At 37.8% G+C, this 57,671-nt stretch carries 60 protein-coding genes and 1 tRNA gene; 58 read left to right on the forward strand and 3 right to left on the reverse strand.

The genetic code is table 11. The annotated features are described in order from the left end of the window. The 43 genes from NC818_02110 to gdhA form a co-directional block, all read left to right on the forward strand. On the forward strand, positions 1-1,295 hold a 1,295-nt coding region (locus tag NC818_02110; protein MCM8783559.1), incomplete at its 5' end, for an ATP-grasp domain-containing protein. Positions 1,296-1,328: 33 nt separating this feature from the next. Next, complete coding sequence (locus NC818_02115) at positions 1,329-1,733, forward strand: secondary thiamine-phosphate synthase enzyme YjbQ (protein MCM8783560.1); 405 nt, start codon at positions 1,329-1,331, stop codon at positions 1,731-1,733. 143 nt (positions 1,734-1,876) lie between these two features. Then, positions 1,877-2,677: a DNA-formamidopyrimidine glycosylase gene (mutM, locus tag NC818_02120; protein MCM8783561.1), complete on the forward strand. Its 801-nt coding sequence runs from the start codon at positions 1,877-1,879 to the stop codon at positions 2,675-2,677. 33 nt (positions 2,678-2,710) lie between these two features. Next, on the forward strand, positions 2,711-3,535 hold the full coding sequence (locus NC818_02125) for a dihydroorotate dehydrogenase electron transfer subunit (protein MCM8783562.1): 825 nt from the start codon (positions 2,711-2,713) through the stop codon (positions 3,533-3,535). Beyond that, positions 3,526-4,443 carry a dihydroorotate dehydrogenase gene (locus NC818_02130; protein MCM8783563.1) on the forward strand — a complete coding sequence of 306 codons (918 nt, stop codon included), beginning with the start codon at positions 3,526-3,528 and terminating at the stop codon, positions 4,441-4,443. Before NC818_02125 ends, NC818_02130 begins: the two co-directional genes overlap by 10 nt. A gap of 36 nt (positions 4,444-4,479) precedes the next feature. Next, a complete protein-coding gene (gene pyrF / locus NC818_02135) occupies positions 4,480-5,235 on the forward strand; it encodes an orotidine-5'-phosphate decarboxylase (GenBank protein MCM8783564.1) in 756 nt (251 codons plus the stop codon). Continuing rightward, entirely contained in the window at positions 5,228-5,803 is a 576-nt protein-coding gene (gene pyrE, locus NC818_02140) for an orotate phosphoribosyltransferase (protein ID MCM8783565.1), read from the forward strand. The genes pyrF and pyrE overlap by 8 nt, the downstream gene beginning before the upstream one ends. A gap of 29 nt (positions 5,804-5,832) precedes the next feature. Continuing rightward, positions 5,833-6,708: an ATP phosphoribosyltransferase gene (gene hisG, locus NC818_02145; GenBank protein MCM8783566.1), complete on the forward strand. Its 876-nt coding sequence runs from the start codon at positions 5,833-5,835 to the stop codon at positions 6,706-6,708. A 278-nt stretch (positions 6,709-6,986) separates the two neighbouring features. Then, positions 6,987-8,753, forward strand: coding sequence for a hypothetical protein (locus NC818_02150; GenBank protein MCM8783567.1), 1,767 nt, complete (start codon positions 6,987-6,989; stop codon positions 8,751-8,753). A gap of 403 nt (positions 8,754-9,156) precedes the next feature. Beyond that, positions 9,157-10,674 carry a tetratricopeptide repeat protein gene (locus NC818_02155; GenBank protein ID MCM8783568.1) on the forward strand — a complete coding sequence of 506 codons (1,518 nt, stop codon included), beginning with the start codon at positions 9,157-9,159 and terminating at the stop codon, positions 10,672-10,674. Positions 10,675-10,760: 86 nt separating this feature from the next. Next, positions 10,761-11,588, forward strand: a complete 828-nt coding sequence (locus NC818_02160; GenBank protein ID MCM8783569.1) for a transketolase — start codon at positions 10,761-10,763, stop codon at positions 11,586-11,588. Between the two features lie 95 nt (positions 11,589-11,683). Further along, positions 11,684-12,616 (forward strand): transketolase family protein, encoded by a 933-nt coding sequence (locus NC818_02165; protein ID MCM8783570.1) that lies wholly within the window; start codon positions 11,684-11,686, stop codon positions 12,614-12,616. A 9-nt stretch (positions 12,617-12,625) separates the two neighbouring features. Further along, complete coding sequence (gene ispE, locus NC818_02170) at positions 12,626-13,522, forward strand: 4-(cytidine 5'-diphospho)-2-C-methyl-D-erythritol kinase (protein ID MCM8783571.1); 897 nt, start codon at positions 12,626-12,628, stop codon at positions 13,520-13,522. Then, positions 13,488-13,940 (forward strand): septation protein SpoVG family protein, encoded by a 453-nt coding sequence (locus tag NC818_02175; GenBank protein ID MCM8783572.1) that lies wholly within the window; start codon positions 13,488-13,490, stop codon positions 13,938-13,940. Before ispE ends, NC818_02175 begins: the two co-directional genes overlap by 35 nt. An 82-nt stretch (positions 13,941-14,022) precedes the next feature. After that, positions 14,023-14,093, forward strand: a tRNA-Gln gene (locus NC818_02180). Positions 14,094-14,136: 43 nt separating this feature from the next. Next, positions 14,137-15,387 (forward strand): sugar phosphate nucleotidyltransferase, encoded by a 1,251-nt coding sequence (locus NC818_02185; protein MCM8783573.1) that lies wholly within the window; start codon positions 14,137-14,139, stop codon positions 15,385-15,387. Positions 15,388-15,389: 2 nt separating this feature from the next. After that, a complete protein-coding gene (locus NC818_02190) occupies positions 15,390-16,328 on the forward strand; it encodes a ribose-phosphate pyrophosphokinase (GenBank protein MCM8783574.1) in 939 nt (312 codons plus the stop codon). A 9-nt stretch (positions 16,329-16,337) separates the two neighbouring features. After that, entirely contained in the window at positions 16,338-17,045 is a 708-nt protein-coding gene (locus tag NC818_02195; protein MCM8783575.1) for a 50S ribosomal protein L25, read from the forward strand. A 57-nt stretch (positions 17,046-17,102) separates the two neighbouring features. Then, positions 17,103-17,654 carry an aminoacyl-tRNA hydrolase gene (pth, locus tag NC818_02200; protein MCM8783576.1) on the forward strand — a complete coding sequence of 184 codons (552 nt, stop codon included), beginning with the start codon at positions 17,103-17,105 and terminating at the stop codon, positions 17,652-17,654. Between the two features lie 33 nt (positions 17,655-17,687). Further along, positions 17,688-17,978, forward strand: a complete 291-nt coding sequence (gene rpsF, locus NC818_02205; protein ID MCM8783577.1) for a 30S ribosomal protein S6 — start codon at positions 17,688-17,690, stop codon at positions 17,976-17,978. Between the two features lie 19 nt (positions 17,979-17,997). Further along, entirely contained in the window at positions 17,998-18,432 is a 435-nt protein-coding gene (ssb, locus tag NC818_02210) for a single-stranded DNA-binding protein (GenBank protein MCM8783578.1), read from the forward strand. A 12-nt stretch (positions 18,433-18,444) separates the two neighbouring features. After that, positions 18,445-18,690: a 30S ribosomal protein S18 gene (gene rpsR, locus NC818_02215; GenBank protein MCM8783579.1), complete on the forward strand. Its 246-nt coding sequence runs from the start codon at positions 18,445-18,447 to the stop codon at positions 18,688-18,690. A gap of 1 nt (position 18,691) precedes the next feature. Continuing rightward, positions 18,692-19,135, forward strand: a complete 444-nt coding sequence (gene rplI, locus NC818_02220; GenBank protein MCM8783580.1) for a 50S ribosomal protein L9 — start codon at positions 18,692-18,694, stop codon at positions 19,133-19,135. A gap of 33 nt (positions 19,136-19,168) precedes the next feature. After that, positions 19,169-20,515, forward strand: coding sequence for a replicative DNA helicase (gene dnaB, locus NC818_02225; protein ID MCM8783581.1), 1,347 nt, complete (start codon positions 19,169-19,171; stop codon positions 20,513-20,515). 54 nt (positions 20,516-20,569) lie between these two features. Beyond that, positions 20,570-22,855, forward strand: a complete 2,286-nt coding sequence (bamA, locus tag NC818_02230) for an outer membrane protein assembly factor BamA (GenBank protein ID MCM8783582.1) — start codon at positions 20,570-20,572, stop codon at positions 22,853-22,855. A 16-nt stretch (positions 22,856-22,871) separates the two neighbouring features. After that, the gene (locus NC818_02235; protein ID MCM8783583.1) at positions 22,872-23,399 is read left to right on the forward strand and encodes an OmpH family outer membrane protein; all 528 of its coding nucleotides are present in this window, start codon (positions 22,872-22,874) and stop codon (positions 23,397-23,399) included. Next, positions 23,396-24,478, forward strand: a complete 1,083-nt coding sequence (lpxD, locus tag NC818_02240) for a UDP-3-O-(3-hydroxymyristoyl)glucosamine N-acyltransferase (GenBank protein ID MCM8783584.1) — start codon at positions 23,396-23,398, stop codon at positions 24,476-24,478. Before NC818_02235 ends, lpxD begins: the two co-directional genes overlap by 4 nt. Next, positions 24,453-25,778, forward strand: coding sequence for a bifunctional UDP-3-O-[3-hydroxymyristoyl] N-acetylglucosamine deacetylase/3-hydroxyacyl-ACP dehydratase (locus NC818_02245; GenBank protein MCM8783585.1), 1,326 nt, complete (start codon positions 24,453-24,455; stop codon positions 25,776-25,778). The genes lpxD and NC818_02245 overlap by 26 nt, the downstream gene beginning before the upstream one ends. Before the next feature lie 67 nt (positions 25,779-25,845). Then, positions 25,846-26,619, forward strand: a complete 774-nt coding sequence (lpxA, locus tag NC818_02250) for an acyl-ACP--UDP-N-acetylglucosamine O-acyltransferase (protein ID MCM8783586.1) — start codon at positions 25,846-25,848, stop codon at positions 26,617-26,619. A 47-nt stretch (positions 26,620-26,666) separates the two neighbouring features. Continuing rightward, positions 26,667-27,470 (forward strand): UDP-2,3-diacylglucosamine diphosphatase LpxI, encoded by an 804-nt coding sequence (gene lpxI / locus NC818_02255; GenBank protein MCM8783587.1) that lies wholly within the window; start codon positions 26,667-26,669, stop codon positions 27,468-27,470. After that, entirely contained in the window at positions 27,467-28,174 is a 708-nt protein-coding gene (locus NC818_02260) for a GAF and ANTAR domain-containing protein (protein ID MCM8783588.1), read from the forward strand. Before lpxI ends, NC818_02260 begins: the two co-directional genes overlap by 4 nt. A 63-nt stretch (positions 28,175-28,237) precedes the next feature. Then, entirely contained in the window at positions 28,238-30,103 is a 1,866-nt protein-coding gene (gene mnmG, locus NC818_02265; GenBank protein MCM8783589.1) for a tRNA uridine-5-carboxymethylaminomethyl(34) synthesis enzyme MnmG, read from the forward strand. A 10-nt stretch (positions 30,104-30,113) separates the two neighbouring features. Further along, positions 30,114-31,079: a biotin--[acetyl-CoA-carboxylase] ligase gene (locus NC818_02270; GenBank protein MCM8783590.1), complete on the forward strand. Its 966-nt coding sequence runs from the start codon at positions 30,114-30,116 to the stop codon at positions 31,077-31,079. A gap of 236 nt (positions 31,080-31,315) precedes the next feature. Then, the gene (locus tag NC818_02275) at positions 31,316-32,305 is read left to right on the forward strand and encodes an ATP-grasp domain-containing protein (GenBank protein ID MCM8783591.1); all 990 of its coding nucleotides are present in this window, start codon (positions 31,316-31,318) and stop codon (positions 32,303-32,305) included. Then, entirely contained in the window at positions 32,302-33,333 is a 1,032-nt protein-coding gene (locus NC818_02280; protein ID MCM8783592.1) for an ATP-grasp domain-containing protein, read from the forward strand. The genes NC818_02275 and NC818_02280 overlap by 4 nt, the downstream gene beginning before the upstream one ends. Positions 33,334-33,349: 16 nt before the next feature. Then, complete coding sequence (gene ablA / locus NC818_02285) at positions 33,350-34,621, forward strand: lysine 2,3-aminomutase (protein ID MCM8783593.1); 1,272 nt, start codon at positions 33,350-33,352, stop codon at positions 34,619-34,621. Between the two features lie 58 nt (positions 34,622-34,679). Continuing rightward, positions 34,680-35,360, forward strand: a complete 681-nt coding sequence (locus NC818_02290; protein MCM8783594.1) for a hypothetical protein — start codon at positions 34,680-34,682, stop codon at positions 35,358-35,360. A 133-nt stretch (positions 35,361-35,493) separates the two neighbouring features. Further along, positions 35,494-36,489 carry a DUF933 domain-containing protein gene (locus tag NC818_02295; protein ID MCM8783595.1) on the forward strand — a complete coding sequence of 332 codons (996 nt, stop codon included), beginning with the start codon at positions 35,494-35,496 and terminating at the stop codon, positions 36,487-36,489. Between the two features lie 13 nt (positions 36,490-36,502). Next, positions 36,503-37,087: a hypothetical protein gene (locus NC818_02300; protein MCM8783596.1), complete on the forward strand. Its 585-nt coding sequence runs from the start codon at positions 36,503-36,505 to the stop codon at positions 37,085-37,087. 59 nt (positions 37,088-37,146) lie between these two features. Next, positions 37,147-37,326, forward strand: a complete 180-nt coding sequence (rpsU, locus tag NC818_02305; GenBank protein MCM8783597.1) for a 30S ribosomal protein S21 — start codon at positions 37,147-37,149, stop codon at positions 37,324-37,326. 118 nt (positions 37,327-37,444) lie between these two features. Next, positions 37,445-38,287 (forward strand): sulfide/dihydroorotate dehydrogenase-like FAD/NAD-binding protein, encoded by an 843-nt coding sequence (locus tag NC818_02310; GenBank protein ID MCM8783598.1) that lies wholly within the window; start codon positions 37,445-37,447, stop codon positions 38,285-38,287. Beyond that, a complete protein-coding gene (gene gltA, locus NC818_02315; protein MCM8783599.1) occupies positions 38,284-39,732 on the forward strand; it encodes an NADPH-dependent glutamate synthase in 1,449 nt (482 codons plus the stop codon). The genes NC818_02310 and gltA overlap by 4 nt, the downstream gene beginning before the upstream one ends. A gap of 82 nt (positions 39,733-39,814) precedes the next feature. Further along, the gene (gdhA, locus tag NC818_02320) at positions 39,815-41,152 is read left to right on the forward strand and encodes an NADP-specific glutamate dehydrogenase (protein MCM8783600.1); all 1,338 of its coding nucleotides are present in this window, start codon (positions 39,815-39,817) and stop codon (positions 41,150-41,152) included. 1 nt (position 41,153) lies between these two features. Here the strand turns inward: gdhA and NC818_02325 are convergent, their stop codons facing one another. After that, a complete protein-coding gene (locus NC818_02325) occupies positions 41,154-41,627 on the reverse strand; it encodes a hypothetical protein (GenBank protein ID MCM8783601.1) in 474 nt (157 codons plus the stop codon). Between the two features lie 89 nt (positions 41,628-41,716). Between NC818_02325 and hisH the strand changes: the two genes are divergently transcribed. The 12 genes from hisH to phoU all read left to right on the forward strand — a co-directional run bounded on the left by hisH (position 41,717) and on the right by phoU (position 51,782). Further along, positions 41,717-42,334: an imidazole glycerol phosphate synthase subunit HisH gene (hisH, locus tag NC818_02330; protein ID MCM8783602.1), complete on the forward strand. Its 618-nt coding sequence runs from the start codon at positions 41,717-41,719 to the stop codon at positions 42,332-42,334. A gap of 103 nt (positions 42,335-42,437) precedes the next feature. Beyond that, on the forward strand, positions 42,438-43,262 hold the full coding sequence (gene hisF, locus NC818_02335) for an imidazole glycerol phosphate synthase subunit HisF (GenBank protein MCM8783603.1): 825 nt from the start codon (positions 42,438-42,440) through the stop codon (positions 43,260-43,262). A gap of 3 nt (positions 43,263-43,265) precedes the next feature. Next, positions 43,266-43,958 (forward strand): response regulator transcription factor, encoded by a 693-nt coding sequence (locus tag NC818_02340; GenBank protein ID MCM8783604.1) that lies wholly within the window; start codon positions 43,266-43,268, stop codon positions 43,956-43,958. After that, complete coding sequence (locus tag NC818_02345; protein ID MCM8783605.1) at positions 43,948-45,720, forward strand: cell wall metabolism sensor histidine kinase WalK; 1,773 nt, start codon at positions 43,948-43,950, stop codon at positions 45,718-45,720. Before NC818_02340 ends, NC818_02345 begins: the two co-directional genes overlap by 11 nt. 89 nt (positions 45,721-45,809) lie before the next feature. After that, the gene (locus tag NC818_02350) at positions 45,810-46,118 is read left to right on the forward strand and encodes a hypothetical protein (GenBank protein ID MCM8783606.1); all 309 of its coding nucleotides are present in this window, start codon (positions 45,810-45,812) and stop codon (positions 46,116-46,118) included. Beyond that, positions 46,115-47,377 (forward strand): putative porin, encoded by a 1,263-nt coding sequence (locus NC818_02355; protein MCM8783607.1) that lies wholly within the window; start codon positions 46,115-46,117, stop codon positions 47,375-47,377. Before NC818_02350 ends, NC818_02355 begins: the two co-directional genes overlap by 4 nt. 17 nt (positions 47,378-47,394) lie before the next feature. Continuing rightward, on the forward strand, positions 47,395-48,207 hold the full coding sequence (locus tag NC818_02360) for a phosphate ABC transporter substrate-binding protein (GenBank protein MCM8783608.1): 813 nt from the start codon (positions 47,395-47,397) through the stop codon (positions 48,205-48,207). A 6-nt stretch (positions 48,208-48,213) separates the two neighbouring features. Further along, the gene (gene pstC / locus NC818_02365; protein ID MCM8783609.1) at positions 48,214-49,104 is read left to right on the forward strand and encodes a phosphate ABC transporter permease subunit PstC; all 891 of its coding nucleotides are present in this window, start codon (positions 48,214-48,216) and stop codon (positions 49,102-49,104) included. After that, the gene (gene pstA, locus NC818_02370; GenBank protein MCM8783610.1) at positions 49,101-49,952 is read left to right on the forward strand and encodes a phosphate ABC transporter permease PstA; all 852 of its coding nucleotides are present in this window, start codon (positions 49,101-49,103) and stop codon (positions 49,950-49,952) included. Before pstC ends, pstA begins: the two co-directional genes overlap by 4 nt. Continuing rightward, positions 49,945-50,700 (forward strand): phosphate ABC transporter ATP-binding protein PstB, encoded by a 756-nt coding sequence (gene pstB, locus NC818_02375; protein ID MCM8783611.1) that lies wholly within the window; start codon positions 49,945-49,947, stop codon positions 50,698-50,700. The genes pstA and pstB overlap by 8 nt, the downstream gene beginning before the upstream one ends. Then, positions 50,700-51,095: an arsenate reductase ArsC gene (locus NC818_02380; GenBank protein MCM8783612.1), complete on the forward strand. Its 396-nt coding sequence runs from the start codon at positions 50,700-50,702 to the stop codon at positions 51,093-51,095. Before pstB ends, NC818_02380 begins: the two co-directional genes overlap by 1 nt. A gap of 21 nt (positions 51,096-51,116) precedes the next feature. Then, the gene (gene phoU / locus NC818_02385; GenBank protein ID MCM8783613.1) at positions 51,117-51,782 is read left to right on the forward strand and encodes a phosphate signaling complex protein PhoU; all 666 of its coding nucleotides are present in this window, start codon (positions 51,117-51,119) and stop codon (positions 51,780-51,782) included. Here the strand turns inward: phoU and lpxB are convergent. Both lpxB and NC818_02395 read right to left on the reverse strand, forming a co-directional pair. Next, the gene (lpxB, locus tag NC818_02390; protein ID MCM8783614.1) at positions 51,777-52,910 is read right to left on the reverse strand and encodes a lipid-A-disaccharide synthase; all 1,134 of its coding nucleotides are present in this window, start codon (positions 52,908-52,910) and stop codon (positions 51,777-51,779) included. The genes phoU and lpxB overlap by 6 nt on opposite strands. Further along, positions 52,876-53,823 carry a Gfo/Idh/MocA family oxidoreductase gene (locus NC818_02395; GenBank protein MCM8783615.1) on the reverse strand — a complete coding sequence of 316 codons (948 nt, stop codon included), beginning with the start codon at positions 53,821-53,823 and terminating at the stop codon, positions 52,876-52,878. Before NC818_02395 ends, lpxB begins: the two co-directional genes overlap by 35 nt. Positions 53,824-54,220: 397 nt before the next feature. Between NC818_02395 and NC818_02400 the strand changes: the two genes are divergently transcribed. The 3 genes from NC818_02400 (at position 54,221) to NC818_02410 (ending at position 57,650) form a co-directional block, all read left to right on the forward strand. Then, on the forward strand, positions 54,221-56,497 hold the full coding sequence (locus NC818_02400; protein ID MCM8783616.1) for a vitamin B12-dependent ribonucleotide reductase: 2,277 nt from the start codon (positions 54,221-54,223) through the stop codon (positions 56,495-56,497). Positions 56,498-56,760: 263 nt separating this feature from the next. Further along, on the forward strand, positions 56,761-56,961 hold the full coding sequence (locus NC818_02405; GenBank protein MCM8783617.1) for a hypothetical protein: 201 nt from the start codon (positions 56,761-56,763) through the stop codon (positions 56,959-56,961). 41 nt (positions 56,962-57,002) lie between these two features. After that, positions 57,003-57,650 (forward strand): hypothetical protein, encoded by a 648-nt coding sequence (locus tag NC818_02410; protein ID MCM8783618.1) that lies wholly within the window; start codon positions 57,003-57,005, stop codon positions 57,648-57,650. The last annotated feature ends 21 nt before the right edge of the window (positions 57,651-57,671 follow it).

Below are 57,671 nucleotides of genomic sequence, written 5' to 3' on the forward strand. Positions count from 1 at the left end.
CTTTGATGAAAAATAGAGTTAGAATATTAGGAACAAGTCCTGATTCTATTGATATAGCAGAAGACAGAAAAAGATTTGCTAAACTACTGGAAACTCTCAAACTTCATCAAGCACCAAATGGAACTGCTTTTTCTTTTGATGAAGCAAAAAAAATAGCAAAAAAAATAGGTTATCCAATTTTAGTAAGACCTTCTTATGTTTTAGGTGGTAGAGCAATGGAAATTGTTTATGATGAAGAAACCTTAGAGAAATTTATTAAAGAGGCTGCAGAAGTTTCCGGCGAGCATCCTGTTTTAATTGATAAATTTTTAGAAGATGCTATTGAAGTGGACGTAGATATGATTGGAGACGGAGAAACTTTTGTTGTCGGAGGCATTATGGAGCATATTGAATATGCAGGAATTCATTCTGGAGATTCTGCCATGGTGCTTCCTCCTTATAGTTTATCCAAAGATATTTTAGATAAAATAAGAACCGCTACCTATAAAATGGCAAAGGAGTTAAATATAAAAGGATTGATGAATGTGCAATATGCAGTTAAGGAGAATAAAGTATATGTTTTAGAAGTTAATCCCCGTGCCTCCCGGACAATTCCTTTCGTTTCTAAAGCAGTGGGAGTTCCTTTAGCAAAATTGGCAACAAAAGTTTTGTTGGGAAGAAAACTGAAAAATTTGGGATTTACAGAGGAGGTTATTCCCCCATATATAACTGTTAAAGAATCGGTTTTCCCCTTTAACCGTTTTCCAGGAGTGGATATTATTCTTGGTCCAGAGATGAAATCCACGGGAGAGGTAATGGGAATAGATAGTGATTTTGGGCGTGCTTATATAAAAAGCCAATTGGCCGCCGGACAAAATCTTCCCAGAAAAGGAACCGTTTTTATTTCTGTTTGCGACCGAGATAAAAGAGACATTGTTTTTATTGCTAAACAAATACAGGATTTAGGATTTAAAATCTATGCCACTTCAGGAACAGCCCAAGTGTTGGAAAAGAATGGAATTAAAGTACAAGTTTTGCCAAAGATTGCAGAAGGAAGACCAAATGTCTTAGATTTGATTAAAGATGGTAAAATTCAATTGGTAATTAATACTCCTTCAGGGAGAGTTCCTCGCAAGGATGAATTAAGAATTCGTTCCCAGGTAATTTTGCACAACATTCCTTATACTACTACTATTTCTGGAGCTCAGGCAACGGTAAATGGAATAGAGGCGATGCTTAAGAAAGAATTGGGAGTAAAATCATTGCAAGAATATCACCGGATAATAGATTCGAAATCCGCACCCTTTAGGGGCTAGGTTCGCCCAAAAAGTTGGGCGGTAAAACACGAAATGCGGAAGTTTGATATGGAGAAGATTATTATAAAGACGACAAAAAGGGTTGATTTGGTGGATATTACCGAAAAGATAGGAAGTTTGGTTAGAAAAAGCGGCATAAAAGAAGGAATTTGTTTTCTTTTTTGTCCTCATACTACTGCGGGGATTACCATTAATGAAAATGCTGATCCCTCGGTAAGGCATGATATAATAAATGTGTTGAATAAACTTATTCCCCAAGATGGTAATTATGCTCATGCTGAAGGTAATGCCGACAGTCATGCAAAGGCCACCCTTATAGGACCGTCTTTGTCAATTTTTATTGAAAATGGAGAACTCTGTTTAGGAAGCTGGCAAGGGGTATATTTTTGTGAAGGAGATGGGCCAAGACAGAGAGAAGTTTGGGTGAAGATAATTTAAAACTCGAATTCCTAAATCCAAAATCCCTGCCCGCGGGCAGGTGAGAAAAATTTAAATGTTTGTAAATTGCTGTTTGTGATGGGAAGTGAGCCGTGGTTTTGCAATTTTAATTCTTGACTCTGAGCGAGGAAGGGAGCAAGGGGATGCCTGAATTACCCGAAGTTGAGACTATAAAAAAAGAACTCGTAAGGATTATATTAGAGAAGCGGATTACAGAAGTGATTATTAATAACCCTAAAGTTATTAAAGAGCCAAAAAAAGAAGAATTTGTTAAAGAAGTAAAAGGAGCGGTTATTAAAAATGTTTTAAGAAAGGGAAAACTTCTTATCTTAGAATTATCTACCGGAAAATCTTTATGTATCCATTTGAAGTTGACTGGACAACTGATTTACCCTGGAGAACCAGATAAGGCAAGAATAAGTTTTAAACTTTCTGATGGAAAATTTTTAGACTATCGTGACCAGAGGATTTTGGGTGAACTGCGTTTGGTAGACAACTGGCGGAACTTAAAATTTGTTCAAGAATTAGGTCCTGAACCATTTGATTTAACTGTTGAAGAATTTAAGGGAATGCTTTCTAATAAGAAAAAAAATATTAAAGTGCTTTTAATGGACCAGACTTTTATTTCTGGTGTAGGGAATCTTTATGCAAATGAAGCACTTTTTAGAGCAAAGATTAATCCCCAAAGGCAGGCAAATTCTTTGTCCGAAAAAGAAAAAGAATTACTCTTTAAAGAGATAAAAGACACATTAAATGAGGCAATAAAGTATAAAGGTTCATCAGTAGACCAATATTTACAATTATCCGGTGAGCCCGGAGAATATGTAAAATACCACAAAGTCTATGACCGTGAGGATAAGCCTTGTTTTATCTGCCAAACTCCCATAACAAGAATTACTCTGGGAGGAAGAGGAACCTATTTTTGTCCAAGGTGCCAAAAATAGACCTGGGTAGAAAGTGGTTGGTTAAGGAGTTAGATGGTCAATATTAAAGCAAAAATTATCTCTAATACCCCAGTTGCTCGTGAGCATTCGAGGCTCGTTTTAGAAGTACCAGAGATGGTTAAAGAATCCCAGCCCGGACAATTTATGCACATCCGGGTGCACGAAGGTTTAAATCCTTTATTGAGAAGACCGTTTAGCATACACAGAATAGTGCATCCGAACACCAGAGCACCTGTATACCAGGTTGAGATTCTTTATAAGATAAGAGGAAGAGGAACAGAGCTTTTAGCAAAAAGAAAAAAGGGAGAGTTTCTAGATGTTATTGGCCCTTTAGGAAAGGGTTTTCCCCTTCCACTAGAGGCAGATACCAGTGTGCCAAGGACTTATTTGCTTGTAGCAGGAGGGATAGGAATAGCTCCACTACTTTTTCTTGCAGAAAAATTAGCGGAATTCAAAATTCAGAATTCAAAATTAAAAATTATTGCTTTTGTAGGATTAAAAACTAAAAATTATCTTCTTTGCGAAAAGGAACTTAGAAGTTTGTGCGATGAAGTAAAGATTTCCACCGAAGACGGCTCCTTGGGTTTTAAAGGTTTAGTTAGCGATTTATTAAAGGATTTTCTGTTAACCGTAGACTCTGAACCGTTCACCTTATACTCTGCTGGTCCAATTTTAATGTTGCAAGAAATTAAAAAAATTGCTAATATGTTTAAAATTTTGTGTTTTGGCTCTTTAGAAGAAAATATTGCCTGTGGTTTAGGAGGATGTTTTGGTTGTGTAGTAAAGACTACCGAGGGCTATAAAAGGGTTTGTAAAGAGGGGCCAGTTTTTAACTTAGAGGAGATTATTTGGGAGTAGAACTTGCTGTAGAGATTGGGAAATTAAAGCTGAAGAAGCCGGTTTTGGTTGCTTCGGGAACATTTGGGTTTGATGATGATTATGAGGAGTTGGTTAAGAGTAATTGTTTGGGTGCATTGGTAACAAAAACCCTTACTCTCAAACCCCGCCAAGGAAATCTTCCTCCGCGGATAGTAGAGACGCCATCTGGAGTACTTAATTCCATCGGTTTGCAGAATAAAGGTATAGATTTTTTTCTGGCAGAAGAAATACCCGCTCTTTCTAAATTTGAAATTCCGATTATTGTAAGTATTGCCGGAGAACGTATTGAGGATTATGGTTTATTGGCAAAAAGATTAGATAAAGAAAAGAAGATTTCTGCTTTAGAAATAAACATCTCCTGCCCTAATGTAGAGTCTGAAGAGGAATGTCTCTTTGCTCAGGATGCTTATCTTACCTACGGCGTAGTTAAAGCGGTGAGAGAGTCTACAGATAAGACAGTTATTGCTAAACTTTCCCCCAATGTTACAAACATCGTTCCCATTGCTCAGGCTGCCTTTGATGCCGGAGCAGATGCCTTGGCTTTAGTGAATACTTTTTTTGGCATGGACATCGATATCGAGACAAAAAAGTCAAAACTGGGGAGTTTTTATGGAGGATTAAGTGGGCCGGCAATTAAACCCCTCGCTTTATACATGGTTCATAAGGTGAAGAAGGCAGTTAATTTACCTCTTATTGGAATGGGCGGTATTGTTTCCTCATACGATGCTTTGCAGTTTTTTATATTAGGAGCAACTTGCGTGGCTATAGGAACAGGTAATTTTGTTAATCCTCAGATTGCCAAAGAGATCCTGGAAGGCATTGAGGCATATCTAGAAAAACATAAGTTGAGAAACATAAAGGAAATTATAGGGACAATAAAAATTTAAGTTAAATTTGATTAATTTATTCTAATAAGCAAGACAATGAAAAAACAGATTACTAACCGTCTTATTGTCGCTTTAGATATGGAAAAGATTGCCGCAGCCGAGAAGGCAGTAGAAATTCTTTATCCTGTAGTGAAAATTTTTAAAGTGGGAGCGCAGCTATTCACTGCCTGTGGACCCAAAGTTATAGAATGTATAAAAAAAAGAGGAGGAGAAGTTTTTTTAGATTTGAAATACCACGATATACCTCATACAGTAGCGAAGGCGGTAGAAATTGCTACCTTGCAAGGAGTGTTTATGCTTACGCTTCATATTCAAGGAGGTTTCTGGATGATGAAGCGTGCTTTAGATATGGCAAGAGCGGTTGCTAAGGAGGAGAAATTGAACCGCCCACTTCTTTTAGGAGTGACGGTGCTTACCAGCTTAGAACACGATGACCTTCTGCAACTGGGCATAGGAAGAGGTGTAGATATGCAAGTATTACACCTTACTCGTTTGGCACTTAAAGCTGGTTTGGATGGTATAGTTTCTTCTTCTGAAGAGGCAAGGATGATTCGACAAAACTTTGGAGAAAAGCCATTGATTATTACCCCAGGGATACGCTTGAAGAAAATGTCTTCTGATGACCAGAAACGGATATCTACTCCTGAAGAAGCGATCAGAGCAGGAGCAGATTATATTGTGGTAGGAAGGCCAATACTGAAAGCAAATAATCCTTTGAAAGAGGCAGAGAAGATAGAGGATTTATTGAGAGAAGAAGAGGAAATTCTCAAAGAAGGGGGTAAAAATGACTAAAGAAGAGGTTTTGGATATTTTAGGAAAGACAGGTGCAGTTCTAAACGGTCATTTTATTCTCTCCAGTGGTTTACATTCAGATAAATATATTCAGTGTGCTTTGACGCTTCAGTATCCGAAGTATGCAGCATGGCTGGCGCGAGCAATTGCTGATAAGTTTAGAACGGAGATGATTACCGTTGTACTTGCTCCGGCAGTAGGGGGAATTGTTTTGGGGCAGGAGGTAGCCAAAGCCACAGGTGCAAGAGCAATTTTTGCAGAAAGAGAAGAGGGGAAAATGACTTTAAGGAGAGGTTTTACCCTTACTAAGAACGACCGAGTACTAGTGATAGAGGATGTAATTACTACCGGTTCCACTGTAGAAGAGTTAATTGGTTTGATAAAAGAAAGTGAAGCAAGGCTAATTGGAGTTTCTTCAATCGTTGACCGTTCCAGTGAAAAATTAGTTTTTAAAGACCGTTTTGAATATTTGGTTAAAATTCCTATAAAGAATTATACTGAACAGAATTGTCCCCTTTGTAAAGAAAATATCCCCGCTGTTAAGTTGGGTAGCCGGGGATTAAAATAATTGCTAAAAAGAAAGGAAAGAGGATGGGTATGGTAAAAAAGCTAAAAATAGGTTTACCCAAAGGGAGTCTTCAGGAAGCAACCTTTTATCTTTTTAAAAAGGCAGGTTTTAAAATCGCTCTTTCGGAGCGTTCCTATTTCCCTTCCATTGACGATCCCGAGATTGAGCCTGTTCTTTTAAGAGCACAGGAGATAGCGCGTTATGTGGAGACTGACCTCGACTGCGGGATAACCGGCGGAGATTGGATACAAGAAAATGGTTCTCATGTTAAGGAAATTTGTGAATTAATCTATGCGAAACAGTCTTTAAAACCGGTACGCTGGGTGATTGCCGTTCCAGAAAATTCATCCATAAAGACCTTAAAAGACCTTAACGGCAAGCAGATAGCTACAGAGTTGGTCAAGGTAACTAAAAAATTTTTAGAAAAAAAAGGGGTAAAAGCACTGGTAGAATTTTCTTGGGGAGCAACAGAGGCAAAAGTTGCTCAAGGTTTAGTGGAGGCGGTAGTAGAACTTACCGAGACAGGAAAGAGTCTAAAAGCAAATAAGTTGAGAGAACTTACCACCATATGTGAATCAACCACTAAATTTATTGCCAATTATAAAAGCTGGCAGGATAAATGGAAAAGAAATAAGATGGAACAAATTGCCCTTCTTTTGCAAGGGGCAATTAATTCAGAAACCAAAGTAGGTTTAAAAATGAATGTCAAAGAAGAGAATCTAAAAAAGATTATTAAAATTCTTCCGGCAATGCGTAACCCCACAGTCTCTAAACTTACTCTCCCCGGCTGGGTAGCAATTGAAGTTATTGTTGATGAGGAGGTTGTACGCCATTTGATTCCTCAGCTAAAGCGCTTGGGCGCTGAAGGGATTATCGAATACCCTTTGAATAAAGTTATTTATTGAAAAAATATAAGAAATAAACCCAACTCCCAAAAATCCTTTGAGAATAAGGAAAATTTTATTTTTGTGTTATAAGAAAATGATTTTGTAATTACAAAAAAAGTTTATATGTGTCTTGGGCTTGGCAAGGTAGAAAAGATATGGTATATATTAATAAAAAAAGTTATTTGCGAAAAAGGCATGGGGGAAAAATGGTAAGCTCAGATAAAAACTTCTGGCTAATTACAATATTTTCGTTATTTTTTTCCGTGTTATTTTCTATATCATCGGTTGGGGCAGTAATGTTTCTAGAAGATGAGTATTCTGTGGCCACTTTAGAACCCAGCTCTATCCAGATTCCTCTTTCCGACGAAACCGCAGAAAAAATAATAATTGACGAACTTAATAAGTTATTTGGCGCAGAGGTTGTTTCTGAAGTTTTTCTTAGAGATCCTACGGAATTTTCTATTCTGATAGAGAGTATAAATTCCTTAGGCATAAATAAATTCCAAACGATAGCCAAAGATTTAGTTGATATTTTAGGCAGTGATAATGTTGTTTGGATATTTAGGGAGAGTCCTTACCTCTTTATACAATCGATAGATTCAATTGGCTTCCTTTCAACAGTTAATTTTAGAGAGTTCGTTAACTTCTTAGGCAGGGATAATATTATTAAGGCGTTTAGAGAAAGCCCTTATGATTTTTATTTGCTAATAGAGGCAATAGATGCCTTCGGTATAGAAAATTGCTTAGCAGTAATTGATGTTTTGGGGAAAGAAAATGTTGTTAAAGTAGCATTGTTTAACCTTTATGGTTTAGCCAGAGCTATAGAATTAATAGCGGATTTGGGCAGAGAAAATTTTGAAATTGTTGTTAATGTTATAGGAAAGGAAATAATTTCTCGTTTATTTACAGAATCCAATTGTGAGTTTTCCTTATTGATAGAAACAATAAATTCCTTGAGCGTAGAGAGATTCATTAGCCTCATCAGGTATCTAAGAGAGTATTTAGGCAATGATGTGTTTTCTGGTGTTTTTTTGAATTACCCTGCGGATGTTGTTTCCACAATAAAAAGTATTGATTCTCTAGGAAGAGACAATTTTCAGTATCTAATCGATTCTCTTGGGGAAGAAAACATTTTTCGTTTATTCTCAGAAAAACCGTATCTCTTAAACCAGATAATAGAAGCAATAAATGTGCTTAGCATTGATAAGTTAGAGGAGTTAATTAACCATTTAGGTAAAGAAAGTGTTTCTTGCCTATTTGAGAAAGCTCCTCTTATTTTTGTTCTACTTTTGGAGAAGGTTGTAAAGAATATAGCATCATTTTATGATATTATCGAAACAATAAAAGATTATTATTTTGGTAAAACAGGACGTTATTCAGCGCTTATTTGGCAAGAGTTTGGATTGATTGTTTGGGAGGAAGAAGATTTAGTAAGTTCCTTAGAACAATTAGAATGGGAGGCAATTTATAATCTCATGTGCAATGTACCGGTTGATTTTTTTGTAGATTTTGGTGGGTTTATCATTAAAGAGTTTACAGATATCGGAAGAAGTGGAGAATATAACCACTGGACAGAAACCGCCACTATCTATATGCATATTTTAAGAAGAAATCCTGCATTTCTTCTACAGGTAATTTTTCACGAATTGGCACACCACATAGATAACGTCTATTTTCAGAACAAGGCATTTTTAGATTTATATAGCAGGTCAATTCATGATGGTCATTTTGCTTATGAGCTTGGAAATAAGAACTCTCAAGAGGATTTTGCCACCGTTGTAGAGATGTGTTTTTTTGATACAAGAATACAGTTGCTAAGGGGTATTGAACAGGCTCTTAGAGGCGATTCTCTCTATTGGGAAAAAGTGCTCTTTGTCTTAGACCTCTTTACTAAGGGACATCCTAATTGTGCAGTAATCTATCGCATAATCGCTGGAGGAAGGGTAATTAAAAAAGAAATTGGTATTGAAAGAGATGTATTGGGAAATATTGTTTCTATCGGAGGCATAAGTGTTTCTAATTTAGAAGCGCTGAAACAATTCTTTTTAGATTTAGAGATATGATAAAAAGTTCTATTCTCGAGGTATGTATAGGAAAATTAGTGTCTTGTGTTTTTGAATTCTAAATAACAAATACCTACCTCCTGAAGAGAAGCACTTGTTGGTTTATTCTTTCTATAGTTTTTCTTTGCAAAATAAATAATTTAAAAGTTGAATCTTCTTGCTTTTACCATTTCCCTGTTGTAAAATAATTTTGTATTTATTGCTCTTAGTTGTAAATGGTTCAAGTGTGGACTTCCGGATAACGAAAGGAGTGAGGAAGATGCCCTGTGGAAGGAAGCGTAAGTTAAGAAAAATTAAGACCCATAAGAGAAAAAAGAGAAGAAGAGCACTCCGCCACAGAAAGAAAGAGTGGTAGTTTTTTAGCTTCACATAAATACAAAGGTTCAAGAGTGTGAAGAAAAGGGTGTTTTTTTTACTTAGGATATTTATTTTATCTATAATTTTCTTAGGATGTGCATCTAAAGAATTACGTAAAGGAGAAGAATTTAGGAAAACAGAAAATATCTCTCAGGAATTTATAGATGGTAGTAAGGAATATTTTATTTATGCCCATTACTTAGCAGCCATCTTCTATGAAAATGAGAATAATTTTAGTCAAGCAATAGAAGAATATAAGAAGGTATTAGAATACGATTTTAAGAATGCGTATATACATTCACGTTTAGCGACATGTTTTTTGAAAAAAGGCGAGATAGGTGAGGCGATAAAGGAGTTTCAACTGGTTTTGCAACATCAGCCTGAAGATGTTCAAGTAAGATTTATCCTTGCTCTTCTCTATACCTCTTTAGGAAAAATCATGGAGGCAGCTCAGGAGTATGAAGAGATTTTAAAATTAAATCCGCGTGATTTACTTGCCCTTACTTCTCTGGCTGACCTTTATGTTGGTCAAGAAAAAACCCAGGAAGCAATTGAAATATACAAAAGATTAATCGAGGCGAGGGAAGAATCCCCACTTTTGCATTTTAATTTAGGGATACTGTATGCACGATTTAATCAAATGGACCAGGCAATTTCCCAGATGGAGAAAGCCTTAGAATTAGAACCAAACTATGTTCAGGCTATTTTGAGCTTGGGTGTGCTTTATGAATTGAAAGGAGAGAATAATTCAGCAATTGATAACTATCGGAAAGCACTTCAATTAGAACCCCGCAACATAAAAATTCATTATTTACTTGCTCAAGTTTTATTAAAAAATGGGCAAGTTGCAGATTCAATAGAGGAGTACTTGAGAATTATCAATGACTATCCCGAGGAAATCAATGGGTATTTGGAACTGGGAATTCTTTATATTCAGGAAAAGAAATATAAAGAAGCAATCGGACTTCTGGAAAATGCCCTCGCGAAGAATATAGGCTTAAGGCATGATGAGTTTTATTTTCTGCTTGGTATCGCATATAATGTCGACCGTCAGCAGGAAGCGGCAGAATCCGCTTATCTCAAAGCGATAGAACTAAATTCAGAGCATTCGCGGGCATATTTTTATCTTGGAGCGCTCTATGAGGAGAGAGATAAAAAAGAAGAAGCGATTAAATATTTGAAGAAAGCGATAGAACTTGATCCTATAAATGCAGAAGCTTTAAATTATCTTGGGTATATTTATGCAGAAGAAGGAGTTAATCTTGATGAGGCACTTGATTTGATTAACCGTGCACTTAAACAAGATCCGGAGAATGGAGCATATATGGACAGCTTGGGTTGGGTTTATTATAAAAAAGGGATGCTGGATAAAGCGTTGTATCACATAGAAAAGGCAGTTGAGTTTCTTCCTACCGATCCGGTAATTTTAGACCATCTGGGGGATATATATTTTGACAAAGGTCTTTTGGATAAGGCAGGCGATGCTTGGAGAAAATCTCTGGAGTTAGACATTGAGCAGGTAAAGGTGAAGGAGAAATTGGACAAACTGCAAAATATCAGATGAATGGTTGCAGAATTCGCAATATTAAATTTGGAGGAATAAATTTAAAGGATTTTTATAAAAATTTTTTGGGAGTTGGGAGTTAGGAAATGGGCGAAATATGCTCTCCTCAGTTTATTAAAGACTTAGAAGAAAAATGCAAGAAGATTAGGAGGACGATTATCGAAATGCTTGCCAAAGCAGGTTCAGGGCATCCTGGTGGTTCTTTGTCTTCTACAGAGTTGGTCGTTTCTCTTTTCTTCGTTTATTTAAAGCATGACCCTAAAAATCCCCGCTGGCCCGAAAGGGATAGGTTTCACCTTTCTAAAGGCCATAGTTGTCCTGTTTTGTATGCTGTTTTAGCAGAATGTGGTTATTTCCCTCCCCAAGAACTTTTTACCCTGAGAAAATTGGGATCGGTTCTTCAAGGTCATCCTGACCGAAGAACTCCAGGGATTGAAGTAGCGAGTGGTTCTTTGGGACAAGGGCTTTCGGTAGCTTTGGGAATGAGTTTAGCAGGCAAGCTGGATGGGCTTAATTATCGGGTTTATTGTCTGATGGGCGATGGAGAGATGCAAGAAGGAAACGTTTGGGAAGCAGCTATGGCTGCAAGCCATTATAAATGTGATAATCTCTGTGCGATATTAGATTATAACGGGTTTCAAATAGATGGTAAAGTAAAAGATATTATGAATCTGGAACCTTTGAAAGAAAAATGGAAAGCATTTGGCTGGCATACTATTGAAATCGACGGACATAACATTAAAGAGGTGCTTTCGGCATATGAAGAGGCAAGGTTAGTGAAAGGTAAACCCACGGTAATCATTGCTAAAACCGTGAAAGGCAAAGGAGTTTCTTTCATGGAAAATACTGTGGATTTTCACGGAAGAGCTCCTAATCCTGAAGAGACAAAAAAGGCCCTTGAAGAACTAAAATAATGTTCCGTTGTGCTTGCTATTTCTGTTACAGTTGTTTAATTCGTCTTTATTAACAAAGAGAACGAACTTCGTGAGCAAAACCAGTTAAACGAGAAATGGGTGAGTTATTATATCAACGCGATATTTATGGTCAGACTTTAGTAGAATTGGGTAGAAAGAACAAGGATGTTGTAGTTCTGGACGCAGACCTCTCAAGTTCTACACGCACTTCTTTATTTGCAAAAGAATTCCCTACAAGGTTTTTTAATTTCGGAGTAGCAGAGCAGAATATGATGGCAACCGCCGCTGGGCTTGCAAGCTGTGGAAAGATAGTTTTTGCTTCTACTTTTGCACTCTTTGCGACCGGCAGAGCTTGGGATCAGGTGCGTAATAGCATTTGCTACAATAATTTTAATGTGAAGATCGTTGCTTCTCATGCCGGAATAACCGTAGGGGAAGATGGAGCAACTCATCAGGCAATAGAAGACATTGCGATTATGCGCTGTATTCCAAACATGAAGATAATTGTTCCCTGTGATGGGCCAGAAACAAGAGAGGCGGTAATAGCAGTAGCAGAGAAAGAAGGACCAGCATATATTAGGTTGGGCAGAGCAAAATTTCCCACCATAGAAAATAAGGGGAAGTTTGAAATTGGTAAGGTTTATGCTCTTTGTGAAGGGGAAGACTTGACCATTGTTGCCTGCGGAATTATGGTTAATATAGCCTTAACTGCAGCAGAGATGCTAAGAAAAGAGAATATAAAAGTTACCGTGTTAAATATGCATACGATAAAACCCTTGGATACAGATACTCTTTTTAAATATGCTCAACGCACAAAACGCTTCATTGTCTGCGAGGAGCACATGGTTACGGGTGGACTGGGGTCAGCGGTTGCGGAGTTTCTGAGCGAAAACTATCCTATTCCTGTTTTGCGGGTTGGTATACAGAATTGTTTTGGTCAGTCGGGTAGTCCCGATGATTTGTTGAAGGAATATGGCCTTACTCCTCAAGATATTGTTTGTAAAGCAAGAAAGATATTTGCAAAGTAGTTTGTACAGATGCGCAAATTGGAAATAAAATCTCCCGCCAAAGTTAATCTTTATCTCAAAGTAATCAAGAGGAGAGAAGATGGGTATCATGAGATCGTTACTCTTTTTGAGCGTATAGACCTTGCTGATTACATTATCCTCGAAAAATCTCACAAAAAAATAGAAATTTCATCTTACGGCAGAAAAATTCCTTTATCAAAAAATAATCTTGCTTATAGAGCTGCTTTGCTTCTTTCTCAGAAGTTAAGTAAAAATCTGGGGGTGAGAATTAGGATTTTTAAACAGATTCCAGTGGGGGGAGGTTTGGGAGGAGGTTCAAGTAATGCTGCCAGTGTTCTCTTAGGATTAAATCGTCTTTATGAGTTAGGTATAGAGAATAAAAAATTTTTTAAATGGGGTAAAATTCTAGGCTCGGATGTTAATTTCTTCCTTTCGAGAGAGAAATTTGCGTTGGGTTATGGCAGAGGAGCAGATATCCGGCCTTTAAATTTAAATTTGCGGATATGGCATCTTGTAGTTTATCCTGGATTTTCTGTATCCACACCGCTAATCTATGCATCCTTTGCCTCTCAAAAGGCTTTTGATGAAATAGGCTTGACAAAAAAAATTCCGAGTGTTAGAATTTTAATAGATATCTTGAATAAAGGGAACTTAGAGAGCATAAAAGATGCACTTTTTAATAGTTTAGAACCGGTAGTATTAAAGAAGTATCCTTCTATTTATTTCTGGAAGAAACAATTGCTTTCTACTTCGGCAAAAGGGGTTTTGGTGTCGGGAAGTGGTTCTTCAGTTTTCGGTATATATTCAGAAAGAAAGGAGGCGGATGGAATAAGGAAGGAATTACGAAGGCTTAAAAAGAGAGGAGAGTTTTTTGTGGCTTCAACAGATTGTCTGTCTTTTGGGTAAAGACGGAGGTAAAAAAGGAGGTAGTTCCGTGGAGATTACAGAGGTAAGAATACTTTTAAAAAGCAGGGATAAAGCAAATCGTAAGTTGAAAGCATATGCAACAGTTACTTTTGATAATGTATTTGTAGTGAGGAATATAAAAGTTATTGAAGGTAAACAGGGTCTCTTTGTAGCTATGCCCTCGCGCAAAATTCAATTCCTCTGTCCTAAGTGTGGTCATAATAATGCCATACACAGCCGGTTTTGTAACCAATGCGGACAAGCTTTAGAATCCCAACAACCGGTTAGTTCCGATAGGACTCCTTTCGAGCGCCAGACAGAGCATCGAGATATTGCCCATCCCATCACTCAGGAGTTCAGGGAATATCTTCAGAAAAAGGTTTTGGAGGCTTACGAGAAAGAGATTAAGGCAGGCTAAGAGTTCTTAAATAATTAATTTTAAGCCTCATTATTCCATCCTAAAAGAAGTTCGTGGGGAGGATTTAGTTTTTAAAATAGATTGGGGAATTGTGTAGTGGTAGCACACCGGCCTTTGGAGCCGTTAGGGGAGGTTCGAATCCTCCTTCCCCAGGAAATGCAAAATAACGTAATAGACTAATGGATAATAATACAAGATGAATAAGGTTGTAGGAGTAGTTTTGGCAGCGGGTAAAGGCGTGAGGATGAAATCAGCATTCCCCAAAATGCTACATTCTCTTTGGGGAAAACCACTTATTAATTATCCCATAGAAACTTTAAGGAGAATAGGGGTAAATAAAATTTTTGTAGTGTTAGGGTATAAAAAAGAAACATTATTACCCTATCTTAAAGAGGTAAAAATAATAGTCCAGAAGAGCTTGTTGGGAACAGGGCATGCTTTATTAACTACCGAACCTTATTTAAAAGATTTCAAAGGAACAATACTTGTTATCTCAGGAGATGTTCCCTTAGTAAGGGAAGCGACGCTACAAAAATTAGTAAAACAGCATCAATCTTTGAATTCTACAGTTACAATTTTGGTGGCTAATATTCAGGAACCGTGGGGTTATGGTCGAATATTGCGTGATAAAAATAGCAAAGTTATAAAAATCTGTGAAGAAACGGATTTGGAAAAAGGTCTGAGTGGAATAGAAGAGGTAAATAGCGGAATCTATTGTTTTAAGGGTTCTTTACTATTCCGATACCTCAAAAAAATAAAGCTCAATCCAAGAAAAAAGGAATATTATCTTACGGACATAATTGGTTTAATGGCAGGAGAAGGAGAAAAAATTTCTACACTATGCATAGAAGACAACGAAGAGCTTTTGGGTATTAATACACGTGAAGATTTGAGCAGGGCGGAAAAAGTTCTTAATAAAAGAATGGTTAAGAGACTGATGGATGAAGGGATTACAATAGTTGACCCTTCAAATACCTATATTGGAGAAGGAGTGGAAATTGGTCAAGATACAATTATCTTTCCTTTTACTGTGATTGAGTCAGGGGTTTCTATTGGGAGAAATTGCAGAGTTGGTCCATTTTGTCATTTAAGGGAAAAAACAGTAATTGGAGATAATGTAGAATTGGGAAATTTTGTAGAGTTGGTAAGAACGAGGATGGATAGCTTTAGTAAAGCGAAACATTTGACTTACTTGGGAGACACTTGTGTAGGTAAAGATGTTAATATCGGTGCAGGGACAATCGTAGCTAATTTTGATGGCAAGAAGAAAAATAAAACTATTATTTACGATAAAGCATTTATTGGGAGCGGAACAATCCTTATTTCTCCCGTTAAGGTAGGTAAAGGAGCAGTTACAGGTGCAGGAACAGTGGTTACGAGGAATAGAGATGTTCCTCCTGGCAAAACTGTAGTGGGAGTTCCCGCAAAGATTTTAACAAAGGAGTGAATATGGCTAATGAGCTCTTGCTTTTTACAGGAAATGCTCATCCCCTTTTGGCAAAAGAAATTTGTAAGATTCTTAAAATTTCCTTAGGCGATATGCTGGTTTCTCGTTTTAGTGAAGGAGAGATTAGGGTTAAGGTTAATGAAAACGTAAGAGGCAAGGATGTTTTTCTTATTCAACCTACTTGCCCTCCTACCAATGATAATATGATGGAGCTTCTCATTATCATTGATGCTCTTCGTCGGGCTTCTGCACGGCGTATCACTGCGGTTTTGCCTTACTTTGGTTATGCCCGTCAGGATAGAAAAGACCAACCGCGCGTTCCTATTACGGCAAAATTGGTAGCTAATCTCATTACCACCGCTGGTGCGGATAGAGTTTTGACTATAGACCTCCATGCAGGACAGATTCAGGGGTTCTTTGATATCCCTGTAGACCATCTTTTTGCGGTAAAGGTATTTGAAGAGTATATCAGAAAAGAGAAGATGAGAGATTTAGTGATAGTTTCCCCCGATGTGGGCGGGATTAAGATGGCCCGTGCTTATGCAAAAAGGCTTGCAGCAGGACTAGCAATTGTAGACAAACGCCGCATAAGTCCCGAAGCAACGGAGGCAATGCATATTCTAGGTGAGGTCAAAGGGAAAAATGCGGTGATTGTGGATGATTTGATTGCTACAGGGGGGTCATTAATAGAGGCAAGTTTTGCCTTAAAGAAGGCGGGAGCAAAAAAGATTTATGGTGCAATTACGCACGCCGTTCTTTCAGGAGATGCGGTGAGAAAGATTGATAATTCTCCCTTAGAAGAATTACTGGTTACCAATACTATCCCACTCGCTAACGAAAAAAAGCATCCTAAGATTCATGTATTAAGCATTGCGCCGCTTTTAGCAGAGGCAATTAAACGCATTCATCACGAGGAATCAGTAAGTTGTTTGTTTGAATAAGGAGGAATAATGGAAGAAGTAAGTCTATTGGCAAAATCTAGAGAGGTAAAAGGTAAAAAAGTTAAAAATTTGAGAAAAGAAGGGTGGGTTCCTGGAGTAGTATATAAGAGGGGCGAAGAAAATGTCCTACTTCAGCTGAATAAAAAGGACCTACTGAAAATTTTGCATACTTCTCTGGGAGGGAATGTAATAATATCTTTAAAAATTGATAAGGGTTCTCCTTCTGTTAAAAAAGGCAGAACGCAGGATGTTAAGACGGTGATTATCAAAGATATTCAGAAAGACCCCCTTTCGGATGAAATACTTCATGTGGATTTACAACAGATTTCTCTTACCGAGAACATTGTGGTTAATGTTCCTATTGCTCTGGTAGGTGAATCTTTAGGAGTTAAGAGAGATGGAGGCATATTAGAACATCTCATTTGGGAAATACAAGTGGAATGTCTTCCTACCAGTATCCCCGAAAAGATAGAGGTAGATATTACTCAGTTGGAACTGGGACATTCTGTATATGTAAAGGATTTAAGAATCCCCGAAGGGGTAAAGGTCCTTACCAATCCTGAACAAATGGTTGTTACTGTAAGTATGCCCAAAGAAGAGAAGATAGAAGAAAAAGTGGAAGAGGAACTTGTTGAACCAGAGGTGATTAAGCAGAAGAAACCAGAGACAGAGGAAGAAGCTCCAGAGAAGGGCAAGCGAGAGGAAGAGAAAAAATAGGTTTTATTTTGTTCTCTATTAATCGTCGGATGTGTAAATTTTATTTATTTTATATTTATGAAGTTAGTTGTAGGACTGGGTAATCCTGGTGAGAGATATAAACATACTCCGCACAATCTGGGGTTTTTAGTAATTGATGAGTTGGCAAAGGAAATTAAAATTAAGTTAAAAAAAGCAAATAAATTTGAATGGGGACAGTTTGAGTTTGATAAAGAAAAAATTTTTTTAATGAAACCCTTGACCTTCATGAATCTTTCCGGTAGAGCGGTAGTTGACTTTGTAAATAAGAAAGGCATTAATGTAAAAGATATGCTTGTTATCTGTGATGATATAAACTTACCTTGGGGAAAGATTAGAATAAGACAAAAAGGCTCCGACGGAGGACATCTGGGTTTGCGGTCAGTTATTGGGGAAATAAAAACGCAGGATTTTCCGCGTTTAAGGATAGGGATAGGTAAACCAGGATTAGAAGATTTGTCAAAGTATGTTTTGGAAAAATTTACTCCTTCCGATGCAAGGGAGATTAAAAAGATACTGGGAGTTATTAGAGAAGTGATTTTCTTTTTTCTAAAAAATGGTTTAGAAAAAACAATGAGTAGATTTAACTAATTTAAAAGTAAAGGAAAAGTAAAGGAGATGATGATGAGAAATTACGAAGCCCTGATTTTGGTAAGCCCAGATTTGAATGACGAATCTTTAGGGAAAGAAATTAAACGTCTTTCGCAAGCAATTACTAACAATAATGGTCAGATAGTCGGTTTTGAAAAATGGACAAAGAGACCACTTGCCTACAAGATTAAGAAATTTAAGGAAGGGATTTATCTTCTGGCAAATTTTAAAACAGATCCTCTTTCACTCAAGGAAATAGAGAAAAACTGGAAATTGAATGAGAACGTTTTGCGAGTGATGATTATTTCTCAGGAAAGGAATTAGGATTAAGAGAGGAGGTAGAATGGCGAGTCTAAATAAGGTTTTTTTAATCGGAAACCTAACCCGCGACCCAGAATTACGCTATACTCCCACAGGAACAGCGGTGGTAAATTTTGGAATAGCAGTCAACCGTCGTTTTACAGATTCTTCAGGAGAGAAGAAAGAAGAAGCCTGTTTTGTGAGAATAGTGGTTTTTGGTAAACAGGCAGAAAGTTGCAATCAATATCTTGCCAAAGGAAGACTTGTTTTTGTGGAGGGTAGACTCCAATATCGCAGTTGGGAAGCAGGAGGTGAGAAAAAGAATAGTTTAGATGTAGTGGCAGAGCGTGTTCAATTCTTAGGAACGCCCAAGGAAGAGGTAGAGGTTGTAAATGAAGAAGGTATAAATAGTGCTGCTACGGCTCATGCAGACGGGGGAAAAGAAGAGATTGTCGAGGAGGAGAATCCTCCCTTTTAGAAAAGGAGGGATATGGCTAAACCAGTTAGAAAAATAATCAGAACCGGGTTTGTACGTAAGAAGTATTGCCGTTTTTGTAGAAATAAAGTTAAAGACATTGATTATAAAGATGTAGAATTCTTGCAGAAATTTATTTCCGAAAGAGGTAAGATACTTTCTACGCGAATCAGCGGCAATTGCACCAAGCATCAACGTAAAATAAGTCAGGCAATAAAGAGAGCACGGATTATGGCTCTTCTTCCTTTTATAGGAGAGTAAAATGAAAATTGTATTAAGGAGAGATATAGATAAACTTGGTAAATTTGGAGACATTATTATTGTAAAAGATGGATATGCCAGAAACTATTTAATCCCGAAAGGTTTTGCTTTTGAAGCAACTGAAAGTAATTTTAAGTTGATTGAAAAAGAGAAGGAAGAACTGAACAGAAGAAAAGAGAAAGAGAAACGGGAAGCTTATTCGCTGGCGGATAAGATAAAAAATTCCTCCTGCACTATTACGGTAGAAGTAGGAGAAGATGGCAAGATGTTTGGGGTAGTGACTAATCACGATATTGCTAAAGCTTATGAAGAAATGGGGATAAAGTTAGATAAGCGGATGATTGAATTGAACGAACCCATTAAAGAGGTAGGAATTTTTTATGTTCCCATAAAATTACACTCTGAAGTTTCTGTAGAGGCGAAGGTATGGGTGGTTAAGAAATAAGTGCAAAATTTTGATATTTGGTTTTAGTATAGTATGATGAACGAAAAAGAGATAAGTCTGGATAGAATGCCACCGCAGAACATAGAGGCGGAAATGGCTCTTTTGGGTTCGATGCTTATTGATGAACAGGCAGTGGCGATGGGCATTGAAAAAGTAGAGCCCGAATATTTTTATAAGGACAGTCATAAGAAAATCTTTCAGATTATTGCTCAGTTATTTAATAACAATCAGGCAATAGATGTAGTTACAGTAGCGGATGCCTTAAAGAAAGCAAATCTTTTAGAGGAAATAGGAGGGCCTGCTTATTTAGCCAGCCTTGCTTCTCTTGTGCCTACATCTGCAAATGTAGGTTATTATGCAAAGATGATTAAAGAGAAATATATTTTAAGAAGTTTAATTCATGCATCAACCCGGATCATTAACGATTGTTATGAGTCTGTTACAGATGCAGATGAGCTTCTTGACCAAGCAGAATCTTCTATTTTTGAAATTGCCACTCACAAAGTAGAGGGGAGTTTTGTTTCTATAAAAGAGATTATAAAGAGTAGTATTGAAACCATCGATAACCTTTATCAAAGGAAAGCAAATATTACAGGAATTTCTACGGGTTTTATAGAATTTGATATTACAACTGCAGGACTTCAACCTTCTGATTTTATTGTTGTTGCAGGAAGGCCTTCAATGGGGAAATCGGCATTTGTGACCTCTATTGCCGAACATGTAGGAATTGCGGAGAAGAAACCTGTGGCAATTTTTAGCTTGGAGATGTCTAAAGAACAGCTTGTGCAACGCATGCTCTGTGCTCATGCAAGGGTTGATGCACACAAGGTAAGAACAGGATTTCTTACTCAATCGGATTGGCCCAAATTAACTAATGCAGCAGGAAAACTTTCCGAGGCTCCTATTTTTATTGATGATACACCTGCTATTTCTGTTTTGGAGTTAAGAGCCAAGGCGAGGAGACTTAAATCTACTAAAGATATTCAGCTACTTATTTTAGATTATCTTCAGTTAATGAGGGGACCTTCTAATATAGAAAATCGTCAACAGGAAATTGCAGAGATATCGCGTTCCTTAAAAGCTCTGGCAAGGGAATTGGGTATACCCGTGATAGCGGTAAGCCAACTCTCTCGGGCAGTAGAGACAAGAGCTGACCATCGGCCACAATTATCTGATTTGCGTGAGTCAGGAGCCATTGAACAAGATGCAGACGTAGTGGTTTTACTTCTGCGAGAAGAGTATTACAATCCTACGGAAGAGAATCGGGGGCTTGCGGAAATAAATATTGCTAAACAAAGAAATGGTCCGACAGGAACAATTAGGCTTGCTTTCGTAAAGGAATATGCGCGTTTTGAAAATTTGGCGCGAGAAGAAATTTGAAATTGACATAACGGTCAATTTTTGCTAAACTTTTAACAAAATTAAATAAATAAATTGAGAAAATTTTTTGTCATAATACTATTTGTATTTTCCTTCTTCCAGGAAGAGGTTGTTTTTGCTGAAGATAATCAACCCAAGGTCATCAGTTCTATCCAGGTCTTGGGTAATATCACCGTCAGTTCCTCAACCATCCTTTCCAAAATAAAATCAAAAGTAGGACAGGCTTTTTCTCAAAAAGAATTGGATGAGGATTTAAAAAGACTCTACGCTACGGGTTATTTTTCCGATATAAGAATTGATTTAAGGGAAACTGCAGAGGGATTGATGGTGATTTTTAATGTTAAGGAACGTCCGGTTGTAGAAAGTATCGTTTTTGAAGGTAATCGTATTTTTAAGAAAGAGAGATTAGAAAAAGCAGTTGGTTCCAAACCAAATGATTTTTTAAATCCCCGTCAGATTAAACAGGATAAGGATGAAATTATACGGATGTATAAAGATAAAGGATATACTCAGGTAGAAGTAACGGATGCGGTGGAGGTAGATTCTCAAACAAATTATGCTAAAGTTAAGTTTGTAATTAATGAACAATTTAGGGCGCGGATTAGAAAGATTTCGGTGGAAGGAAACGACGCCTATAAACGAGGAAAGATTCTAAAACTGGTTAAGACCAAACCCGCCGGATTCTTTAGGTCGGGTGTTTTTAAGCCCGAGGTTCTTGAGGAGGATATTGAGCGAATTAAGGTATTTTATCAGAATTCAGGTTATATGGATGTGGAAGCAACTTCTTCGGTAGGATATGAAAAACAGTGGATTTACATCACTTTGAAAATCAACGAAGGTAAAAAATATTTTGCTAACGAGGTAGCTATTGCTGGTAACAGCGTATATACTACCGAAGAGTTAAAAAAAGTACTTAAGATGGTTAAAGGTAAGCCATTTAGGCAGGAGGGCTTGCGCGAAGATATTGTTCGTATTCAGGAGTTATATTTTGATAAAGGATATATTCAGGCAGAGGTAGATGTGAAAACGCGGTTATTAGAAGGGACGGATAAGATAGATATAAATTACCTCATCACTGAACATGATGTGGCTTATGTAGAAAAGATAGATATTCGGGGGAATGTAAGGACAAGAGATTTGGTTATCCGAAGAGAATTACGTCTCCATCCTGGGGAACGTTTTGATGGTAAGAAATTAAAGAGAAGCAGAGAGCGTCTCAATAATTTGGGGTATTTTGAGGAGATAAACTTCGATATAGAACCTGGAACTACAGCAGATAGAAAGAATTTGGTTGTTTCGGTAAAAGAGACCAAGACAGGAGAGTTTAGTTTTGGTGGAGGATATAGTTCAGTTGACCAATTCATTGGTTTTGTTGAAATTACCCAGCGCAATTTTGACCTGTTTAACTTCCCTTATTTTACAGGTGCGGGGCAGTTTCTGAGACTAAGAGCTCAAATAGGAACGGTGAGGCAAGATTATGAATTGAGTTTCACTGAACCTTGGATATTAGGCTATCCTTATTCTTTCGGCTTTGACCTTTATCAAAGGACTAGAGATAAGGAACGCGACATCGGTTTTGCTTTTAATGAAAAAAGAAGAGGAGGTGCTCTGCGTTTGGGAAAGGAGTTTACAGATTATACCCGGGGAGATTTAGTGTATCGGATGGATAAGATAAAAATTTCGGATATTGATGCTGAAGAATCGAGTGACTTGAGACAAGAAGAAGGGGACAACACGGTTTCTGCGGTACTTTTCCGTCTCACCCAAGACACCCGTGATTACATATTCGACCCCACCAGTGGCTATGTAATTTCTGGTTCCATAGAATGTGCGGGAGGGCCTTTTGGAGGAGACAAAGATTTCTTGCGTTACATTAGTAGTGGAAGTGTGTACTTTACACCTTTTGAAAAGATAGTATTAGAAATGAGAATTCGTGCGGGGATAGTGGATGAGTTTGGGAATTCAACTTATGTCCCTATTTATGAGCGCTTCTTCGCAGGGGGTGCTAATACTATTCGGGGATATAAAGAAAGACGCGTTGGTCCAAGAGACCCCAATACTGGAGATCCCATTGGTGGAGAAGCAATGTTATTGGGAGGGATGGAGTTTACTTTTCCCCTTGTAGAAAATATCAAAGGAGCGGTTTTTTATGATATGGGTAATGTATGGAAAGAAGCAGATGATTTTGGCTCAGGAGGAATGAAGTATTCTGTGGGAACGGGGCTTCGTATAAAAACCCCCATAGGCCCCATAAAATTGGATTTCGGATATCCTTTGGAGACCGAAGTTGGGGAAAGGAAGAGTGGACGATTCCATTTTAGCATGGGTCAGCGGTTTTAATTGAGAGGAGAAAGAGATGAGGAAAAATATTTTATTTTTAGCAAGCGTTGTGCTTCTGGGAGTTTCTTTATGTTATGCAGCAGATTTAAAAATAGGTTATATTGATGTTTCGCGGGTTTTTGATGAATATAACCGCACAAAAGAGGAAGATCAGATTCTGGAGAAGAAAGGCAGTGAGAAAGAGGCACAACGGGAAAAGATGGTTAATGAAATCAAAAAAATTAAAGAAGAATTAGACCTTGCTTCGGATAAAGTAAAACCCGATAAACAAAAACTTTTGGATGAGAAGATAAAAAATCTACAGGGATATGACCGCACAACCCGGGAGGACCTCCGTAAAGAAAGAGATGGTATTGTAAGGGAAATATTGAAAGAGATAGACGGAGTAATACAGGAATTAGGGAAGAAAGAAGGATATACCGTTATTGTTAATGAACGCTTGCTTCTCTATAGAGATGAATCTCTTGACCTTACGGGAAGAGTGATAAAGATTCTTAACGAGCAGTACGATAAGAAGAAGTCATCTGCTAAAGAGAAGAAATGAGAAAGACACTTGCTGAGATAGCGGCGATTATTGAAGGAGAGGTAGTTGGAGACCCTAATACTATTATTACGGGAATATGCGGGATAAAGGAAGCAAAGGAAGGAGATATTACTTTCGTAGCAAATTCAAGATATCTCTCTTTGATGAATCAAACACACGCCTCTGCCATAATTACTTCACGCGAAGTCAAATCTGCACCTAAGCCAATTGTCCGCACCGAGAACCCCTCCCTTGCCTTTGTAAAAATGGTTTCACTTTTTGCCCCAAATGAGGTGCATCATCCCAAAGGTATTCATCCCACTGCAGTTATCGGTAAAGATGTGAAGATTGGCAAGAATGTTTCTATACATGCCTATGCGGTAATTGAGGATAAGGTAGAGCTGGGAGACAATACGGTGATTTATCCCTATGCTTATGTTGGGCATTATACAAAGATTGGTTTTGATTGTTTAATACATTCACACGTTTCTATAAGAGAGAGGGTTACGATTGGAAACAGGGTTTGTATTCATAGTGGAACAGTAATAGGTAGTGATGGATTTGGTTTCGCTACGGTTAAAGGTGTGCATCATAAAATTCCACAGATTGGAACGGTGGTGATAGAGGATGATGTGGAAATTGGTGCGAATGTAACAATTGATCGTGCTCGTTTTGGCAGGACATTTATTGGCAAGGGGACGAAGATTGATAATCTTGTACAGATTGCTCACAATGTAGAAATTGGAGAGAATTCAATTATTGTTGCTCAAACAGGTATTTCCGGAAGTACGGTAATTGGTAAAGGAGTTACTTTAGCAGGTCAGTCGGGCATAGTAGGACATATTACGATAGGGGATAATGCAGTAATCGCTGCCCAAGCAGGGGTTACCAAATCGGTTCCTCCCAACACTTGCGTTTCAGGTTATCCTGCTAAGCCACACAGTTTGGCGAAAAGGATAAATGCCTGTATTCAGAGATTACCTAAATTGTTTGAAACGGTTGCGGAATTAAAGAATAAATTACAAGATTTATCTCAAGAGTTGTCCAACCTGACGGTAAAGGAGAATATAGATAATGGAGTATCAAAAGACAATCGGTAAAGAGGTGGAATTGAAAGGAACGGGTTTACACACCGGAGAAGAAGTAAGAATTAAATTTAAACCTTCTTTACCGGACGCAGGAATAGTTTTTAAGCGTATAGACCTGCCAGGCAAGCCTTTTATTCAAGCCACGATGAATAATATAATCGATATAAACAAGAGTCCACGCCGGACTTCTATAGGGAGCAATGGCGGAGAAGTCCATACTATTGAACATTTGATGGCAGTTCTCTCTATTCTTAATATCGATAATATCTTGATAGAGATTGATGGACCGGAAGTTCCGGGGATGGATGGCAGTGCGTTCCCTTTTCTGGAGGTTTTGGAAAATGCCCGCATAGAAACGCAGAATGCTTTACGAAAGCTTTTTCAGATTAGAGACCCTATTTGGATTAGTGAAGGAGATTCCAGTATAGTAATTTTACCCAGCCAAGAATTTAAAATTTCCTATCTTCTTTCTTATGACCACCATCCCTATTTAAGACCTCAGTATTTAAATTTTGTGGTCAATAGAGATATCTTTATGAAAGAGATTGCTCCTGCGAGAACATTTTGTCTTAAGGAAGAAGTGGAAGTTTTAAAAAATCAAGGGTTAGGTTTGGGTGCTAATTATGAGAATACCGTAGTGGTGGGAGAGAAAGGAATATTGAAAAACAGATTGCGTTTTGAAGACGAATTTGCACGTCACAAGGTTCTCGATTTGATTGGAGACCTTTATCTCTTGGGATACTCTTTGAAGGGGCATGTAATTGCCATAAAGAGTGGGCATCCCCTCAATATAAAAGTGTTGCAAAAAATTGAACAGCAGCGAATTCGTCTTGTTGAAGGAGCAATAAAATCTGTTTCTACAAATTTTGAATTAGAGAAAGCCTATTTAGATATAAATGATATCCAAAAAATTTTGCCTCATCGCTATCCTTTCCTTTTTGTAGATAAGATAATAGAAATCCAGGAGGACAAACGGGCGGTGGGTATAAAGAATGTGACCATCGACGATTACTACTTTCAAGGGCACTTTCCAGGAAGGCCGGTAATGCCAGGAGTGCTTATTGTAGAGGCGATGGCCCAGGTTGCAGGGGTGCTTATGCTTTCTAAGAAAGAGAATCAAGGGAAACTTGCTTATTTTATGAGCATAGACAATGTAAAGTTTAGACGTACTGTTCTTCCGGGAGACCAATTGCATTTAGAAGTAGAGGTGGTTCGATTAAAATCTAAAACAGGTCAAGTCCATACCAAGGCATTCGTGGATTCTAAGATTGTAGCGGAGGCTGATTTGATGTTTGCCTTGGTAGATGCTTGAAACGATATATTTTGGGATACATAATGATTACAGTGATAGTACATTGTAATCAATTTTTTTATTGGAAATGGTTAATATCCATTCTACCGCAATAGTTTCCCCCGGAGCGCGCTTAGCTAAAACAGTTAGTGTAGGAGCTTACTCTTTTATTGGTCCCGATGTTATCATTGATGACAATACCGTTGTAGGAACATCTTGCGTAATTGAAGGAAATACAAAAATTGGTAAGAATTGTCGTATTTTTACGGGAGCGGTAATTGGCAGCATTCCTCAGGATTTGAAGTTTAAAGGAGAAAAAACTTTTCTGGAAATAGGCGATAATAATATTATCCGCGAATATGTCACCATTAATCTAGGGACCAAGGCTACGGGGAAAACGGTAATTGGTAATAACAATCTTATTATGGCTTACTCGCACATTGCACATGACTGCCGTATTGGCAACGGCGTAATTATTGCCAATGTAGGGACCTTGGCAGGACATGTGACTATTGAAGATAAGGTAGTGGTTGGAGGGATGGTAGCAATTCATCAATTTGTGCGTGTGGGAAAACTTGCGATTATTGGTGGTTGTTCAAAAGTAATTCAGGATATTCCTCCCTTTTCTATTTGCGATGGTCATCCGGCAAGGTTTTATGGATTAAACGTAGTAGGGCTAAGAAGGGCAGGAATGAAACCTGAAGTGAGGAATAGTTTAAAAACCGCATTGAAACTTCTTTTTCAATCAGGCCTATCCACTTCCCATGCCCTGGAGGAAATCAAGAAAAGATTGGCTCCCAATGAAGAGATAAAGCACCTTATAGATTTTGTGAAAAATTCTCAACGTGGAGTCTGTCGTTAGGATTATTCTTTCAAGAAGTTAAGTTACTGATAACTAAGATGGAAAAAATGAGAAAAATCGGATTGATTGCCGGAAGGTCGCGTTATCCCTTGCTTCTTGCAGAAAAGGCAAGAGAACAGGGGTTTACTATTGTTGCTATAGGCATAAAGGGTGAAACTTTACCAGAGATAGTAAATTATGTTTCTGAGACTCACTGGTTAGAAGTTGGAGAATGGGGGAAATTGGTAGGCATATTAAAACGCGCAGGTATTAAAGAAGCAATCATGGCAGGAGGCATTAAGAAAACTCTTCTTTTCAGAAACGATGTCCATATTGATAAAGCCGTTTTAGAGCTCATTGATTCTTTAAGGGACAAAAAAGACATGTCTATATTAAATGCTTTTGCACAACAGTTAAAGAGAGAAGGGATAGAACTCTTAGATTCTGCTTCTTTTCTGGAGGATCTTTTACCCTCCAAAGGATGTCTCACCGAACGCATCCCCAATTCTTTAGAATGGGAGGATATAAAATTTGGTTGGGATATAGCTAAAGAAATAGCGCGGGTTGATATCGGTATGACTGTAGTAGTGAAAAATAAGGCCGTGTTGGCAGTAGAAGCGATAGAAGGGACAGACGAGACAATAAAGAGAGGGGCTTTGTTGGGCGGAGAAGGGACAGTAGTAATAAAGGTTTCTCGTGTAGAACAGGATAGGAGGTTTGATTTGCCAGTGATAGGATTGAATACCATTAAAATAATGGAAGAGGCTAAGGCAAGAGTTTTGGCTATCGAAGCAAACCAGGTGCTTTTTATTGATCAGGAAAGAGCAATTGAAGAAGCAAACAAAGCAAATATTTCTATTGTAGCTATATGAAAGAAAAAAAACCCTTGTTTGTTAAACAACTTAAGGCATTATCAAAAATTAGTGAAGCCATTACCTCAGATTTATATTTAGAAGATATTTTAAAATTAATTGTTAATGTTACTGCGCAGGTAATGGATTCTAAAATTTGTTCCCTTTTTCTCTTAGATGAAAAGAAAAAAGAACTGGTCGTTAAGGCTACGCAGTCAATTTCTGAAGCCTATAACAAAAAACAAAATCTGAAATTGGGAGAGGGGATTGCGGGTAGGGTAGCACAAGAAGGACGGCCGATTATAGTTTTAGATGTACGTAAAGATCCACGTTATGTAAATCAATCGATTGCTAAGAAAGAGGGGCTCTGTTCTCTCCTTAGCGTTCCGTTAAAGGTTAAAGGGAGAGTAATTGGTGTGCTTAATATATATACTGCAAACCTTCACCGTTTTAGCAAGGAAGAGGTTGATATTCTGATGACGGTAGCTAATCAGGCAGCAATTGTTATTGAGAATGCTTGTTTGATAGTGGAATCGAAAGTTATCCGCGAAGAATTAGAAGCACGTAAATTTATTGAGCGAGCAAAGGGAGTTTTAATGAAAGAAGAAAAACTTTCTGAAGAAGATGCTTATCGTAAAATACAGAAATTTGCGATGGACAATCGTCGGACCATGCGCGAAGTAGCTGAGGTTATTTTACTTAGTTACAAGATGAAAAAAAGGTAATAGTTTTAGAAGAGATTATATCCAGCCCACAGAATAAAAAGTGGGCATTTTGTTTTTGTTGATATGAATAAATTTGACATAATTGTAATTGGCGCAGGACATGCGGGTATTGAAGCCTCTTTAGCAGCAAGTAGAATGGGGCGTAGCGTTTTACTTATTACTTTAAAAAAGGAAACGATTGGTTTAATGTCCTGCAATCCCGCAATTGGCGGAGTGGGTAAAGGGCAGTTAGTAAAAGAGATAGATGCGTTGGGTGGGGAGATGGCAAAAGCAGCAGATAATACAGGAATTCAATTTCGGATGCTTAACACATCCAAGGGGCCCGCGGTTTGGTCTTCTCGTTGCCAAGTAGATAGAAGGTTGTATCAAAAATATATGGAAAGCACGGTACTTAATCAAGAAAACCTTGTGGTTAAAGAGGGAGAAGTGGTGGGTTTAATAATAGAGCATAACAAAATTTTGGGTGTGGAGATGCTTAATGAGACAATATATGCAAAAGCGGTGGTTATTTCTACAGGAACTTTTTTAAATGGAGTTATCTATATCGGTTTAGATAGTTATCCTGCAGGAAGAATAAATGAACCTCCAAGCATAAGGTTAGCTCAAGCGCTTAGAAGTCTGGGTTTAGGAATGGGCCGGTTAAAAACATGCACTACCGCTCGTTTGGATGGTAAGACAATAGATTTTTCTAAAATGATTGTTCAAGAAGGAGACGATGTTAGGAGGCCCTTTTCTTTTTTTACACTGGGTGCACAATTACCTCAAAAACCATGTTATTTGACTTACACAAATAAAAAGACCCATCGCATTATCTTAAAAGCCTTAAGAGACAAAAAACTTTTACATATTATAAGTCAAGGAGTAAATCCCCGGTATTGTCCTTCTATCGAAGAGAAAGTGTTGCGTTTTTCTGAGCGAGAAAGACACCAGATATTTGTTGAACCCGAGGGTTTAGATAGTGAAGAGTATTATACCAATGGATTATTCACTTTTTTGCCGAAAGAAGTGCAAAGAGAGTTTATTCAAACAATCCCAGGAATGGAAAAGGCAGAGATAACCAAATTTGGTTATGGGATTGAGTATGATTATGTTTATCCCACCCAGCTTTACCCAACATTAGAATCGAAATTAATCAAGAATCTATTTTTAGCAGGGCAAATCAATGGAACCACTGGTTACGAAGAGGCAGCCAGTCAAGGTTTAATTGCAGGTATTAATGCGGTTAAGAAAGTAGGGGGAGAAGAGCCATTCATTCTTGGACGTGACCAGGCATACATTGGGGTTTTAATTGATGATTTAGTAACCAAGGGAACAAACGAGCCGTATCGAATGTTTACCTCTCGTTGCGAGTATAGGCTCATTTTACGTGAGGGTAATGCGGATATTCGTTTAAGTGAGTTTGGCCATAAACTTGGCTTAATTAGAAAAGAGACATTTGGCAAAGTTAAAGAGAAAAAAGAGGCGATTCATAAAGGGATAGAATTACTTAAGAAGAAAAAACTTAAACCAAGTCCAGAGGTTAATCGTTTATTTAAAAATTTTGGTATTCCTGAATTAAAAAAAGCCATTAGTTTTGCCCAATTGCTAAAAAGACCAGGGATTAATTGTGCTCATTTTAAAGAACTTGATATGAATCTTGAGAAAGTTATTTCCGAAAATGCTTTTTCTGAGATAGAAATTGAAATAAAGTACGAAGGCTATATTAATCGCCAGAAGGAAGAAGTGCGCCGGATGCAAAAGATAGAAAGAATTAAAATTCCTTCGGGATTTGAATATGCAAAAATTCCTGCTCTTTCAAGTGAAGTAAAAGAGAAACTTAATAAATTTAAGCCCTTAACCCTGGGGCAAGCCTCGAGAATATCCGGAGTTAATCCTTCTGCAATTTCTATTTTATGGGTATATTTAGAGAGAAAAAACTTAGTTAAATAATTACAAACAGATGCAAGAAAAGATTATCAGTTTTCTACGCAAAAGTAAAGATTATATCTCAGGAGAAGAATTAAGTAAACTTACAGGAATTACCCGAGCGGAAGTTTGGAAACAAATAGAGAGTCTGAGAAATCTTGGTTACGATATAGAAGCCTTACCACATTTGGGATATCGCTTGATAAGCCCTCCAGATAAGTTATTACCCGAGGAGATTACTTGGGATTTAGGGACAAAACTTATGGGAAAGAAGATTTTCTCATTTGAGGTTTTGGATTCCACTATGGATTTTACCCATGAATTAGGAATAAGGAACTTTCCCGAAGGAACAGTTGTTTGTAGTGAAACTCAGAAGAAAGGCAGGGGAAGAAGAGGCAGAGAGTGGTTTTCCCCAAAATATAAAGGATTATATTTTTCTATTCTTTTGAAACCACAAATCTCTCCTAATCAAGCTCCACAGTTAACTATCCTTTCTGCGGTAGCGGTGAGAGAGGCCATATCTAACATTACGGGTTTAGAATGCTTAATTAAATGGCCAAATGATATTTTAATTAGTGGGAAAAAGGTAGGGGGGATTCTTACGGAAATGGCGGAAATGGGGGCAGAAACCGAGAAAATTAAGTTTATTGTTCTAGGAATAGGCATAAATGTGAATACTGAAAAACACCTTCTTCCTACACAGGCAAGTTCTTTAAAAGAGGAAAGAAGGGAAAAATTTTCACGCATTGAGTTATTGAAAGAAATTTTGCGTAAAATAGAAAGATACTATTTTTTATTTAAAGAGAAGGGCTTTTCTCCACTGGCTGAAGAGTGGAAGAAATATTCTTGTATCCTTGGCCATCGGATAAAAATAATTTCCCAGCAAAAGGCCATAGAAGGAGAAGCAATTGACCTCGATAGAGAAGGCGCCCTTTTAGTGAGGAAGGATTCAGGATTTATAGAAAGAGTTTTTGCAGGAGATGTTGTAAAAATACGTTGAATTTTTTTTGTTAAATTTTTATTCTTGCTTATAAAATGTAAATGATGATTTAGAATTGTTTGATAAAAATTAAAAATTTTCTTGACATAAGTTTTAATTATCATAAAATATTAACAGAAATCCTTAAAAGTAAAGGAGGTTGTAGTTAATTAAAATTGGATAAATTGTATTTATTTTAAGAGGCAAAAAAGAGAGCCTCTTTTTTTTTGCCAAAAGAATCAAAAGAAGGAAATAAAATGGGGAAGGTTGTAGGATTAACTTATGATTTAAAACAGGAATACGTTTTTAAGGAAGACGACCCTCCTGATGCCAATGCTGAATTCGACCATTGGCAGACAATCGATGCGATAGAGAGCGCTTTGGCAAAAGGAGGGCACAAGGTAGTAAAAATTGGAAATGTTTGTAATCTTCTTAGAAAATTAGACAAGATAAAAGCAGATATCGTTTTTAATATCGCGGAAGGCATTCAGGGGAGAAATAGAGAATCGCAGGTTCCTGTAATCTTAGAACTAAAAGGTATTCCCTTCGTTGGTTCGGACGGATTAACTTTAGCCCTTACTTTGGATAAACTTTTTGCAAAAAAAATTTTTATTGCCGAAGGTATTCCTACCCCCCGCTTCTTAGAAATTTCCCAACCCGATACTATAGGAAAATTTAATCTCAATTTTCCGCTTATTGTTAAACCACGTTACGAGGGTTCGAGCAAAGGGCTTTCTTTCGATTCCATGGTTAGAGATGTAAGGAGTTTGCGTGAGAGAGCAAATTGGATAATAAAGGCATACCGCCAACCTGCAATAGCAGAAGAGTTTATAAAAGGCAAGGAGTTCACAGTGGTGGTCTTAGGAAACAATCCTCCTAAAGCCCTCCCGCCGGTGCAAATAAGTATTGATGGAAGACTCAACTTGGGAGAGAGATTCTATACTTTTGGACACATTCGTTCACGTTCCTTAAAATACATCTGCCCTGCAAAAATTTCTCAACGATTGCTTAAGCGAATCGGGGATTTAGCGATAGAAGTTTATCGAGCAGTGGAGTGTCGAGACTTTGGGAGGGTGGATATAAGGGTTAATGAAAACGACGAACCGTTTGTATTAGAAATAAATCCTCTTCCCAGTCTTTCTTTAGCGGATGTATTTCCTATTGTAGGAAGGCAGGTTGGTATGAAATACAAAGATATGATTAACCAAATTCTTAACTGTGCTTTAGAAAGGTATGGACTTTTATGAATATTCTTCTTGTTTATAATCTTAAGAGAAAGAATCTTTCTAAAGGAGTCCCTCCTGATTTTTATTCTGAATTCGATTCATATAAAACAGTAGGTTCTATTGCCGAGGCTTTAAGGAAAAAGGGACACAAGGTTAATTTGGTAGAGGCTAACAACCAACTAATCGCTTATCTTTTAAGAAATAGAGAGAAGATAGATTTTGTTTTTAATATTGCCGAGGGCATAAATGGTTATTCCAGTCGAGAATCTCAAATTCCCGCTATTCTCGATTTCCTTAGAATTCCCTATACCGGTTCAAACGTCTTGGCTATGGCAGTTGCCTTGGATAAAGCCTATACTAAGAAACTGTGTCTTGCAGAAGGCATCCCTACTCCAAAATTTCAACTCTTTGTTACCGGAAGAGAAAAGTTAGATTCCGCTCTTCGTTTTCCTTTGATTGTTAAGCCTAATGCGGAAGGTTCTGCCAAAGGTATTTATCGAGATTCGGTTGTCTATGATAGAAAGAACCTTTTAGAGAAGATAAAAAGGGTAATGTGCAATTATAAACAGTCAGTATTAGTTGAAGAATTTATTGTTGGTAAAGAACTAACTGTAGGAATTATTGGTAATGATAGCCCATTAGTTCTTCCTATCCTTGAGATCGATTTTAGTTCCTGTCGTGGTTCAGGAGAATTTTTTTATTCTTGGAGGATGAAAGAGTTTCAAGGAAACCAAGAACAACATCTTACTCCCACTTTTTACTGTCCCGCAAGATTAAAACCTGATACAGCAGCAGAAATTTCTCATTTAGCTTTGAAAGCTTACAAGGCTTTGGGATGTTACGATTTCTGTCGTATAGATTTTAGGTTAGATAAAAAAAACAGGCCGTATCTTTTGGAGATAAATCCTCTACCGGGGCTAGATCCCCTGGAGAGTAATTTACCTTTGATGGCAAGGACCGCGGGAATAAATTATAACCAGTTGATTAATAAAATATTAGAATCGGCAGTAAAAAGAGTAAATGGAAAGTTGAACAGGGGAAAGAAATGAAAGGAGGGAGGTTCATTTGAATACGCTTATTTATAGCAATAGAGTGACCAGTCTATGGCAAGATGTCTCTGAAGAGGAGTGGGAAGATTGGCATTGGCAGTTAAAGAATCGGATTACCACCTTAAATGAATTACGGCAGGTTATTCAAGTTGTTCCGGAGGAGGAAGAAGGAATAAAGGTTTCACGGGGAAGGCTTGCTATGGCCATTACTCCTTATTTTGCGAGCCTTATGGACCCTCTGAGACCAAATTGCCCTATCCGAAGACAGGCAGTTCCTTTACTTGATGAAACTTTTATTAGTTCTTATGATATGCTTGACCCTTGCGGAGAGGACAAATCTTCTCCTGTTCCGGGCCTCGTCCACCGCTATCCTGACCGAGTCCTTTTATTAGTTACTGAACATTGTGCGATGTATTGCCGTCATTGTACCAGACGGAGGATGGTAGGAGAAAAAGAATCTTGCCTTGCCCCAAACCACCTTGTCCAGGCATATGATTATATCCGTTCCAACAAAAAAGTTCGCGATGTGCTTATTTCCGGTGGCGACCCCTTAATACTTTCCGATGAAAAGTTAGAGGAAATTATTAAGAATATCCGTGCCATACCTCATGTAGAATTTTTACGCATTGGAACACGTGTGCCCGTAACCTTGCCCATGCGTGTTAATTCTGAGTTAGTTTCCATGTTAAAACGTTATGCACCTATTTGGATAAGTCTTCATTTCAATCACCCCAAGGAAATAACTAAGAGGTGTAAGATTGCTTGTGATATGCTTACTGATAACGGAATTCCTTTAGGTAGTCAGACGGTGCTTCTTAAGGGAATAAATGACCGTCCCTATATCATGAAAAAACTAATGCACGAACTTTTAAAGATTAGGGTCCGGCCTTATTACATCTATCAATGCGACCTCGCCCGCGGTACAAGTCACTTCCGCACGCCTGTTTCGGTAGGGATAAATATTATAGAAAAGTTGAGGGGGCATACTACGGGTTATGCAGTGCCTACTTATGTTGTAGATGCTCCAGGGGGAGGCGGGAAAATTCCTGTGGCACCTAACTATATTATATCTCAGGCTAAAAACCAATTTATCTTGCGTAATTACGAAGGCAAGGTATTTACTTATTTTGAAGATTCCACTAGTTATCTTACCGGGACAAGAAAATACTTTACAAACATCCCTTTTTTTGGTAGACTGAAATACAAACAGGAGACCTTGCAAAAACAATTCTTTTTTGATTTCTTAGAAACAAAGAAAGAAGAAAATTCCCTTTCCCGGGCGGCATAAGCAGGGCCCGTTTATATAGATTAATTCCTTTTAAAAGGGAAAAAGGAGGTGAAGTAAAATGAACTGGAAAGAACTTTTGGTAGATCCGTTTAAAGAAATGCTTGCACGGTTTTTTGGTTTTCTGCCTACCTTGGTAAAAGTTTTAGTAGTACTTATTGTAGGTTGGCTTCTCGCTAAGTTTATTCAGAGGCTTATTACCCGTGGGCTTAAGCTAGCAAGACTTGATGTTTTAGCAGAGCGCTGTGGAATTCACCGGTTTCTCTCTAAAGGGGAAATAAAACATACCCTCTCTGAGCTTTTGGGAATTCTTGTTTATTGGTTTATGCTTATTGCCGTGGGCATAACGGTGATAAACGTCTTGGGACTTACGGTAGCGCAGGACCTTTTTAGCAAAATAGTCCTCTATATCCCGAAAGTGGTCGCCTCCATATTTATTCTGGTTGTGGGAATATTTTTTGCCACTTTTATGAATACCAGTGTACGCACCGCTTCTACAAATGCGGGAATTAGTCAAGCCAGATTATTAGGGCAACTCACCCAAATTGCCATTATCATTTTCTCAATAGCTATTGCTGCGGAGCAACTAAATATCGGAACCAGAATAATCAGTTCTTTGGTAACTATCCTTTTAGGTTCTATTGGACTGGCGGTAGGTCTGGCTTTCGGTTTGGGTTGTAAAGAAATGGCAGCCAGATTTCTTCAGGATTGGTTAGAAAAGACTAAAACAAAAACTTGGTAGAGAAAATTTATTATTTATAGAAGAAAGGGAGAGCGAGAGCTCTCCCTTTTTGTATTTTGAAAGAGGTGAAGATTTGAAAATAGGCATTATAGGTCCGCCCTTAAGTGGGAAAACGTTACTTTTCAATACTTTATTGGGTGGTGTTTCTTTTAAGAAAGGAGAGCATATGCCTGAAGGGATAACGCTCCATTTAGGAACAATAAAATTGGAAGACGAGCGTCTCTATAATCTTGCAAAGAAGGTTGGCTCAAAGAAAATAACTTTTTCTGAAATAGGGATCATCGATTTGGCTTTGTACGAACAGAATAAGAAGAATTGTTTTGACTCTTCTTTCTTACGAGAAGCCGATGGTTTTGTAGTGGTTGTAAGATGTTTTGAGTATCCCGGCGCAATCTCTTTTAATCCTTTAAAGGATGCGAAAGGTATTGAGGAAGAATTAATCTTGAAAGATCTGGAAGTTATTCAGAAAAGAATGGATAGGATTGAGCAAGATATTAAAAAAGGTAAAAAAGAAGAAAAAGAATTGGAAGTTTTAAGAAAGCTTAGCCAGCATCTGGAAGATAATAAGGCGTTAAGGAATGTGCGACTTGAAGCGGGAGAAGAGAAGCAGCTGTGTGGTTTTAAATTTTTGAGCCAGAAACCCATATTTTTTGTTCTAAACGTAGATGAAAGAATGGGCTTAACAGAGATAGAAGAAATAGGTAAGTCCTTTACTCAAGAGGGGTATAATTTTATTCTTACCTCATTGAAAATTGAGAACGAGTTGAACGAAATGGAAGAAAAAGAACGCTTTGTTTTTTTGGAAACTTTTGGCTTTAAAGATTTGATAAAAGAACGCTTCCTTTCTGCCTGTCTGAGTTTTTTAAACTTAGTAAGTTTTTTTACAGTGAAAGGAGAAGAGGCAAAGGCATGGCTTATTGAGAAAAACACTCCTGCCATCAAGGCAGCAGGGAAGATTCATTCAGATATAGAAAAGGGTTTTATAAAAGCAGAGGTTATAAACTATAAAGACTTCGTAGAGGTAGGTTTTTCTTTCAGCGAAGCCAGAGCAAAGGGGTTAGTCCATCTGGAATCAAAAGATTATATTGTTAATGATGGAGACATAATTGACTTTCGTTTTGCTATTTAGTAGGATATATAATATGAATAAACAGACGATAGGAAAGAATATTTTTTGGGGAGCAATATTTTTGTTATTTGCTTTTATGAATTTTTCTTGCGCCTTGAAGATAACGGAAGAGGATATTAAAAAAGTAGAAAATTTTGACCCTCAGTTCAAAACACTTCTATCCCAAAAGAGAAATATCGCAGAAAAGGTTATGGTTTTAGAGCATAAGATTACTTTGGAAAAGTTAGAGACAGATAAGCAAATAGAGGTAATTAGAGGTCAGTTTAGAGATAAGAAGAAAGAGATTGAAAAAGAAATTATTGAGGTTAGAAAAGGGCTTGATCCCGGAATGAATGGGATAAAGGACAAAATAAAAGAACTTAATCAGAGCCTTTCTTCTTTAATGAAGAGACTTTCTACTATAGAGAATATGCTTAAAAATACAAAAAACTTAATGAGAAAGTCTCAAGAGACAAGCATTGTCCTTAAAGATAAAACAGATTGGGAAAGGGAGATTAGCGTCTTAGAGAAAGAGAAAGAAGAAATTAATACCAAGATTCAAGGGATTAGAGAAGAAATTGCTCTTTATGAACTAGAGTTGAGAATACTGAGACAATAAATTTTATTGACAGGATATTTTATTTACAGTAAACTTAAGAAAGAAATGAGGTGATTATTATGGCAAAGGTAGTAGTAAGACCAGGGCAGTCTATTGAAGGAGCAATCCGAGCTTTTCGCAAAAAATGTCAAGAGGAGAGGATTATTCAAAACTATAAAAGAGCTTCACGTTATGAAAAACCTTCTGCTGCACGGCGCATAAAACAGAAAGAAAGTCGTATGCGCGGTAGGGGGAGGTAGCTTTATAAAGATAGGCTTGACAACTTTGGAATTTTTGCTAAAATTTTAAAACCAAAAGACAAAGGCGTCTCTGTAGCAAAAGAAGACGCCTTTTTGTTTTTTATTGGGGAATAGTTAGATGGTAGAGATAATTTGCAAGAAGATAATTGCTTATAGTTTAGGAACACGTATCGTCCAACTGGAGTTAAAGTCTCCTCTAATTGCAAAAAAAACTCTCCCGGGGCAATTTGTAGTGTTAATGGTTTCCGAGAAAGGAGAGCGCATTCCTCTGACAGTAGTAGATAAAGATGAAGAAAGAGGGACAATTACCTTAATTTTCCAAGAAGCAGGGTTTACCACACGGTCTTTAGGAAGTTTGAAAGAAGGGGATTTTTTATATGCTTTGGTAGGACCATTAGGAAATTATACAGAGATAAAGAATTATGGAAAAGTAGCTTTGGTTGGAGGAGGGGTGGGAATTGCGGAAATTTATCCGGTAGCCAAGGCTTTGAGAAAGGAAAACAATCATCTTATTACCATATTAGGTGCAAGAACCAAAGATTTATTGATTTTAGAAAAAGAACTAAAACAAGTATCTCAGGAATTGTATGTTACTACCGATGATGGTTCTTATGGTAGAAAAGGATTTGTTACCGATGTTTTGCAAGAATTATTAACTATACACTATGCGCTGAATGCTATAGAATTAATCTATGCGGTCGGTCCTGTTCCTATGATGAAAGGGGTTTCTCAAATTGCTAAAGATAGGGGAATAAAAGCCATTGTTTCTTTGAATGCTTTAATGGTCGATGCTACAGGAATGTGCGGATGCTGTAGAGTAACCGTTGATGGAAAGACAAAATTTAGTTGCATTGATGGGCCAGAGTTTGAAGCCCAAAGTATAGATTGGGAGGAATTAGGGAAAAGAACAAAGATGTATCAGGATAAAGAAACTCATATTTGCAAACTATACAACCGATGAGAAAAGAGCCAGTTAAAGTAAAAGAAATTAATATTGAGGAAAGAACCAAAAGTTTTAAAGAGGTGGTTTTGGGTTATACTGAAGAAGAGGCAATTCTTGAAGCAAAAAGGTGTTTACAGTGCAAAAATCCTACCTGTATCCTGGGGTGTCCTGTAGGAATAGATATAAAGAAATTTATTAATCAGATTGCCCAAAAAGATTACGAAGGTGCATATTGTACAATTAGAGAAAAAAATAATTTTCCCTCTATCTGTGGAAGGGTTTGCCCTGCAGAATATCAGTGTAGAAAAGCTTGTGTTTTGACTAAACGAGGTTCTATTTTTGCCTCTTTTGAAGCGATAAATATTCATTTCTTGGAGAGATTTGTGGGAGATTGGGGAATGATAAATATAAATTCTAAATCCGAAGCTCTAAATCCGAAGGTAAAGGGAATAAAGAATTTAAACTTGAAATTTAGAGATAAAAGAGTGGCAGTTGTGGGTTCCGGGCCTGCAGGGCTATGTTGTGCGGGAGAGCTTGCGCGTCGTGGAATTGCAGTAGATATCTATGAAAGTTTACACAAACCAGGAGGTGTTTTGCGTTACGGAATACCTAATTTTCGTTTACCTCAAGAGATTTTAGATAGCGAGATAAATTACCTGAGAGAGTTAGGAGTAGAAATAATGACTAATTTTGTCATTGGGAAATTAAAAACCGTAGATGAACTTTTTAAAGAGGGTTATTCCGCTATTTTTTTAGGTTTGGGTGCAGGAATCCCTACTTTTTTAGGAATTAAAGGAGAAAATCTCTGCAACATCTACTCGGCAAATGAGTTTTTAACCCGCGTTAACCTTATGTTTGCTTACAAATTTCCCGATTATCATACGCCTCTAAATATAGGAGAGAGAATTATAGTAATTGGTGGAGGAAATACGGCAATGGATGCGGCAAGGTCTGCTTTAAGACTTCAGGTAATGAATAGAATTAAACCCGATGTTACGATACTTTATCGACGTACAGAGAGTGAGATGCCTGCAAGGCGTTTAGAGATTGCTCATGCTCAAGAAGAGGGAGTTAAATTTAAATTTTTAGTCCAGCCGCAGGAATTTGTTTCTGATAAACAAGGGTTTCTTAAAGGGCTTGTTTGTTTAGAGTGCAAGTTAGGAGAACCTGATGATTCTGGAAGACCAAAATCTATTCCTGTTCCAGGAAGTGATTTTCTTTTGGAAACGGATTTAGTAATCGTGGCTGTGGGCTTAAGGGCAAATCAGTTGCTTACTAGGGTTACTCCTGAGCTTAAGGTTGATAAGTATGGCGATATCATTGTTAATCCGGAGACGATGGAAACTTCGTTAAAGAATGTTTTTGCTGGTGGAGATATTGTAGGCGGAGAAGGGACAGTAATTGAAGCAATGGGTATGGCAAAGAAGGCAAGCGCTTCTATAATTAATCTCCTTTTCCCCTAATTTTTTCCAGGATTGATTTGACAGAACTGAAATTTAGGATATAATAGAGAATCTAATAAAAAACAAAATAAGGAGGGATAAGATGTCTAAGTATGTAGAAGATTTTATGGCAAAGGTAATCAATAATAATCCTCAGGAACCGGAATTTCATCAGGCGGTAAGAGAAGTAGTGGAATCAGTGATAGATTACATAGACAAAAATCCTAAATACAAAGAATACAAAATCTTGGAAAGAATGGTCGAAGCAGAGCGAATAATTATTTTCCGTGTACCTTGGTTGGATGATAAGGGAGAAATTCAAGTAAATCGTGGATACCGTGTAGAGATGAATAGTGCAATTGGTCCTTATAAAGGAGGGATACGTTTTCATCCCACAGTTAATTTAAGTATTCTTAAATTTCTGGCCTTTGAACAGGTCTTCAAAAATGCCCTGACTACTCTTCCCATGGGAGGTGGCAAGGGGGGTTCTGATTTTGACCCCAAAGGAAAGTCTGACAATGAAGTGATGAAGTTTTGTCAAAGTTTTATGAACGAGTTGTTCAGACACATCGGTCCTGATACCGATGTTCCTGCAGGTGATATCGGCGTAGGTTTGCGTGAAATTGGCTATATGTTTGGGCAGTATAAAAAACTGCGTAATGAGTTTACAGGGGTTTTTACCGGTAAAGGTCTTAAATGGGGAGGGAGTTTAATTAGACCCGAAGCAACAGGATACGGTTGTGTATATTTTGCCCAGGAGATGTTGAAAACACGTAAGGAAGCATTAAAGGGTAAGGTTTGCGCTATTTCGGGTTCAGGCAATGTTGCGCAGTATACTGCAGAAAAACTTATCCAGTTAGGAGCCAAAGTAGTAACCATGTCGGATTCCAATGGATTTATTTATGATGAGAAAGGGATTGATAAGAAAAAATTAGATTTTATTTTTGAACTTAAGAATATAAAACGTGGAAGAATCAAAGAATATGCGCAGAAATTTAAATGCAAATATTTCGAAAATCAAAAACCTTGGGGGATAAAATGTGATATTGCCTTTCCCTCTGCTACGCAGAACGAAATAAGCGGAGAAGAGGCAAAAACTTTGGTTAAGAATGGTTGCTTCTTAGTAGCCGAGGGAGCAAATATGCCCACAACACCCCAAGGCATTGATGTTTTTCAAAAGGCAAAAATTCTATACGCTCCGGGTAAAGCGGCTAATGCGGGAGGAGTAGCTACCTCGGGATTAGAAATGACGCAGAATAGTATAAGACTTTCTTGGACACGCGAAGAGGTTGATAAAAAACTTCAGGAAATAATGATTGCTATCCATGAACAGTGTGTGAAATACGGAAAAGAAGGTAACTACATCAACTATGTAAAGGGTGCTAATATTGCTGGTTTTGTAAAAGTAGCAGATGCGATGATAGAGCAGGGGTTGGTGTAGCTTACTCTACAATTTCTCCGATGTAGCTGAATTGCCAGCATTCGATAGCAATCGCCCGTAAGTGCTCTACGGTTCCGGGTTGATAGGTTACTGCATAGTCTATCGCTACTTCCTCTTTAACCTCTCCTCCCAGCGTAGAGTAGGGTTTTTCTAAGATTTCTTTTAGTTTCGGGTCAGTGACATTGATTACCAGTTTACCTCCTCTTAACTCCGCGGTTCCTAAAAACTCACCCTTGGTTGCTTTTTCGGGGTCAAGAGCATAAAAATTTACTCGCATTTCTACTTTCTCTTCTGGTTTTGTAGGTTCTGAAGAAGTGCTGGGTGAAAGAATAGGAGTAGGTTCTTCACGCGTATTTTGGATTACGGGAATTTCTCTCTCAAGGGAAATATATTTTTTTTCCTTTTTGGGCAACCTTAGCACAAAAATAATAGCGCTGATAAGCAAGATGATTAAGATAAAATTTAACTTCTTCATTATCATTTTTAGTCTAAATCTTCCTTTACTGTTTGTCAAGATAAATCAAACTTGCAGAAAAAGAGTTGTTTTGTTAAGATAATTCTAAAATGGTTGCGATTATCAATTATAGAATGGGCAATTTGAGAAGCGTAGCTAAAGCTTTTGAAAAAGTAGGCGCAGGAGTGTTAGTTACTTCTAAAATTAAAGATTTAAAAGAAGCAAAAGCGATAGTCTTACCAGGAGTAGGAGCTTTTGGGCAGGGAATGAAGCATCTTAAAGAATTGGGAATTATCTCAGTTCTAAAGGATGAGATAAATAAAAGGAAACCTTTTTTGGGAATCTGTTTAGGAATGCAACTTTTACTTAGTTATAGCGAGGAACATGGGAAACACAAGGGTCTAGATATCATCAAGGGATTTGTAAAACGTTTCCCAGAAAATTTTAAAATTCCCCATATGGGATGGAATCAAGTAAAAATCCGAAATCCGAAATCCGAAATCCGAAACAAGATTTTAAAAGGAATCCCAGATGGTTCTTATTTTTATTTTGTTCATTCCTATTATGTGGTGCCTGAGGATAAGAAGGTAATCGTAGCGACCACAGACTATGGGATAGGATTTCCTTCAGTAATACAAAAAGAGAATATTTGGGGAGTGCAATTTCATCCGGAAAAGAGTCAAGAATGGGGGTTAAAGATAATTAAAAATTTTGTTAATTTTGTTTAATTAGTTAATTTCGTTTAATCGTTATGTTCGTTACTCTCGTGAGGGATAATCTATTTAGTTAAACGAACAAAACGAGCCACGCGTACAAAAGAAAGGACCGGTTATGTTAGCAAGAAGAATTATTCCCTGTCTGGATGTTAAAGATGGTCGCGTAGTAAAAGGGATAAATTTTGTTAATTTACGCGATGCCGGAGACCCTGTGGAGCAGGCAAAGATTTACGATAAAGAAGGAGCGGATGAGTTGGTTTTTTTGGACATTACTGCCAGTTTTGAAAAACGCTCTCCCATCATTGAGGTGATAAAGAAAACTGCGGAGGCGATTTTTATTCCTCTTGCAGTGGGAGGAGGAATAAGAAATTTGGAGGACATTCGCCTCTTGCTTTCTTCAGGAGCAGATAAGGTTTCTGTAAATACTTTTGCAGTAAAAAACCCCAAGTTGGTTAAAGAAGCAGCGAAGGAATTTGGTAGTCAGTGTATTGTGGTAGCGATAGATGCTAAGAGAAAAATGAAATCCTCACCCTTGCGAGATAAGGCGTGCCCAACAAAGTTAGGCGGTGAATCCCGAAATCCAAAATTAAAGTGGGAAGTGTATATTCATGGAGGCAGAACCCCTACTGGTCTTGATGTTATAGAGTGGGCAAAGCGTGTTTATGATTTAGGAGCAGGAGAAATTCTCTTAACCAGTATGGATAGGGATGGGACAAAATTAGGATATGACTTAGAATTGACCAGGAAAGTTGTTGAAGCGGTTAGAATTCCCGTGATTGCTTCTGGTGGAGCAGGGAACTTAAAGCATCTTTTTGAGGCGTTTAAATTCGCTTTTGTAGATGCGGTTTTAGCTGCTTCCATATTCCATTACGGAGAATATTCCATTTCCCAAGCAAAAGATTATTTAAAGAAAAGAGGTATTCCCATAAGAGGAAATTAAGAGATGAAAGAAAGAATTTTAATCATCGAAGATGACAAAAATATTTCTAAACTTATTAAATATAATTTAGAGAAAGAAGGATTTAATTGTTTTACTGCTTTAAAGGCAGAAGAGGCTTTAGAGACCCTGAAGAGATTTGCTATAGATTTAATCATTCTCGACATTATGCTTCCGGATATGGACGGATTTGAGTTGTGTCGTTTGATAAAGGAAGAGAAAAAATTAAAAAGTATTCCTGTTATTATGCTTACCGCTAAGGGCGAAGAAGTTGATAAAGTGGTGGGATTTCAGTTGGGAGCAGACGACTACATGGTTAAACCTTTTAGTCCGCGGGAGTTAATTATGAGGATAAAAGCGGTGTTACGCCGGGGTAAAAAAGAAGAGGATAAAAAAGAAATTCTTCAGAGTGGAAATTTATTAGTGGATATTCCTCGGCACAAAGTTTTTATAAATGATAGAGAAGTTGAGCTTACTGCTTTAGAATTTAAACTCTTAGCTACACTTATGGAAAGGCGCGGTAGGGTCCAATCAAGAGAACTCCTTCTTTCTGATGTCTGGGGTATTTATACCCAAGTAAATACACGCACCGTAGATACACACATAAAACGTTTACGTCAGAAATTAGGAAAACTCGGGAAATTAATTGAAACAGTAATTGGACTTGGTTATCGGTTTAAGGAAGAAGATGAGAATTAATGTCCATTGGAAATTAACTTTTGTTTTTTTCTTTTTAATAACCCTTATACTTTTTATAACTTATTTTTATCTTAATAAAAATCTTAGCGTCTTTTTGGAGAATCGCCTTCAAGATAATTTGAAAAAAGAGTTATTTTTGAGTAAAAAATTAATAGAAACTAATCTTATAGAAAAACAAGAGACCTTAGATTGGGATAGTTTGGCAGATGAGATAGGTAAGCTCTTGGAGTTGAGGGTGACCCTTGTGGATTTAAAAGGGGTTGTTCTGGGAGATTCCGAACTAAATAAGAAAGAGTTGGAAGAAGTAGAAAGTCATCTTAGCCGGCCAGAGATTCAGTCGGCAATTAAAGAGGGATTTGGCCAGAGCAAAAGATTCAGTTCTACGCTTGGCAAGGATATGCTTTATGTAGCTATGCCTTTCGGTAAGCCCGAACCCTACGGCATAGTTAGACTATCGCTACCTGTATTAGAGGTAGAGTTATTAGAGGCCAATTTAAAGAAAATAGTCTTATTATCCATTTTCCTCGTATTTATTTTATCTGCGCTATTTAGTTTTCTCTTAGCCAAAATGGTCTCCCGCCCCATTTTACGTATGTCTAATCTAGCAAAAGAAATAGCCAAAGGTAATTATCCTCACCAACCGCTATTCTATGCACACGATGAGATAGGCGAGTTGGCTAAATCTCTGCAACAGATGTCAGAAGAGATAAGGAATAAGATTGCTTATATCAGTTCCGAGGAGGCAAAATTAAAAACAGTGCTTTCCAGCATAGTTGAAGGTTTAATGGTGATGGATAAAAAGGGAGAGGTAGTTTTGGTTAACGATAGTCTAAGAAAGATGTTTTGTTTAGATGCTCAGATTATGGGAAAAAGGCCGTTGGAGTTAATCCGCAACAATAAAGTTCAGAAAATAACCGACGGTATCTTAAAAGAAGGGCATAGATTTTTGAGTGATGAGATAGAAGTAAATTTTCCTCAAGAGAAAATAGTGCGTATCAATGGAACTCCAATTATAAAAAATGGAGAGATAGAGGGAGTAGTTATTGTTTTTCATGATATTACAGAACTGAAGCGCTTAGAGAAAATAAGACAGGATTTTGTTGCTAACGTATCTCATGAATTGCGCACCCCTTTAACGAGTATAAAGGGATATGCGGAAACGCTTTTAGAGGGTGCGTTGGAAGATAAAAAAAACGCCAAAGAGTTTTTAGAGATTATTTATCGGGACGCAGAACGTCTTTCCCGTCTGATTGACGACCTCTTAGACCTTTCGCGGATAGAATCGGGTAAACTAAAGATGCATTTTTCAAAGGTTGATTTAGCTAAAATTATAAAACACTCGCTAAGAATAATGGATGAGCAATTGAATAATAGAAATATTACTGTTGAATTAAATTTGCCAGAAAATTTATCCCCGGTATTAGCAGATGAGGCAAGAATTACCCAAGTTATGCTTAATCTTTTAGATAATGCTATTAAATATAATGTAGATAGAGGTAAAATAGAGATTTCTGTTCTGGAAAAAGATAATTTTATGGAAGTAAATATTAAGGATACAGGCATCGGCATTCCCGAGAAGGACCTCCTTCGCCTATTTGAAAGATTCTATCGCGTGGATAAGGCACGTTCACGCGAATTAGGCGGAACAGGTCTGGGACTATCTATTGTGAAACATATTGTGCAAGCCCACCAAGGAGAAGTTTTTGCTAAATCGGAATTTGGTAAAGGTTCCACTTTTTCTTTTACCCTTCCCAAAGCATAATTTCCCTTTATTTTAATTTCACTTAAATTTTTCTTTTCCTTAACTTTTCTGTCATATTAGGTTTTTATAATTTCTCCCAAATAGAAAAGATGATAAAAGATATTTTAGTGATATTTTTGGGTCTTTTAATTTTAGGAATAGTTCTTTTTTCTCTACGTTTGGTAAAGGCCAAGAGGAACTATGAGTTTATAACTGATTTGTTCAACCAATTAGATATTGATAATGGAGAAAAAGAGCCAGATAAAGTTCACCAAAAATTCACAAAGATGCAACCGTGTTGTAAAGGCGGTAGTGTAGAATTTCCCAAAAGAAAGGAGGTGAGAGACAAGCAAAAAAGATGGGAATTTAGCTATAAAGCACGCAAATATCTTTTAAACGAAAGGAGGAGAGTGAAATGAAAAAATTTTTCTGGTTGTTAGGAGTTTCAAGTGTAGCCTTTGTTTGGGTAGTTTCTAATTTATTTGCAGGAGAAATTGATATCTTGGTGCAGAAATTGGTGGAAAAAGGGATTTTGACCCCTGGCGAAGCTCAGGAGATTATCGTGGAGACAAAAGAAGAAATCAAAAAAGAGATTGCCATGGGAAAACACGAGACCCTTCCCACTTGGCTCCAGACGATTAAACTAAAGGGTGATTTTCGTGCCCGTTATCAGTTCACCGATAAGAAAGGTCAAGAGGATAGGCACCGGGAAAGAATTAGACTGAGATTAGGTGCGGATGCTATGGTTAATGAACAGATGAAAGTGGCATTAGGTTTGGCTACCATGGGAAAATCAAATGACCCGCGTTCGACCAATGTTACCTTAGGCCAGGGGAGAGATGAAGCCGCGGGCAATCCCGGAACATTTAAGGATATAGGTTTAGACTATGCTTATGCCGAGTATTATCCCTTTAGTTGGCTAACTTTGAGTGCGGGAAAGATTAAAAATGCGCTCTGGGAGCCTTCAGATTTACTCTGGGATACAGATATTAATCCTGATGGAGGAGCAATAAGACTTGGTTATAAAGTCAATTCCGGGGTAGAGTTTTTTATGAATAATATGGTTTATGTTTTGAGCGAATCGTCCTCGGATACCTCTGACCCTTTTATGCTTGCGTTTCAGCCAGGTTTAGACTGGAGAATCAACGATAATCTTAACCTTAAATCTGCTCTTAGCTTCTATTATTTTAATAGTGTTAAGAATAAAACTAAATATACACATCAAGCCACTAACACCTTGGTGGGGAGTATGTACAAATATGACTACAATGTGTGGAGTCCGGCAGTGGAATTAAGAATCAAAGAACCCTTTTGGGGATTTTTTCCTTCCTTAGCTTTTTTTGGAGAATATGTAAACAATCCTGACCCGGAGGATAATAATCAAGGTTACGCGTTTGGATTGAAATTTGGGGCAGAAAGAATCAGGGATAAAGGAGAATGGCAGGTAACTGCTTTGTATACCAAATTAGAGAAAGATTCTTGGTTAGATATTTTCCCGGATTCTGACCGCTATAGCGGGAGGACGCGGATGAAGGGTTATGAGGCAATCTTTTCCTATGGATTAGGTAAGAATACAAGTTTAGGGATAGATTATTATTACACCAAGGATTTGCAAAAAACTGGTAATACTTATGTTCCCGAGCAGCTTTTGCAGATTGATTGGAATCTTAAATTTTAAGGGAAAGGAGGAGAGAAATGAATAAGTTTTTGAAGATTTTATTAATCGGCTTTTTGAGTTTAGCGTGTTCTTCTTTGGTGTATGCCGAAAGAATCGTTTTAGAAGGCTCAACCACCGTGTTACCCATTGCCCAGAAGATTGCCGAGGTTTTTATGCAGAGGAATAAAAACGCCGAAGTTATTGTGCGCGGAGGAGGTTCAGGAGTAGGCATTGCTTCGCTCATCGATGGAAACTGTGATATTGCCAATTCCTCGCGCTCCATAAAAGATACCGAGATTCAAAAAGCAATGAGCCGGAAAGTAGAGCCTAAAGCCCACGTCATTGCTATGGATGGAATTGCGGTGGTGGTGCATCCTTCTAACCCCATTAAAGGTTTGAGCAAAAAACAGATAAAGGATATTTATACGGGAAAAATTTCTGATTGGTCACTCTTAGGCGGAGAAAAGGGTAAAATTGTAGTAATTTCGCGGGATACTGCAAGTGGAACTTATGAAGCTTTTAATGAACTTGCTTTGAGCAAAGCGAAAGTAAGGCGGGATGCTTTGATGCAAGCCTCAAATCAGGCAGTTGCCTCTACCGTTGCTAAAACGCCTCAGGCAATAGGCTATGTTGGTCTGGCTTATCTCTCCGATAGCGTGAAAGCAATTGAAGTGGAGGGAGTTCCGCCAAAAAAAGAAACTGTACTTGCCAATAAATATCCTATTTCTCGACCGTTGTTTATGTACACCAACGGTACTCCGCGGGGTTTGGTGAAGGAGTTTATTGATTTTATTAAAAGTCCTGTAGGGCAGAAGTTGGTAGAAGAGATAGGATATGTGGGTCTAAAATAGGTTAGCATGATAGTAGGATTGATAAAAGAAAAGGTTTATTGCTGGTTATTTAGAATCTTGGCTTTTTCCTCGCTTTTTTTCTTGACAGGAATAGCCACCGTGATATTTATCGAGGGGATACCGGTATTTAAGGAAGTTTCTTGGTTAAATTTTATTTTTGGTAAAGAGTGGTATCCTACCTATGAACCCCCGGAATTTGGAATTTTGCCCCTTATCCTGGGTTCATTCTGGGTGACTATCGGTGCTCTTTTTATTTGTGTTCCTTTAGGTATAGGGAGTGCTTTGTATATCAATGAACTTGCTAATCCTCTTCAGAGGGCAATCTTGAAGCCCTTGGTAGAAATTTTAGCCGGTATTCCCTCGGTAGTTTACGGATTTTTTGGCATGGTGATACTTAGCCCTTTTCTGCAAAGGTTCTTTAAGCTCCCGGTGGGGTTGTGTGCTCTTAATGCCAGCATCATCTTGGGGATAATGGCGACTCCGTTTATCTGTAGTATTGCTGAGGATGCCTTAAGCTTTGTTCCCCGGTCTTTTCGTGAAGCCTCTTTTTCTTTGGGAGCTAATCGTTGGCAGACTTTAACGAAAGTAGTAATTCCTTCTGCGGGTTCCGGGCTTTCTACCGCGGTAATCTTGGGTATGAGTAGGGCAATTGGAGAAACGATGACCGTGCTTATGGTTGCGGGGGGTGCAGCAGTAATTCCCAAATCTTTTTTTGACCCCGTGAGGCCAATGACCGCTACCATTGCAGCAGAAATGGGCGAAGCTCCCATGGGAAGCGCCCATTATCATTCACTTTTTGCCATTGCTATCTTTTTGTTTTTGATTACTTTTGTCTTTAATATTTTAGCCGAAATTGTAAGTAAGAGATTTAGAATAAAATTAGGTTTGGCAGGATGAAAAAACAAATTGTGCAAAAATTAGGATTTTCTCTTATTTTTTTATGTATGCTCATCACTTTGTTTTTTCTATTTCTAATCATCTATTTTATTACCACAAGAGGTATAAAAGTAATTTCTTGGGAATTTCTTACTGCTCTCCCCCACGAAGAGATGACGAAAGGGGGCATTGCTCCTGCTATTTTGGGAACTTTTTACCTTACTCTGGGAGCAATTCTTGTCTCTTTGCCTCTGGGTATAGCTTGTGCTATTTATCTTTGCGAATATACCCCCCAGGGTTTTTTATTAAATATTATTCGGATGAGCATCAATAATCTTGCCGGAGTTCCTTCGGTGGTTTTTGGGCTGTTTGGTTTAGCAATTTTTGTAAAATTTTTTGGTTTTGGAGTTTCTATCATTTCTGGTAGTTTAACCTTAGGAATTTTAATCCTTCCTTTAATTATTTCTGCGGTTCAGGAAGCGCTTATGGCGGTGCCGGTTTCTTTGAGAGAGGCTTCTTTTGCTTTGGGAGCAACTAAATGGCAGACGATTAAAAAAGCCGTTCTGCCCAACGCTTTATCCGGTATTCTTACGGGAACAATTTTAAGTATTGGAAGGGCCGCGGGAGAGACCGCCCCCATAATTTTTACAGCGGTTGCTTTTTATACTAAGGGCTATCCCAAATCTTTATTTTCAGAAGTGATGGCCCTTCCTTATCATATCTACGCTTTAATGACAGAAGGAATATATCCGGAGGCACAAACCTCTATTGCTTACGGTTGTAGTCTAATTCTTTTATTTTTGGTTTTGTCGCTTTCTTCCGTAGCAATTCTGATTAGGCAGAGAAGAAGGAGTTTGCATTATGGATAAAGTTATAAGAATTAGAACCGAGGGTGTAAATTTCTTTTATGGAGAGAAACGGGTTCTTAACGATATCAATATGGACATTTTTGCTAATAAAGTTACCGCTATTATCGGACCTTCCGGTTGTGGTAAATCTACATTTATTCGACTTCTTAATCGGATGAATGAACTTATTCCCCATACGCGTTTTGAGGGGAAAATTGAACTCGATGGAAGAAGTATTCATAATGTAGATGTGGTAGAAGTTAGAAGAAAAATAGGGATGGTTTTCCAGAAACCTAATCCTTTTCCAAAGTCCATTTTTCATAACATAAGTTATGGGTTAGAGATAAATGGCATAAGCGATAAAGCGCTTATGGAGCAAAAGGTAATGCTTGCGCTTAAGAAAGCGTTTCTCTGGGAAGAAGTGAAGGATAGGTTAAAGGAAAATGCTTTAAAACTTTCAGGAGGCCAGCAACAACGGCTCTGCATTGCCCGTGCCTTGGTAGTAGAACCAGAAGTAATTCTTTTTGATGAACCTTGCGCCAGCCTTGACCCCATTTCTACTGCCAAGATAGAAGAGTTGATTTTGGAACTCAAAAAGGATTATACTATAATAATTGTTACCCATAATATGCAACAAGCAGCACGTGTTTCCGATTACACTGGATTTTTCTTGCTGGGAGAGTTAGTTGAGTTTGGAGAGACAGAAGATATTTTTAAAGCGCCACGAGATAAAAAGACAGAGGACTACATTACCGGTAGGTTTGGTTAATGGATAAGAAGAAAATTCTCTTTGTCTGTGTCGAGAATTCCTGTCGTAGTCAGATTGCAGAAGGTTTTGCCAATCATTTAGGAAAAGATAAGTTGGTAGCTTATAGTGCGGGCTCAAAACCTGCTTATACCATAGAACCAAAGGCGGTAACAGTGATGCGAGAACTGGGTATAGATATTTCTCAACAAAATTCAAAGGGTTTTAACGACCTCACAGTTAAAAACTTCGACTATGCAATCACCTTGGGTTGTAAAGATATCTGTCCCTTTGTTCCGGCAGAAAAACACATCCACTGGGACATTGAAGACCCTAAGGGAAAAAGTATAGAATTTTTCCGAAAAGTGCGTGATGAGCTTAAGCAAAAGATAGAAGATTTAATTAAAAATTTAGCTTAATTTATTAGAGAAAGGATAGAAATGGAAAGACATTTGGACAACGAGTTAAAAGAATTAACAAAAAAACTTTTAGAGATGGCGGGGCTTGTAGAAGAATCGATTTATAAAGCTATTGATTCTTTGAAAACGCAGAATAAAGATAAGGCAGAAGAGATAATAAACAACGACAAGAATATCGATGAACTGGAACTTGTTATTGAGGATAAATGTTTAAGCTTACTCTCGCTTTTTCAGCCCCAGGCAAGCGATTTAAGATTTATTACCAATGCCACAAAGATAAATGCGGAATTGGAACGCATTGCGGATTTATCAGTAGACATTGCTCAACGGGTTATAGAGTTGGTGGATAAGCCTTTGATTAAGCCGCTTGTGGATATTCCTAAATTAGCAGAAGTTGCTCAGAAGATGGTTAAGGAAGCAATAGACGCTTTTGTAAATCGCGATGAAGAGCTGGCTAAAAAAGTAGTACTTTCTGACCGCGAAGCGGATTCTTTGCGCAACCTTGTGCACCGCGAGTTGGTTTATGACTATATAGTAAAGGATGGAACTACCGCTCCTCGTGCTGTTCCTCTTTTGTTAGTTGCTCGGCACTTAGAACGGATATGCGACCATGCTACCAATATTGCTGAAGATGTAATTTATATGGTTTCTGCTAAAGTAGTTAAGCACCATCCTGAGAAATTATAACATCATCTCTAAGATTATTTTTGCTGCTTGCTCTACTGCTCCGGATGTTCCCAGCCTGTTTTTAACCATCCTTAATTTTTCTTTCATTTTTTTTAGTTCTTCAGGGTTATTTAAGATTTCCATTACTTTTTGGGAGATTTTCTCTGGCTTTGTTTTATGTTGAATAAATTCAGGAACTATCCTTTCTCCCGCAACAATATTTACCATTCCAATATAAGGGATTCTTATCTGTGGTCTAATTATAAGCCATGTTAAAAAAGATGTTTTGTAAATGACAAACATTGGTTTTTCTAAAATAGCGGTTTCTAAAGTGGCAGTTCCTGAGGAGACAAGAACAAAATCTGCCAGTTCAATACAGTCGTAACTATTTTTTATAATTTTAATGTTAAACGCACAATGTTTAAGGTGAGGATAAAAGAGATTTTCCGGAAGGTTTGATGATTGGGAAAGGGCGAATTGAATATTAGGGAATTTCTTAGAAATTAATTTTGCAGTTTTTAACAATATTGGTAAATGTCTTTTAACCTCTATTTCCCTTGAACCGGGAAGTAAAGAAATGATTCTTTTTGAGGGGTCAAATTTATATTTTTCCAACAGTTCGCTCTTTTTCTCTATGGGTTTGACAATGTCCAATAACGGATGACCTACAAATACGGCATCGATGTTATGAGCCTTGTAGAGGTTTTCTTCAAATTTAAAGATTACAATCATTTTATCTACCAATTTTTTTATCAATTTAATTCTATTTTTTCCCCAAGCCCAGACCTGAGGCGAGATGTAATAAGCCAATTTAATGTTTCTTTTTTTTACCTCTTTTGCAAAGCGGAGGTTAAATCCTGGATAATCAATGAGTATAACCAAATCGGGTTTTGTTTCATCAAGTTTTCTCACCAGAAGATTGAAAATTTCTTTAATTTTTCTAAGATTCTTAAGCACTTCCCAAAACCCCACAACTGCTAAATCTAAAAAATTATAAAAAATTTCTACACCTTGGGATTTCATCAATAGTCCCCCCGCACCGCAGATTCTTATCTTTGGGTCTATTTCTTTTATGGCTTTGGCCAAGCTTGCTCCGTGGAGGTCTCCTGAAGACTCACCGGCAACGATGAAAATTGTTTTTTCGCTCATTTTCTTTAATCTTCTCAAGAATCTGAAAAGCAAGTTTTAAGGCAAGATAGGCTTCTTCTCCGGAGACAATAGGATTTGATTTCTTATGCAGGCAATTTATGAAAGAAGTTATTTCTGCTTTTAAAGGTTCTTCTTTTTTTACAGAAAGTAAGCGAGACACAATTCTTTTCTTCTCTTTACGATAAACCATTACCTCCTGCTTGAAGTAATCTAAGGAGATATAAGCACTCTCTTTGAAAATACGTATCTTACGCATTATCTCATCGGAAACACGGCTGGCAGTAAGATTACAGATTGTTCCGTCAGTAAATTTAATTCTTGCGTTGGCAATGTCTTCATATTTAGTAAGAATTTTTACTCCCATCGCATCGATTGTTTCGATACTTGCTTTAACTAAAGTGAGGATGATATCGATATCATGAATCATTAAATCTAAGACTACGCCCACATCTTTTATGCGTGGACTAAATTTGCCTAAGCGATGGCACTCAATAAACCGCGGTTTCCCCGGCAGTTTCATTATAGTTTGGATTGCTGGGTTAAAACGTTCAATATGACCTACCTGGAGAATGCATTTTTTTTCTTTAGCAATTTTAAGAAGCTCTTCTGCTTCTTTTATATCTGCCGTAAGCGGTTTTTCTATGAGACAATGGACGCCATTTCTCAAAAAATCTTTCCCAATAGCATAATGGATAGTGGTAGGAACAGCAATGCTTACTGCTTCCACCAGAGGGATTATTTTATGGTATTGGGGATAATAGTTTGTTTTTAATAATCGGGCAAGTTTTTTCGCCTTTTCTGGGTTTATATCACATACGCCTACCAATTCTACATTCTTCATCTCAGAATATACCCGCGCATGGATAGAACCCAGTTTCCCTACTCCAATAACCGCAACTTTTATCTTATGCATAATGGATAAAATTTTTTATATTATACTACAAACATTTGGATGAATAAAGTCATTTTATCTTAAGTTGGAATGAGATTATTTATTAGAGATATAATTTCTATTTTCCTAAGATTGAGCTTGACAGAATGTTTTTTTCTTTTCTATAATAAATTTGCTTTTAAAGCGGAAGGAATTTTAGAGTAAACTGTATTTATAGTTTTAATAACCGTTTTTTAAAATAGTTTTTGCTGAAGTAAATCTTTTTCTAATCCTTCCGCCATTTTTACCTCCAAACACAAATTGTCGTGCATTGGTAAGTTGATTAATACAAAATGTTGTGTTTTTTCTTGACAGTTTTTTTGATGTCTGTTATGATTTCCCTATAGTTTTTTCGCAAAATGAATAAAGGAGATGAAAAATGGAATATCCTGAGCCAAAACTGAGCGAAAATGCACTGAAGGTTTTAGAGAAGCGCTATCTCTCAAAGAACGAGGAAGGCAAGGTTGTGGAAACGCCGCGTGAAATGTTTATCCGTGTGGCTAAATATATTGCCTCGGCAGATAGATTGTATGGGAAATCTATAGAAGATACGGATAATCTCTCCGCAAAATTTTATGAAGTAATGGCTGAAGGTGAATTTATGCCCAATTCTCCCACTTTGATGAATGCTGGAAAGGAGCTTGGGCAACTTTCTGCCTGTTTTGTGCTTCCTGTAGAAGATTCTATGGAGAGTATTTTTGGAGCAGTGAAGTCAACGGCTTTAATCCACAAGACAGGCGGAGGCACGGGTTTTGATTTCTCAAAACTCCGTCCGAAGAATAGTCCGGTGAGGACAACCGGAGGAGTTTCTTCAGGGCCTGTTTCTTTTATGAAAGTATTTAATGCTGCTACGCAGGCGATTAAGCAGGGTGGAACACGTCGGGGAGCAAATATGGGAATTTTAAGAGTTGACCATCCGGATATTTTGGAGTTTATTACCTGTAAACAGGAAGATAAAGAAATTACCAACTTTAACATCTCCATTGCGCTCACCGAAGATTTTATGGATAAAGTAAAGAATAGTGAAGAGTATGATTTGGTTGACCCGCGTACCGGCAAAATGGTAAAGAAACTTCCGGCGCGCGAGGTCTTTGAGCTGATTGTTAAACAGGCCTGGAAAAATGGTGAACCAGGAATCATTTTTATTGACAGAATGAACAAAGACAATCCCACTCCCCATTTAGGAAAGATTGAATCAACAAATCCCTGCGGAGAACAGCCCCTTCTTCCTTACGAAAGTTGCAATTTAGGAAGCATCAATTTAGCAAAGATGCTGAGGTTGGGTGAGGGGAAAACTGAAGTTGACTGGGAAAAATTACGTACCGTTGCCCATGTGGCGGTACATTTTTTGGATAATGTCATTGATATGAATAGATTTCCTTTACAGGAGATTGAAGAGCGGACAAAACTTACCCGAAAAATTGGTTTAGGAGTGATGGGTTGGGCAGACATGCTTGTAGAATTGGGAATTCCCTATAATTCGGAAGAAGCCCTTACTCTTGCAGATAAAATAATGGGTTTTGTTTTAGAGGAAGCGGAGCATAAATCGCAGCAATTGGCAGAGGAGCGGGGGGTGTTTCCTGCTTTTGAGGGGAGTAGAATTGCCCAACAGGGAAAAAGATTACGTAACGCCACGCTTACTACCATCGCCCCTACAGGAACTATCAGTATCATCGCAGGAGCCTCAAGTGGGATAGAACCACTTTTTGCCCTCGCCTACACCAGGCACGTTATGGATAATGATAAATTGGTAGAAATAAATCCTTATTTTGAAAAAGTCGCCCGCGAAAAAGGTTTTTATTCCCGAGAACTAATGGAAAAAATTGCGGAAAAAGGTTCTTGTCAGGATATACCGGAGATTCCCGATGATGTGAGGAAGGTTTTTGTTACTGCTCACGATATTTCTCCCGAGTGGCATATCCGCATGCAGGCAGTATTTCAAAAATACACGCATAATGCAGTTTCTAAGACGGTAAATTTCCCTCATCAGGCCACAGTTGAGGATGTTAAAAAAGTTTATCTTCTGGCATATCAATTAGGATGTAAAGGAGTAACTATTTATCGCGATAAAAGTAGAGAGGAACAGGTTTTAAATATCGCTTCTTCAAAATCGGAAAAACAGGGAAATTCTAAAGAACAAGAAGAACGTTTTACCCCTCGCCCCCGTCCGGAGGTAATGCGTGGAAGCACTACCAAGATTAATACCGGTTGCGGCAATCTTTACATTACCATCAACGAAGATGAAGAAAAACATCCTTTTGAGGTATTTATGCAGATGGGAAAAGCAGGAGGTTGTGCTGCTTCGCAACTGGAGGCGATTGGGAGATTGGTTTCTCTGGCACTTCGTTCGGGAATAGACCCGGTACCAATTATTGAACAGTTAAGGGGAATCAGGTGTCCCTCTCCTTCTTGGGAGAGTGGAGGAACACGTATCTTCTCTTGCGGAGATGCTATTGCCCGAGTTTTGGAACGGCGATTGGCACAGATGAAAAAATCTTCTCCAGAGATAAAAGTGAAAGTTCTTCATTCCGTTGAAGAAAATAATGTTTATTCGAGAAGGGTTAATATTGTGGGTGTTTGTCCTGACTGCGGCGAGCCACTAAAGCACGAAGAGGGTTGTGCCAAATGTGAAGCCTGTGGATATGCAAAGTGCTAAAGTTTCGTTAATAAGCGAAACATAACCCCAGAGGAAGGGGAGAGATATTTTTTTATTTTTGGTTCTTTTGGTCTTTTAAAAAATTTTTATTAACCCCCCCCTTGACAATTTAGGAAAAGTATGCTATAATTAGCTTGGAAGTTTTAAAAAGGGAGCCGGCCTAAGAGTAATTCCGGTGCAAGGTAGCCGGGGTATTATACGGTTATCCCGGCGAAGGAGATAGATGTGCAGAGAAACAAGTTTAACCAAAAAGGAGGTGTAAGATGAAGAAGGGAATTTTGATTTTGGCGGTGATTTTGGTAACGAGTTTGATGGTTGGTTCAGTCCACGGTGTCACCCCTAATAATGATAAGAAAGAAATTGGTGTTCTGCCACCATATGATCCAAAGGCAATAGAAAGAGGATTAGATAGTATTAGGAATAAACAACTTTTCAACTTTATCTTGATTCACCAGATAATATAACAAGAGTATTAGAATTATTAGCATTATTTAAGGAAAAATTTGTGCCACCGAATCAAAAACAAGCTTATTTCTATTTAAATCATTTAGAGGAGCCCCCAACAGATTACAAAATATATGAAAAACTGGAGCAGAAATCACTACTGACAGAACAATTTATACAAGAACTAATAAAAGCGTTTGAAAAATTTGTGCCACCGAATCAAAAACAAGCTTATTTCTATTTAAATCATTTAGAGGAGCCCCCAACTAAAGCCGATGTTCTAGATTTTTTAAAAGGTTTAGGAGGATTTGATCAAGCCAGTGAGTCGGCAATCAAAAGTTTTATAGCAGACTTAGAGAATGGTAAGGTAGTACTGGGAGATGTTATACTTACTGGCCATCTTGATCGCCCAGACACAACCGCCGGCGGTGATTTTACCGGGAGTTTTCCCGTATCGACCCTCACTTTGACCATTAATGTGAGTCCAGTTGGGCTCGATGTTCCCGGTGGCAAACTTGAGATAACATTCGGTAGCCACGGAATGGATGGAAAAATTTCCGAGGGAGTATATGGTCTTTTGGCATCGGCTCCTAAAGGGCAAATATGGGTTTCTCCTGTATTATTAGCTCTTGTAGGGGAAGGGATAAAGAGTGCACAAGATTCTCGTCGCGCTACCTATACCACGGTACCAATGGGAACAAACGAATAGTATTTTACCTTAACTAATTTC

It is taken from the genome of Candidatus Omnitrophota bacterium, assembly GCA_023819145.1.
Lineage (GTDB): Bacteria > Omnitrophota > Gorgyraeia > DTHP01 > DTHP01 > JBFWKV01.

What these genes read in the sequence shown, in the direction of transcription:
- NC818_02115 (MCM8783560.1), top strand. Translation starts at nt 1,329, where the DNA reads ATGCGGAAGTTTGATATGGAGAAGATTATTATAAAGACGACAAAAAGG.
- mutM (MCM8783561.1), top strand. Translation starts at nt 1,877, where the DNA reads ATGCCTGAATTACCCGAAGTTGAGACTATAAAAAAAGAACTCGTAAGG.
- NC818_02125 (MCM8783562.1), top strand. Translation starts at nt 2,711, where the DNA reads ATGGTCAATATTAAAGCAAAAATTATCTCTAATACCCCAGTTGCTCGT.
- pyrF (MCM8783564.1), top strand. Translation starts at nt 4,480, where the DNA reads ATGAAAAAACAGATTACTAACCGTCTTATTGTCGCTTTAGATATGGAA.
- pyrE (MCM8783565.1), top strand. Translation starts at nt 5,228, where the DNA reads ATGACTAAAGAAGAGGTTTTGGATATTTTAGGAAAGACAGGTGCAGTT.
- hisG (MCM8783566.1), top strand. Translation starts at nt 5,833, where the DNA reads ATGGTAAAAAAGCTAAAAATAGGTTTACCCAAAGGGAGTCTTCAGGAA.
- NC818_02150 (MCM8783567.1), top strand. Translation starts at nt 6,987, where the DNA reads ATGTTTCTAGAAGATGAGTATTCTGTGGCCACTTTAGAACCCAGCTCT.
- NC818_02160 (MCM8783569.1), top strand. Translation starts at nt 10,761, where the DNA reads ATGGGCGAAATATGCTCTCCTCAGTTTATTAAAGACTTAGAAGAAAAA.
- NC818_02165 (MCM8783570.1), top strand. Translation starts at nt 11,684, where the DNA reads ATGGGTGAGTTATTATATCAACGCGATATTTATGGTCAGACTTTAGTA.
- ispE (MCM8783571.1), top strand. Translation starts at nt 12,626, where the DNA reads ATGCGCAAATTGGAAATAAAATCTCCCGCCAAAGTTAATCTTTATCTC.
- NC818_02185 (MCM8783573.1), top strand. Translation starts at nt 14,137, where the DNA reads ATGAATAAGGTTGTAGGAGTAGTTTTGGCAGCGGGTAAAGGCGTGAGG.
- NC818_02190 (MCM8783574.1), top strand. Translation starts at nt 15,390, where the DNA reads ATGGCTAATGAGCTCTTGCTTTTTACAGGAAATGCTCATCCCCTTTTG.
- NC818_02195 (MCM8783575.1), top strand. Translation starts at nt 16,338, where the DNA reads ATGGAAGAAGTAAGTCTATTGGCAAAATCTAGAGAGGTAAAAGGTAAA.
- pth (MCM8783576.1), top strand. Translation starts at nt 17,103, where the DNA reads ATGAAGTTAGTTGTAGGACTGGGTAATCCTGGTGAGAGATATAAACAT.
- rpsF (MCM8783577.1), top strand. Translation starts at nt 17,688, where the DNA reads ATGAGAAATTACGAAGCCCTGATTTTGGTAAGCCCAGATTTGAATGAC.
- ssb (MCM8783578.1), top strand. Translation starts at nt 17,998, where the DNA reads ATGGCGAGTCTAAATAAGGTTTTTTTAATCGGAAACCTAACCCGCGAC.
- rpsR (MCM8783579.1), top strand. Translation starts at nt 18,445, where the DNA reads ATGGCTAAACCAGTTAGAAAAATAATCAGAACCGGGTTTGTACGTAAG.
- rplI (MCM8783580.1), top strand. Translation starts at nt 18,692, where the DNA reads ATGAAAATTGTATTAAGGAGAGATATAGATAAACTTGGTAAATTTGGA.
- dnaB (MCM8783581.1), top strand. Translation starts at nt 19,169, where the DNA reads ATGATGAACGAAAAAGAGATAAGTCTGGATAGAATGCCACCGCAGAAC.
- NC818_02235 (MCM8783583.1), top strand. Translation starts at nt 22,872, where the DNA reads ATGAGGAAAAATATTTTATTTTTAGCAAGCGTTGTGCTTCTGGGAGTT.
- lpxD (MCM8783584.1), top strand. Translation starts at nt 23,396, where the DNA reads ATGAGAAAGACACTTGCTGAGATAGCGGCGATTATTGAAGGAGAGGTA.
- NC818_02245 (MCM8783585.1), top strand. Translation starts at nt 24,453, where the DNA reads ATGGAGTATCAAAAGACAATCGGTAAAGAGGTGGAATTGAAAGGAACG.
- lpxA (MCM8783586.1), top strand. Translation starts at nt 25,846, where the DNA reads ATGGTTAATATCCATTCTACCGCAATAGTTTCCCCCGGAGCGCGCTTA.
- lpxI (MCM8783587.1), top strand. Translation starts at nt 26,667, where the DNA reads ATGAGAAAAATCGGATTGATTGCCGGAAGGTCGCGTTATCCCTTGCTT.
- NC818_02260 (MCM8783588.1), top strand. Translation starts at nt 27,467, where the DNA reads ATGAAAGAAAAAAAACCCTTGTTTGTTAAACAACTTAAGGCATTATCA.
- mnmG (MCM8783589.1), top strand. Translation starts at nt 28,238, where the DNA reads ATGAATAAATTTGACATAATTGTAATTGGCGCAGGACATGCGGGTATT.
- NC818_02270 (MCM8783590.1), top strand. Translation starts at nt 30,114, where the DNA reads ATGCAAGAAAAGATTATCAGTTTTCTACGCAAAAGTAAAGATTATATC.
- NC818_02275 (MCM8783591.1), top strand. Translation starts at nt 31,316, where the DNA reads ATGGGGAAGGTTGTAGGATTAACTTATGATTTAAAACAGGAATACGTT.
- NC818_02280 (MCM8783592.1), top strand. Translation starts at nt 32,302, where the DNA reads ATGAATATTCTTCTTGTTTATAATCTTAAGAGAAAGAATCTTTCTAAA.
- NC818_02290 (MCM8783594.1), top strand. Translation starts at nt 34,680, where the DNA reads ATGAACTGGAAAGAACTTTTGGTAGATCCGTTTAAAGAAATGCTTGCA.
- NC818_02300 (MCM8783596.1), top strand. Translation starts at nt 36,503, where the DNA reads ATGAATAAACAGACGATAGGAAAGAATATTTTTTGGGGAGCAATATTT.
- rpsU (MCM8783597.1), top strand. Translation starts at nt 37,147, where the DNA reads ATGGCAAAGGTAGTAGTAAGACCAGGGCAGTCTATTGAAGGAGCAATC.
- NC818_02310 (MCM8783598.1), top strand. Translation starts at nt 37,445, where the DNA reads ATGGTAGAGATAATTTGCAAGAAGATAATTGCTTATAGTTTAGGAACA.
- gltA (MCM8783599.1), top strand. Translation starts at nt 38,284, where the DNA reads ATGAGAAAAGAGCCAGTTAAAGTAAAAGAAATTAATATTGAGGAAAGA.
- gdhA (MCM8783600.1), top strand. Translation starts at nt 39,815, where the DNA reads ATGTCTAAGTATGTAGAAGATTTTATGGCAAAGGTAATCAATAATAAT.
- NC818_02325 (MCM8783601.1), bottom strand. Translation starts at nt 41,627, where the DNA reads ATGAAGAAGTTAAATTTTATCTTAATCATCTTGCTTATCAGCGCTATT.
- hisH (MCM8783602.1), top strand. Translation starts at nt 41,717, where the DNA reads ATGGTTGCGATTATCAATTATAGAATGGGCAATTTGAGAAGCGTAGCT.
- hisF (MCM8783603.1), top strand. Translation starts at nt 42,438, where the DNA reads ATGTTAGCAAGAAGAATTATTCCCTGTCTGGATGTTAAAGATGGTCGC.
- NC818_02340 (MCM8783604.1), top strand. Translation starts at nt 43,266, where the DNA reads ATGAAAGAAAGAATTTTAATCATCGAAGATGACAAAAATATTTCTAAA.
- NC818_02345 (MCM8783605.1), top strand. Translation starts at nt 43,948, where the DNA reads ATGAGAATTAATGTCCATTGGAAATTAACTTTTGTTTTTTTCTTTTTA.
- NC818_02350 (MCM8783606.1), top strand. Translation starts at nt 45,810, where the DNA reads ATGATAAAAGATATTTTAGTGATATTTTTGGGTCTTTTAATTTTAGGA.
- NC818_02355 (MCM8783607.1), top strand. Translation starts at nt 46,115, where the DNA reads ATGAAAAAATTTTTCTGGTTGTTAGGAGTTTCAAGTGTAGCCTTTGTT.
- NC818_02360 (MCM8783608.1), top strand. Translation starts at nt 47,395, where the DNA reads ATGAATAAGTTTTTGAAGATTTTATTAATCGGCTTTTTGAGTTTAGCG.
- pstC (MCM8783609.1), top strand. Translation starts at nt 48,214, where the DNA reads ATGATAGTAGGATTGATAAAAGAAAAGGTTTATTGCTGGTTATTTAGA.
- pstA (MCM8783610.1), top strand. Translation starts at nt 49,101, where the DNA reads ATGAAAAAACAAATTGTGCAAAAATTAGGATTTTCTCTTATTTTTTTA.
- pstB (MCM8783611.1), top strand. Translation starts at nt 49,945, where the DNA reads ATGGATAAAGTTATAAGAATTAGAACCGAGGGTGTAAATTTCTTTTAT.
- NC818_02380 (MCM8783612.1), top strand. Translation starts at nt 50,700, where the DNA reads ATGGATAAGAAGAAAATTCTCTTTGTCTGTGTCGAGAATTCCTGTCGT.
- phoU (MCM8783613.1), top strand. Translation starts at nt 51,117, where the DNA reads ATGGAAAGACATTTGGACAACGAGTTAAAAGAATTAACAAAAAAACTT.
- lpxB (MCM8783614.1), bottom strand. Translation starts at nt 52,910, where the DNA reads ATGAGCGAAAAAACAATTTTCATCGTTGCCGGTGAGTCTTCAGGAGAC.
- NC818_02395 (MCM8783615.1), bottom strand. Translation starts at nt 53,823, where the DNA reads ATGCATAAGATAAAAGTTGCGGTTATTGGAGTAGGGAAACTGGGTTCT.
- NC818_02400 (MCM8783616.1), top strand. Translation starts at nt 54,221, where the DNA reads ATGGAATATCCTGAGCCAAAACTGAGCGAAAATGCACTGAAGGTTTTA.
- NC818_02405 (MCM8783617.1), top strand. Translation starts at nt 56,761, where the DNA reads ATGAAGAAGGGAATTTTGATTTTGGCGGTGATTTTGGTAACGAGTTTG.